The sequence below is a fragment of the Klebsiella sp. JB_Kp042 genome (genome assembly GCF_040065275.1).
Lineage (GTDB): Bacteria > Pseudomonadota > Gammaproteobacteria > Enterobacterales > Enterobacteriaceae > Klebsiella > Klebsiella quasipneumoniae.
The window spans coordinates 1-55905 of record NZ_JBEAJL010000094.1; the positions used below are offsets into that span (position 1 = coordinate 1).

54 protein-coding genes and 1 pseudogene (1 of these 55 only partly in view) are annotated in these 55905 nt (G+C 60.2%); 19 read left to right on the forward strand and 36 right to left on the reverse strand.

The annotated features are described in order from the left end of the window. Positions 1-715: 715 nt before the first annotated feature. Positions 716-1033: a hypothetical protein gene (locus tag ABLV54_RS17945; RefSeq protein ID WP_050534062.1), complete on the forward strand. Its 318-nt coding sequence runs from the start codon at positions 716-718 to the stop codon at positions 1031-1033. Positions 1034-1074: 41 nt separating this feature from the next. On the opposite strand, the gene ABLV54_RS17950 is transcribed toward ABLV54_RS17945, so the two are convergent. The 4 genes from ABLV54_RS17950 to trpS form a co-directional block, all read right to left on the reverse strand. Continuing rightward, a complete protein-coding gene (locus tag ABLV54_RS17950) occupies positions 1075-2199 on the reverse strand; it encodes an ABC transporter permease (protein ID WP_048336335.1) in 1125 nt (374 codons plus the stop codon). After that, on the reverse strand, positions 2199-4943 hold the full coding sequence (gene rbbA, locus ABLV54_RS17955) for a ribosome-associated ATPase/putative transporter RbbA (protein WP_231791863.1): 2745 nt from the start codon (positions 4941-4943) through the stop codon (positions 2199-2201). The genes ABLV54_RS17950 and rbbA overlap by 1 nt, the downstream gene beginning before the upstream one ends. Then, positions 4940-6007, reverse strand: coding sequence for an HlyD family efflux transporter periplasmic adaptor subunit (locus ABLV54_RS17960; RefSeq protein WP_050534060.1), 1068 nt, complete (start codon positions 6005-6007; stop codon positions 4940-4942). The genes rbbA and ABLV54_RS17960 overlap by 4 nt, the downstream gene beginning before the upstream one ends. A gap of 305 nt (positions 6008-6312) precedes the next feature. After that, positions 6313-7320, reverse strand: coding sequence for a tryptophan--tRNA ligase (gene trpS, locus ABLV54_RS17965; protein ID WP_135704457.1), 1008 nt, complete (start codon positions 7318-7320; stop codon positions 6313-6315). Positions 7321-7820: 500 nt separating this feature from the next. On the opposite strand from trpS, the gene ABLV54_RS17970 reads away from it, so the two are divergent. From ABLV54_RS17970 to ABLV54_RS17985, 4 genes are read left to right on the forward strand one after another with little or no spacing between them, the layout of a single operon-like run. Next, positions 7821-8804: an autoinducer 2 ABC transporter substrate-binding protein gene (locus ABLV54_RS17970; RefSeq protein ID WP_023291822.1), complete on the forward strand. Its 984-nt coding sequence runs from the start codon at positions 7821-7823 to the stop codon at positions 8802-8804. 50 nt (positions 8805-8854) lie between these two features. Further along, complete coding sequence (locus ABLV54_RS17975; RefSeq protein WP_050534058.1) at positions 8855-10339, forward strand: sugar ABC transporter ATP-binding protein; 1485 nt, start codon at positions 8855-8857, stop codon at positions 10337-10339. Further along, positions 10332-11303 carry an ABC transporter permease gene (locus ABLV54_RS17980; protein WP_023291824.1) on the forward strand — a complete coding sequence of 324 codons (972 nt, stop codon included), beginning with the start codon at positions 10332-10334 and terminating at the stop codon, positions 11301-11303. The genes ABLV54_RS17975 and ABLV54_RS17980 overlap by 8 nt, the downstream gene beginning before the upstream one ends. Then, positions 11300-12256, forward strand: a complete 957-nt coding sequence (locus ABLV54_RS17985) for an ABC transporter permease (protein WP_023291825.1) — start codon at positions 11300-11302, stop codon at positions 12254-12256. The genes ABLV54_RS17980 and ABLV54_RS17985 overlap by 4 nt, the downstream gene beginning before the upstream one ends. Before the next feature lie 41 nt (positions 12257-12297). Here ABLV54_RS17985 and ABLV54_RS17990 read toward each other — a convergent pair whose 3' ends face one another. Beyond that, on the reverse strand, positions 12298-13080 hold the full coding sequence (locus ABLV54_RS17990; protein ID WP_050534057.1) for an NAD(P)H-dependent oxidoreductase: 783 nt from the start codon (positions 13078-13080) through the stop codon (positions 12298-12300). Positions 13081-13166: 86 nt separating this feature from the next. Here ABLV54_RS17990 and ABLV54_RS17995 point away from each other — a divergent pair, with 86 nt between their 5' ends. Together ABLV54_RS17995 and fosA are read left to right on the forward strand one after the other, a co-directional pair. After that, positions 13167-14075, forward strand: coding sequence for a LysR family transcriptional regulator (locus tag ABLV54_RS17995; RefSeq protein ID WP_050534056.1), 909 nt, complete (start codon positions 13167-13169; stop codon positions 14073-14075). Beyond that, on the forward strand, positions 14069-14488 hold the full coding sequence (gene fosA, locus ABLV54_RS18000; RefSeq protein WP_044525272.1) for a FosA5 family fosfomycin resistance glutathione transferase: 420 nt from the start codon (positions 14069-14071) through the stop codon (positions 14486-14488). Before ABLV54_RS17995 ends, fosA begins: the two co-directional genes overlap by 7 nt. Before the next feature lie 71 nt (positions 14489-14559). Here the strand turns inward: fosA and ABLV54_RS18005 are convergent, their stop codons facing one another. Next, positions 14560-15972, reverse strand: coding sequence for a PLP-dependent aminotransferase family protein (locus ABLV54_RS18005; protein ID WP_023291829.1), 1413 nt, complete (start codon positions 15970-15972; stop codon positions 14560-14562). Between the two features lie 176 nt (positions 15973-16148). Here ABLV54_RS18005 and ABLV54_RS18010 point away from each other — a divergent pair, with 176 nt between their 5' ends. From ABLV54_RS18010 to ABLV54_RS18025, 4 genes are all read left to right on the forward strand, one after another. Beyond that, on the forward strand, positions 16149-16313 hold the full coding sequence (locus ABLV54_RS18010) for a DUF1127 domain-containing protein (RefSeq protein ID WP_044525273.1): 165 nt from the start codon (positions 16149-16151) through the stop codon (positions 16311-16313). A gap of 164 nt (positions 16314-16477) precedes the next feature. Continuing rightward, a complete protein-coding gene (locus ABLV54_RS18015; protein WP_023291830.1) occupies positions 16478-16942 on the forward strand; it encodes a MarR family transcriptional regulator in 465 nt (154 codons plus the stop codon). A 6-nt stretch (positions 16943-16948) separates the two neighbouring features. Then, the gene (locus ABLV54_RS18020; protein ID WP_023291831.1) at positions 16949-18016 is read left to right on the forward strand and encodes an HlyD family secretion protein; all 1068 of its coding nucleotides are present in this window, start codon (positions 16949-16951) and stop codon (positions 18014-18016) included. Next, on the forward strand, positions 18006-19070 hold the full coding sequence (locus ABLV54_RS18025; protein ID WP_023291832.1) for a DUF2955 domain-containing protein: 1065 nt from the start codon (positions 18006-18008) through the stop codon (positions 19068-19070). The genes ABLV54_RS18020 and ABLV54_RS18025 overlap by 11 nt, the downstream gene beginning before the upstream one ends. On the opposite strand, the gene ABLV54_RS18030 is transcribed toward ABLV54_RS18025, so the two are convergent. The 8 genes from ABLV54_RS18030 to ABLV54_RS18065 all read right to left on the reverse strand — a co-directional run bounded on the left by ABLV54_RS18030 (position 19067) and on the right by ABLV54_RS18065 (position 25720). Next, positions 19067-19321, reverse strand: a complete 255-nt coding sequence (locus tag ABLV54_RS18030) for a DUF3343 domain-containing protein (protein WP_044525274.1) — start codon at positions 19319-19321, stop codon at positions 19067-19069. The genes ABLV54_RS18025 and ABLV54_RS18030 overlap by 4 nt on opposite strands. Continuing rightward, entirely contained in the window at positions 19318-20085 is a 768-nt protein-coding gene (yjiL, locus tag ABLV54_RS18035; RefSeq protein ID WP_050534055.1) for a putative 2-hydroxyacyl-CoA dehydratase activator YjiL, read from the reverse strand. The genes ABLV54_RS18030 and yjiL overlap by 4 nt, the downstream gene beginning before the upstream one ends. A 9-nt stretch (positions 20086-20094) precedes the next feature. Further along, a complete protein-coding gene (locus ABLV54_RS18040) occupies positions 20095-21246 on the reverse strand; it encodes a double-cubane-cluster-containing anaerobic reductase (RefSeq protein ID WP_032454751.1) in 1152 nt (383 codons plus the stop codon). Between the two features lie 97 nt (positions 21247-21343). After that, entirely contained in the window at positions 21344-21583 is a 240-nt protein-coding gene (locus ABLV54_RS18045) for a DUF2164 domain-containing protein (RefSeq protein WP_004204157.1), read from the reverse strand. A 25-nt stretch (positions 21584-21608) separates the two neighbouring features. Further along, positions 21609-22856: a multidrug efflux MFS transporter MdtM gene (mdtM, locus tag ABLV54_RS18050; protein ID WP_023291836.1), complete on the reverse strand. Its 1248-nt coding sequence runs from the start codon at positions 22854-22856 to the stop codon at positions 21609-21611. Between the two features lie 53 nt (positions 22857-22909). Beyond that, positions 22910-24202, reverse strand: coding sequence for a DUF445 domain-containing protein (locus ABLV54_RS18055; protein ID WP_023291837.1), 1293 nt, complete (start codon positions 24200-24202; stop codon positions 22910-22912). Continuing rightward, positions 24195-24857 (reverse strand): LysE family translocator, encoded by a 663-nt coding sequence (locus ABLV54_RS18060; RefSeq protein ID WP_023291838.1) that lies wholly within the window; start codon positions 24855-24857, stop codon positions 24195-24197. Before ABLV54_RS18060 ends, ABLV54_RS18055 begins: the two co-directional genes overlap by 8 nt. Positions 24858-24904: 47 nt before the next feature. Beyond that, positions 24905-25720 (reverse strand): AraC family transcriptional regulator, encoded by an 816-nt coding sequence (locus ABLV54_RS18065; RefSeq protein ID WP_050534054.1) that lies wholly within the window; start codon positions 25718-25720, stop codon positions 24905-24907. 215 nt (positions 25721-25935) lie between these two features. Between ABLV54_RS18065 and ABLV54_RS18070 the strand changes: the two genes are divergently transcribed. Then, positions 25936-26838: an Rpn family recombination-promoting nuclease/putative transposase gene (locus tag ABLV54_RS18070; protein WP_044525279.1), complete on the forward strand. Its 903-nt coding sequence runs from the start codon at positions 25936-25938 to the stop codon at positions 26836-26838. A 159-nt stretch (positions 26839-26997) separates the two neighbouring features. Continuing rightward, positions 26998-28368, forward strand: coding sequence for an NAD-dependent succinate-semialdehyde dehydrogenase (locus tag ABLV54_RS18075; protein WP_048296596.1), 1371 nt, complete (start codon positions 26998-27000; stop codon positions 28366-28368). A 49-nt stretch (positions 28369-28417) separates the two neighbouring features. On the opposite strand, the gene ABLV54_RS18080 is transcribed toward ABLV54_RS18075, so the two are convergent. The 17 genes and pseudogenes from ABLV54_RS18080 to ABLV54_RS18160 all read right to left on the reverse strand — a co-directional run bounded on the left by ABLV54_RS18080 (position 28418) and on the right by ABLV54_RS18160 (position 44050). After that, on the reverse strand, positions 28418-28738 hold the full coding sequence (locus tag ABLV54_RS18080; RefSeq protein ID WP_032454756.1) for a hypothetical protein: 321 nt from the start codon (positions 28736-28738) through the stop codon (positions 28418-28420). Next, complete coding sequence (locus tag ABLV54_RS18085; RefSeq protein WP_050534053.1) at positions 28738-29283, reverse strand: YfaZ family outer membrane protein; 546 nt, start codon at positions 29281-29283, stop codon at positions 28738-28740. Before ABLV54_RS18085 ends, ABLV54_RS18080 begins: the two co-directional genes overlap by 1 nt. Positions 29284-29676: 393 nt before the next feature. Then, positions 29677-30633 carry a GTPase gene (yjiA, locus tag ABLV54_RS18090; protein WP_248861040.1) on the reverse strand — a complete coding sequence of 319 codons (957 nt, stop codon included), beginning with the start codon at positions 30631-30633 and terminating at the stop codon, positions 29677-29679. A gap of 11 nt (positions 30634-30644) precedes the next feature. Then, positions 30645-30848, reverse strand: coding sequence for a YbdD/YjiX family protein (locus ABLV54_RS18095; RefSeq protein WP_002887451.1), 204 nt, complete (start codon positions 30846-30848; stop codon positions 30645-30647). 110 nt (positions 30849-30958) lie between these two features. Then, entirely contained in the window at positions 30959-33109 is a 2151-nt protein-coding gene (gene btsT, locus ABLV54_RS18100) for a pyruvate/proton symporter BtsT (RefSeq protein ID WP_032454758.1), read from the reverse strand. Between the two features lie 295 nt (positions 33110-33404). Beyond that, positions 33405-33917: a 4-hydroxyphenylacetate 3-monooxygenase reductase subunit gene (locus tag ABLV54_RS18105; RefSeq protein WP_023291846.1), complete on the reverse strand. Its 513-nt coding sequence runs from the start codon at positions 33915-33917 to the stop codon at positions 33405-33407. Between the two features lie 19 nt (positions 33918-33936). Next, positions 33937-35499, reverse strand: coding sequence for a 4-hydroxyphenylacetate 3-monooxygenase, oxygenase component (hpaB, locus tag ABLV54_RS18110; RefSeq protein WP_002887473.1), 1563 nt, complete (start codon positions 35497-35499; stop codon positions 33937-33939). A 223-nt stretch (positions 35500-35722) separates the two neighbouring features. Beyond that, positions 35723-36613: a 4-hydroxyphenylacetate catabolism regulatory protein HpaA gene (gene hpaA / locus ABLV54_RS18115; RefSeq protein WP_032454759.1), complete on the reverse strand. Its 891-nt coding sequence runs from the start codon at positions 36611-36613 to the stop codon at positions 35723-35725. A 9-nt stretch (positions 36614-36622) separates the two neighbouring features. Further along, positions 36623-37981 carry a 4-hydroxyphenylacetate permease gene (hpaX, locus tag ABLV54_RS18120; protein ID WP_050534052.1) on the reverse strand — a complete coding sequence of 453 codons (1359 nt, stop codon included), beginning with the start codon at positions 37979-37981 and terminating at the stop codon, positions 36623-36625. A 21-nt stretch (positions 37982-38002) separates the two neighbouring features. Continuing rightward, positions 38003-38800, reverse strand: a complete 798-nt coding sequence (hpaI, locus tag ABLV54_RS18125; RefSeq protein WP_050534051.1) for a 4-hydroxy-2-oxoheptanedioate aldolase — start codon at positions 38798-38800, stop codon at positions 38003-38005. Between the two features lie 10 nt (positions 38801-38810). Further along, positions 38811-39614: a 2-oxo-hept-4-ene-1,7-dioate hydratase gene (gene hpaH, locus ABLV54_RS18130; RefSeq protein ID WP_002887487.1), complete on the reverse strand. Its 804-nt coding sequence runs from the start codon at positions 39612-39614 to the stop codon at positions 38811-38813. A gap of 108 nt (positions 39615-39722) precedes the next feature. Beyond that, positions 39723-40103, reverse strand: a complete 381-nt coding sequence (locus ABLV54_RS18135) for a 5-carboxymethyl-2-hydroxymuconate Delta-isomerase (RefSeq protein WP_023291850.1) — start codon at positions 40101-40103, stop codon at positions 39723-39725. 9 nt (positions 40104-40112) lie between these two features. Next, a complete protein-coding gene (gene hpaD, locus ABLV54_RS18140; RefSeq protein WP_002887492.1) occupies positions 40113-40970 on the reverse strand; it encodes a 3,4-dihydroxyphenylacetate 2,3-dioxygenase in 858 nt (285 codons plus the stop codon). A 1-nt stretch (position 40971) separates the two neighbouring features. Next, positions 40972-42438, reverse strand: a complete 1467-nt coding sequence (gene hpaE / locus ABLV54_RS18145; RefSeq protein WP_023291851.1) for a 5-carboxymethyl-2-hydroxymuconate semialdehyde dehydrogenase — start codon at positions 42436-42438, stop codon at positions 40972-40974. Then, positions 42435-43199 carry a fumarylacetoacetate hydrolase family protein gene (locus tag ABLV54_RS18150; RefSeq protein ID WP_050534050.1) on the reverse strand — a complete coding sequence of 255 codons (765 nt, stop codon included), beginning with the start codon at positions 43197-43199 and terminating at the stop codon, positions 42435-42437. The genes hpaE and ABLV54_RS18150 overlap by 4 nt, the downstream gene beginning before the upstream one ends. Next, the gene (locus ABLV54_RS18155) at positions 43196-43828 is read right to left on the reverse strand and encodes a fumarylacetoacetate hydrolase family protein (protein ID WP_049014166.1); all 633 of its coding nucleotides are present in this window, start codon (positions 43826-43828) and stop codon (positions 43196-43198) included. Before ABLV54_RS18155 ends, ABLV54_RS18150 begins: the two co-directional genes overlap by 4 nt. A 57-nt stretch (positions 43829-43885) precedes the next feature. Further along, positions 43886-44050: pseudogene (locus ABLV54_RS18160) on the reverse strand (hypothetical protein). 64 nt (positions 44051-44114) lie between these two features. On the opposite strand from ABLV54_RS18160, the gene hpaR reads away from it, so the two are divergent. Further along, positions 44115-44555, forward strand: a complete 441-nt coding sequence (gene hpaR, locus ABLV54_RS18165) for a homoprotocatechuate degradation operon regulator HpaR (protein WP_002887503.1) — start codon at positions 44115-44117, stop codon at positions 44553-44555. A 3-nt stretch (positions 44556-44558) separates the two neighbouring features. Here hpaR and ABLV54_RS18170 read toward each other — a convergent pair whose 3' ends face one another. Genes ABLV54_RS18170 through ABLV54_RS18185 form a run of 4 tightly spaced genes read right to left on the reverse strand, consistent with a single transcriptional unit; the run spans position 44559 to position 48115 of the window. Beyond that, positions 44559-45821, reverse strand: coding sequence for an FAD-dependent oxidoreductase (locus tag ABLV54_RS18170; RefSeq protein ID WP_050534049.1), 1263 nt, complete (start codon positions 45819-45821; stop codon positions 44559-44561). Beyond that, a complete protein-coding gene (locus ABLV54_RS18175; RefSeq protein ID WP_032455020.1) occupies positions 45802-46065 on the reverse strand; it encodes a (2Fe-2S)-binding protein in 264 nt (87 codons plus the stop codon). Before ABLV54_RS18175 ends, ABLV54_RS18170 begins: the two co-directional genes overlap by 20 nt. Next, on the reverse strand, positions 46062-47171 hold the full coding sequence (locus ABLV54_RS18180) for an FAD-dependent oxidoreductase (protein ID WP_050534048.1): 1110 nt from the start codon (positions 47169-47171) through the stop codon (positions 46062-46064). Before ABLV54_RS18180 ends, ABLV54_RS18175 begins: the two co-directional genes overlap by 4 nt. Continuing rightward, the gene (locus tag ABLV54_RS18185; protein WP_050534047.1) at positions 47168-48115 is read right to left on the reverse strand and encodes a 4-hydroxyproline epimerase; all 948 of its coding nucleotides are present in this window, start codon (positions 48113-48115) and stop codon (positions 47168-47170) included. Before ABLV54_RS18185 ends, ABLV54_RS18180 begins: the two co-directional genes overlap by 4 nt. Positions 48116-48425: 310 nt before the next feature. Here ABLV54_RS18185 and ABLV54_RS18190 point away from each other — a divergent pair, with 310 nt between their 5' ends. From ABLV54_RS18190 to ABLV54_RS18210, 5 genes are all read left to right on the forward strand, one after another. Then, positions 48426-49250, forward strand: a complete 825-nt coding sequence (locus tag ABLV54_RS18190; protein ID WP_032455015.1) for an AraC family transcriptional regulator — start codon at positions 48426-48428, stop codon at positions 49248-49250. A gap of 151 nt (positions 49251-49401) precedes the next feature. After that, the gene (locus ABLV54_RS18195; protein WP_050534046.1) at positions 49402-50322 is read left to right on the forward strand and encodes a dihydrodipicolinate synthase family protein; all 921 of its coding nucleotides are present in this window, start codon (positions 49402-49404) and stop codon (positions 50320-50322) included. A 14-nt stretch (positions 50323-50336) separates the two neighbouring features. Next, positions 50337-51941: an aldehyde dehydrogenase (NADP(+)) gene (locus ABLV54_RS18200; protein WP_050534045.1), complete on the forward strand. Its 1605-nt coding sequence runs from the start codon at positions 50337-50339 to the stop codon at positions 51939-51941. A gap of 15 nt (positions 51942-51956) precedes the next feature. Continuing rightward, positions 51957-53558 (forward strand): APC family permease, encoded by a 1602-nt coding sequence (locus ABLV54_RS18205; protein WP_044525289.1) that lies wholly within the window; start codon positions 51957-51959, stop codon positions 53556-53558. An 11-nt stretch (positions 53559-53569) separates the two neighbouring features. After that, on the forward strand, positions 53570-54586 hold the full coding sequence (locus ABLV54_RS18210; protein ID WP_032454766.1) for an Ldh family oxidoreductase: 1017 nt from the start codon (positions 53570-53572) through the stop codon (positions 54584-54586). A gap of 118 nt (positions 54587-54704) precedes the next feature. Here ABLV54_RS18210 and ABLV54_RS18215 read toward each other — a convergent pair whose 3' ends face one another. Then, positions 54705-55905 carry the 3' portion of an amino acid deaminase gene (locus ABLV54_RS18215; protein ID WP_032454775.1) on the reverse strand. Its footprint extends 20 nt past the window's final position, so the window shows 1201 of its 1221 coding nt (coding positions 21-1221); its start codon lies beyond the right edge, outside the window; its stop codon occupies positions 54705-54707.

The window sequence follows — 55905 nt, forward strand, 5'->3', positions numbered from 1 at the left end:
GCGTTTAAAAAGAACCCCGTCCCGAAAGGTGCGGGGTTTTTTGCTGTGTGGGGTATATCTCCCCGGTGGCGCTGCGCTTACCGGGGCTACGGATCTGACATGGGGCTACGCCCCTGTGGCGCGGACAAGATATGCAGCACCGACTCAGGAAAAATATCGTCTGAAGTCCTGCTACTGCTTCGCTAATCCGCCAACCTGACGCTCTCCGGGCGGGTGGTGTCAGAAACCTGCAACACGGGTATGGTGAATAAACAACCTCTGCAACGCTGCGGATAAAATACCTATCTTTTTGCCTCGAAAAATACTGAGAATTACGCGCGTGGTGTGGTCGCTCGTACCGTGAATTTATCCAATGATACGAGTCGAAAAATAATTATCAGTAGCTACGGTTAAATATCTCTCTCTATTTCAGCGCTATTATCTTGTGCTCTGCGAAATAATAGCGCTGCTTCTTCTTTCGGGATATTAACGCGTTAGCGAAATTACGAAATTATTTCCGCCGCTGAGGACTTCACTCCCCATTTATTGCAACAATGGGTATGCATCTTGCCGGTTTTTGGGCTTGATGCGCTATATCATTAACACTTTGTTAACTTGATCTGGTTTATATGACAGCAAATTTGATATACAAAGAGGGATGATTGCCTGTATGGATGCTGTCCGACGTACCTTGCGCTATCTGCTCTGGTTATCGGCTGGCAATATGAGAATAGAAATGAAAATCCTGCTTAACTGGTCGCCGTTGCGCCGGCTCTTCACCTACCTTCAGGAGCGCTTTACCTTTCTGGTGCTGCTCTGCTGGCCAGCGATAATCTGGCTGTTCTGCCGGGTCGGCGTGTGGCTGACGGATAACCTGTATGAACTGCTGGGGAAATCACCCGCCCAGTCCTTCACTGTCTATCTGCAGCCGTTTATGAACCCCGGCACGCTGCTGCGCATCTCCATCAGCTGGGTGGTGCTGCTGTTCATTCTCTTCAGCATGGCGATGGCCTTCACCTGGGGTCTTCGCCACTTTATGAATCGCCACAAATAAACCATTCGGGCCGCCGGGAGTCGACGGCCCTTCTTAAGCCCTTACGCCATCTGACCAATCGTTTTGCGAAAACGCAGCAGGGCGATAGTAAAGAACACCGCTCCGATAGCCAGCAAGGTTAAGAACTGCGGCCAGACGATACTGAAGCTGGCGCCGCGGTACAGAATCGCCTGCGCCAGACTGACGAAGTGGGTGGTCGGCATGGTCAACATGATATCCTGAACCAGCTGCGGCATACTTTCCCGGGGCGTGGAGCCGCCAGAGAGCATCTGCAGCGGCAGCAGCACCAGGATCATCAGCAGCCCCAGCTGCGGCATCGAGCGGGCGAGGGTGCCCATAAAAATGCCGATCGAGGTGGTGGCGAACAGGCTGAGCGCCACCCCCAGCATAAACAGTGGAATCGACCCCTCAATGGGCACCTGCAAAATCCCCTGAACCATCAGCAGCAGCGACAGCCCGGAGACCACCAGCACCACCAGCCCCATCGACCAGATCTTGGCCATCATGATCTCAAATGGCGTAACCGGCATCACCAGCAGGTGCTCGATGGTACCGTGCTCGCGCTCGCGGATCAGCGCCGAGCCGGTGAGGACAATAGCCAGCATGGTGATGTTGTTGATGATCGCCATCACCGCGCCAAAGCGCTCCTGTTCCAGGTTAGGGTTAAAGCGCATTCTTACCGCCAGCTCTACTGGCAGCACGCTGTTCTCCCGGTAGCGGGCAATGAAGCCGTTTACTTCGCCGTTAATAATATTCTGGATATAGCCGTTGCCGGTAAAGGCCTGGCTCATGCGCGTGGCGTCGACGTTGACCTGCACTTCCGGCTGGCGGCCGGCCAGCACATCGCGCTGGAAATTTGGCGGAATATTGATGGCGAAAGTGTAGCGCCCGGCATCCAGGCCGGCGTCCATCTCATCAGCGGTGATCAGCTCCGGTTCGAGAAACCAGGGGCGGTAGAAAGCGTTAATGATGCGTGAAGAGAGCTGCGACTTATCCATATCGGCAACCGCAATCGGCGCCAGGTGCAGCGAGCCGGGCATCACCGTAGCTGAGGAGTACACCGACACGGTAAAAGCAAACACGATCAGCGCCAGCATCGCTTTATCACCCAGCAGGCTGCGCAGCTCTTTAACGCCGAGGTTATAAATATTACGTAATCCGCGCATCACCCCTCCTGCTTCTTCAGCAGCAACACGCTCAGCCCGAGCACCAGCGGCACCGCAATCAGTAGGGGAATAAAGGAGCCCCACAAATCGCTGAGATTCAGCGCCTTGGAGAAGGTGCCGCGGGCGATAGTCAGGAAGTGGCTGGTCGGGTAGATTTGTCCAATCCAGCGCCCGGGGCCTTCCAGCGACGCCACCGGATCGATCATCCCGGAGAACTGGGTCGCCGGGATGAGCGTAATGATGGCGGTGCCGAAGATGGCGGCGATTTGGCTCTTCATAAAGGTTGAGATCAGCAGTCCCAGTCCGGTGGCGATGGTGACATAGAGCAGCGCCGCCAGGCTCAGCGTCAGGAAGCTGCCCTTATGTGATACGCCAAAGACGAAGACCGACAGCGCGCACAGCAAAAAGAAGTTAAACATTCCCAGTACGATGTAAGGCACCTGCTTGCCGAGCAGGAATTCGCTGCGGGTGGTCGGCGTCACGTACAGGTTGATGATCGACCCGAGCTCCTTCTCGCGTACCACGCTCAGGGCGCTGAGCATCGCCGGGATCATCATCAGCAGCAGCGGGATCACCGCCGGGACGATGGCCGGCAGGCTCCTCACGTCCGGATTATAGCGATAGCGGGTCTCAATGGAGATGAGAGAGGTAGCGCGCTGCGGACTGCTCTGCCGGGCGGCCATCTCCTGCAGCCAGGCCAGATGCATGGCCTGCACGTAGCCGCGTACCGTTTCCGCGCGGTTTGGCATTGCGCCATCCACCCAGACGCCGATTTGCACCGGCGTGCCGCGGGCGATATCGCGGCCAAAGTTCGGCGGGATCTCTATCGCCACCGCCAGCTCGCCGTCGCGCATCCGCCGGTCGAGCTCATCGTAACTGCGCAGCGGCGCCTGTTCGATAAAGTAGCGTGAGCCAGCGATATTCTGCGACCAGCCCTGACTGCTCAGTGTTTGATCGCGGTCGAGTACCGCAAAGCGCAGATCCTCGACGTCCATGCTGATCCCATAGCCCATGATAAACATCAGGATCACCGTTCCCAGCAGCGCCAGCGTCGAGCGCACCGGATCGCGGCGCAGTTCCAGCGCTTCGCGGCGGCTGTAGCTGAACAGCCGTTGCAGACTGAAGGCCTGGCGCGGGGCCGCGCGTTCTGGATGGGATGCTGCAGCTGGCGCAGGTTCCTCAGGAGCTGCGGCGGTTGGCTGCGCCTCCTGGAGCCAGGCGATAAACGCCTCTTCGAGGCTGGCGGCACCGCGCTGCTCGACCAGCGCCTGCGGCGTATCGCTGGCCAGCACCTTGCCGGCGTGCATCAGCGAGATGCGGTCGCAGCGTTCTGCCTCATTCATAAAGTGGGTGGAGATAAAAATGGTCACCCGATCCTGACGCGCGAGGTCGACCATCAGCTGCCAGAACATATCCCGTGCCACCGGATCGACCCCGGAGGTGGGTTCGTCGAGGATCAGCATTTCCGGGCGATGGATGACCGCCACCGCCAGCGACAGACGCTGACGGATGCCCAACGGCAGGGCGGTGGGCAGGGCGTCTTCCACCTCGCTGAGCATGAAGCGCTCGCTCATTTCCGCCACCCGACCGGGGATCTCGCCGTCCGGAATATGAAACAGGCGGGCGTGCAGTTCGAGGTTTTGCCGGACGGTCAGTTCGCTATAGAGCGAGAAAGCCTGCGACATATAGCCCACCCGCTGGCGGGTAGCGATATCTTTCGGGTCGACCGGCTGGCCGAACAGCCAGGCTTCGCCTTCGCTGGCGGGCAGCAGGCCGGTGAGCATCTTCATGGTGGTGGATTTGCCGCAGCCGTTGGAGCCGAGGAAGCCGAAGATTTCACCGCGGGCGATGCGGAAGTTAACGTGGTCGACGGCGACGAAGTCGCCAAAGCGCATGGTCAGCCCACGGGCTTCGATGGCGATCTCTTCCTCGCGGTCGTCGCGCGGCGGGATTACCACTGCCTTATGCGCCTGGCGCTGCGCTTCCGGCAGCAGGGCGATAAACGCCTGCTCCAGCGTCTGACTGCCGGTCTGCGCTTTCAGCTCCGCAGCGGTACCGGTCGCCAGCACCTCGCCGGCGTTCATCGCCACCAGCCAGTCAAAGCGCTCAGCCTCTTCCATGTAGGCGGTAGCCACCAGTACGCTCATCTCCGGCTGGCGCTGACGAATGCTGTCGATAAGCTCCCAGAACTGCGCCCGGGAAAGCGGGTCGACGCCGGTGGTGGGTTCATCGAGGATCAGCAGCTGCGGGTCGTGGATAAGGGCGCAACAGAGCCCCAGCTTTTGCTTCATCCCGCCGGAGAGCTTACCCGCCGGGCGATCGCGAAACGGCGCCAGCCCGGTGCTCTGCAGCAGCTCGTTGATACGAGATTCGCGTTCGGCTTTATCGTGGCCAAACAGGCGGGCGAAGAAGTCGACGTTTTCATACACCGAAAGGGTGTGATAGAGGTTTTTCCCCAGCCCCTGCGGCATCCAGGCAATCTTCGGGCACACCTCGCGGCGGTGATGAACGTCGCGCATATCCCCGCCGAGCACCATCACGTTACCCTGCTCAATGGCCCGCGCCCCGGCGATGAGAGAGAGCAGGCTCGATTTGCCGACGCCGTCCGGGCCAATCAGGCCGACCATGCGCCGCGCCGGGATCGCCAGACTGATATCCCGCAGCGCCACGGTGGTGCCGAAGCGCTGGCCAACGTTGTCCAGCCGGGCGACGGGGGGCGAGGTATCCTGTGGCGTCAGTATCATTGCGGCAACCTCACCGTCAGGGCTTCAGGCCAGGACTGCTGGTTATCCAGCCGCACGTAAGCCATGCCGGGCAGACCGGTTTTGACATGCTCCAGGTGCTGCGCCAGCAGCTCCGGCGGGATGCGCGCTTTGACGCGGAACATCAGTTTGAGGCGCTCGTCGCGGGTCTCCACCGTTTTCGGCGTGAACTGGGCGACGCTGGCGACAAAGCTGATATTGGCCGGGATCACCAGATCCGGAGCGGCATCGAGGATCAAGCGCGCTTCGCTGCCGAGCGCCAGCAGACCTGCCTGTTCGGTGGGCAGAAAGAAAGTCATATAGACGTCGGCGAGATCGACCATATTCAGCACCCGACCACCGGCGGCCAGCACTTCGCCGGGCTCGGCGACGCGATACTGAATACGGCCGTCGCGGGGGGCTTTCAGCTCGCTATCGTCAATATCGGCGAGGATCCGCCGCTCGGTCGCCTGGGCGGCTTCGACGCGGGTTTGCGCCTGAATAATACTGGTGCGGGCGGCCTCGATGGCGGCGCGGGCGGCAGAGACCTGGGCTTTCGCCGACTCCAGCGCCGCGCGAGCGCTCTCCGCCGCGGCGCGATCGTCATCCAGCTGCTGAGCGGAGACGGCGCCGCGCTGGGAGAGAGTGTGCGAGCGGACGTGACGTTTCGCCGTGGAGTCGAGCTCCGCCTGACGCTGCTTCACTACCGCTTCGCTGGCGCGCATTTCACTTTGCCGCTGATCGAGCAAGGCTCTGGCGGCCAGGACCGCGCTTTCCGCTTCCTTGATTTGCGCGGCGGCTTCAAGACGCTGCTCGTTCAGTACACGGGTATCCATTCTCGCCAGCACCTCTCCCTGGTGCACGAACTGACCCTCTTTGACCAGAATGGTGTCGATACGCCCGGCGATTTTGCTGGCAATATCCACCTCGGTGGCTTCGATTCGTCCGTTGCTACTGGCAAAACCCTCCGGGAGGCCCGGCGGGCGCAGCAGCCACCATGCAGCGGCGGCGAGTACCACCAGTAAGCCGACAAAATACCCTGTCCAACGTTTCTTTATTTTGTCCATACGCGACTCGCTTGATTCCCTGTGCGAAGTGATACGCGTGTCTTCTCCGACGGGCGGAGCGTCCTCCTTGCGAAGGACGAATGAGTGGGGAAGGGCCGCTGACGCAGCGCTCTACCGCGTCGATGCGCAGCCGAACGCTGTACTACTTATGTGGTCATCATCAGCGATCCTGGCCTTAATGAAACACGCATAGTGAGAGCTACCGTTAACGTGATAGTAACATCCGCGGCGGTGTTGTCCACACTAAAGGCAGGGTCTTGTCGACGCGTTAACAAAATATCCACTACCGGAAACCTTTCATCACCTCAGAACAGGACCGGCAGCCCCAGACCTCGTTTCACTTCATGCAGCGTCTGCTGCGTCAACTGGTGGGCGCGCTCGCTGCCCTGACGCAACAATTCCAGCAACATCCCTTTATCCTGAATAAAGGTGGCCCGCCGTTCGCGGATCGGCGCCAGGAGCGCCTGCAGGCAGGTTTCCAGTTCATTTTTACACTGGCGATCCCCCAGCCCGCCGCGCTGATAGTGGTCTTTCATCTCAGCCACCAGTGCCTTATCGCTATGGAAAGCGTCGAGATAGGTGAACACCACGTTGCCGTCGACATGCCCCGGATCGCTGACTCTCAGGTGCGTCGGGTCGGTATACATCGCGCTGACCGCGCGGTGGATCTCCTCTTCACTGGCCGATAACGTCAGCGTATTGCCCAGCGATTTCGACATTTTGGCGTTGCCGTCGACGCCCGGCAGGCGGCTCACTTCGCTGAGTAGCGCCTTGCAGTGGCGCAGCACTGGCGCGCCGGTGAGGCTATTCATCTTGTGGACGATCTCGTTGGTCTGCTCAATCATCGGTAGCTGATCGTCGCCCACTGGCACCAGTTCGGCTTTGAAGGCGGTGATATCTGCCGCCTGGCTAATCGGATAGGCGAGAAAGCCCACCGGCAGCGAACGGGCGAATCCCTTCTGGGCAATCTCATTTTTGACCGTCGGATTACGTTCCACGCGGGCGACGGTGACGATATTCATATACAGCGCGCTGAGCTCCACCAGCGCGGGCAGGGCGGACTGCAGGCAGATCGTGGTGAGCCTGGGGTCAATGCCGACGGCCAGATAATCGGCCATCACTTCGAGGATATGATGGCTTATTTTTTGCGGGTTGCTGCCGTTGTCAGTGAGCCCTTGCAGGTCGGCGATAAGGATAAACTGCTGGTGGTCGTGCTGCAGCGCGACGCGCTGGCGCAGCGAGCCGACGTAGTGGCCAAGATGTAGCTGGCCGGTGGGGCGGTCGCCAGTGAGGATGGTTTGCGGATGGTTCATCAGGGACTCCTTATCAGACTGTTCAGCCGAAAGACGTCCTGAAAACACCAAAGCCGCCTTCCGGCGGCTTTGAAAATGGAAACGTGTATCGTGCCGCCTGTTATGCAGGCAGCCACCAACGGCGGGGATAGGTTACGATCGCGTTTCTGTTCATCTTTTTATCCTGCCACGGAATAGGCCAAGAGCGCAATCAAAAACCATATGATTTTTCTGGTATTATTTTTTTGTTGTTTTGCGGTAAATGACCAGACGGGAAAATAGGTTTTCTCATAGACCTGATAATTATTATGGAACAATAAAGTATGTTGCAGGCTTTTTGTGAAAAAGCTCACGTCACAGGATTATAGTATTATTATCCATATTTATAGCTGGATACTACCTGTCTGCTGTTACAGCTTGTGTTTATTCTCTTCTAAATTATTAACATTATTACTATTTATATCTTTTTTCCATTTTGCGTCATACCCCTGTCTGACTACAACGTATTGAGGCTAATTATTATGCATAAACGTCTGGTCGTTAATATTTTTTCATCCTTGCTGTTGGGGGCTGCGCTTATTTCCGCGCCGGTATATGCGGCGGAAAAAACGGTAGTCAATATTTCAAAAGTAGATGGCATGCCATGGTTTAACCGGATGGGTGAAGGGGTAGTCCAGGCTGGGAAAGAGTTTAACCTCAACGCCTCTCAGGTTGGGCCGTCCAGCACCGACGCGCCGCAGCAGGTGAAAATTATTGAGGACCTGATTGCACGTAAAGTGGATGCCATCACTATCGTGCCTAACGATGCCAACGTGCTGGAGCCGGTATTCAAAAAAGCCCGTGACGCCGGCATCGTCGTGCTGACCAACGAATCGCCCGGGCAGCCGAGCGCCAACTGGGATGTGGAGATCATCGATAACGAGAAGTTCGCCGCTGAATATGTGGAGCATATGGCCAAGCGGATGGGTGGCAAAGGCGGCTACGTTATCTATGTAGGTAGTCTTACGGTACCGCAGCACAACCTGTGGGCCGATCTGCTGGTGAAATACCAAAAAGAGCATTATCCGGACATGCATGAAGTCACCCGCCGCATGCCGGTAGCGGAAAGTGTTGATGATTCCCGCCGTACCACGCTCGATCTAATGAAAACTTATCCGGATTTGAAAGCGGTGGTCTCTTTTGGTTCGAATGGTCCGATTGGCGCGGGGCGCGCGGTGAAAGAGAAGCGTGCGAAAAACAAAGTTGCGGTCTACGGGATGATGATCCCATCGCAGGCGGCCTCCCTCATTAAGAGTGGTGATATTACAGAAGGCATTACCTACGATCCGGCGACAGCCGGCTATGCCCTCGCGGCCGTCGCCAGCACCCTGCTGAACGGCAAATCCATTGAGCCAGGATTTGAACTGAAAGAGCTCGGTAAAGCGGATGTCGATAGCGACAAGCATATTATCCGCTTCCATAAAGTGCTGCTGGTAAATAAAGACAATATTGATTCGCTCTACTAATCCATCTTCCGGGGCGCCTGGCGCCCCGGCTTAACCTGCCAGGGGATGTTATGGAACCTTTCCTTTCCCTTCGTCACGTCAGCAAAACCTTCCACGCCAACCGCGCGCTCAATGATATCAGCATCGATTTTATGCCCGGGGAAGTACACTGCCTGGCCGGGCAGAACGGTTGCGGGAAGTCGACGTTGATCAAAATTATCTCCGGCGTCTATCGCCCGGATGAGGGCGCGGCGATGGAGCTGGGCGGCAAGACGTGGCCCAGACTGACGCCTGCGGCCTCTGTCGCCCATGGGATCCAGGTGATTTATCAGGATCTGTCGCTGTTTCCCAATCTCAGCGTGTGGGAGAACATTGCCATCAACCACTATCACCGCGGCGTGCTGGTAAAGCGCAGCGAACTGCGGCGCAGTGCGGAGCAGGCGATGCGGAGTATTAACGTCTCGCTGCCGCTTGATGCCACCGTTGAGTCGCTCTCCATCGCCCGCTGCCAGCTGGTGGCGATCTGCCGCGCGCTGGCGCAGGACGCCCGGCTTATCATTATGGATGAACCCACGGCCTCATTGACCCATCAGGAAGTGGAGGGACTACTGAATGTCGTGCGCCAGCTACGTGAGAGGGGGATCTGCATCGTCTTCGTTAGCCACCGTCTGGAAGAGGTCATGGCCGTATCGGATCGCATCAGCGTGCTGAAGGATGGCAATCTGGTCGGCACCTTACCGGCAGCAGAGGTGACTACTCGGCGACTCGGTTTTCTGATGACGGGCCAGGAGTTTGATTATCAGGTGCGCGAGCTGTGGCAAGGGAAGGGCAGCACGCCGGTACTGGAAGTGCGCAATCTCAGCCGCAAGGGGGAATATCACAACGTCTCTCTGAAGGTCGAAGCCGGAGAAGTGGTGTCGATAGTCGGCCTGCTGGGTGCGGGGCGAACAGAGTTGTGCCTGAGCCTTTTCGGCATGACCCGCCCCGACAGCGGCGAGATCCTGATAAATGGCCAACCGGTGCGGTTGCGTAGCAATCAGGACGCTATCCGCCACGGTATCGGCTATGTCTCTGAGGACCGTATGTCACGCGGCCTGGTGATGAGTCAGTCGATTGAAAATAACATCATCAGCACGGTGTTTCATAAAGTGAAAGGCACTTGCGGACTATTGAGTGACAGTAAAGCTCAGCAACTGGTCACGAGAATGGTCAACGCGTTGACCATTAAAGCGCCGGATACGCATTTGCCGGTGAATACCCTCTCCGGCGGCAATGCCCAACGCGTCTCTATCGCCAAATGGCTGGCGATCGCCCCTAAGCTGCTGATCCTTGATAGCCCGACGGTGGGGGTGGATATCGCAAACAAAGCCGGGATCTATCATATCATCAGCGATTTGGCTGCCCATGGCATCGCCGTGCTGATGATTTGTGACGAGATCGAAGAGGCGTGGTACCAGAGTCATCGCATCCTGGTGATGAAGCAGGGCGAATTGACGCATAGCTTCCTGCCGGACAGCAGTAACCAACAGCAGATAGCGGAGGTGGTTAATGGCTAATCTGTTGAAACAACATGAATTCTGGTTAGGTATGTTTATTATCGCGCTGTGCCTGATGCTGGGCTGGCGCAGTGAGGAATTTTTCACTTTCGGTAATATTTACGACCTCGCTAATAACTACGCGATGCTGACTATCCTCGCCTGTGGCCTGTTCGTGGTGCTGATCGCCGGCGGGATTGATATCTCCTTCCCGGCCATGACCATTATCGCCCAGTACGGCATGGTGGTGATGCTGCAAAAAGTGGGCGGCAACTTCGCGGTGGCCTTTGTGCTTGCCGGCGGTATCGGCGTGCTACTGGGGCTGGTTAACGCGCTGTTGGTCAATCGTCTGCGGGTCCCCTCGATCATTATCACCATTTCCACGCTCAATATTTTCTACGGTTTGCTGCTGTGGTTAAGCAAAGGTGTCTGGCTCTATGACTTCCCCCCGTGGTTTGAAAAGGGGGTCATGCTGTTCAAATACACCGATGCCGATGGTTACGATTACGGCCTGGGGCTGCCGCTGCTGACGATGATAGCGGTGGTGTTGTTGACCGCGTTTATCATGAATTTCACCACCGTTGGCCGCAAGATCTATGCCATGGGCGGCAACCGGGAATCCGCCAGCCGCGTCGGCTTCAGTGTGCTCCGCCTGCAGTTGTTCGTTTATGGCTACATGGGGCTGATGTCGGGGGCCGCAGGTGTCGTGCAGGCATGGACAGTGATGACTGTCGCGCCGGATTCATTGCTGGGCTATGAGCTGACGGTGCTGGCCGCGGTGGTGCTGGGCGGTACCAGCCTGATTGGCGGGCGCGGAACCCTCACCGGTACGCTGCTGGGGGTGATTTTACTGGCGGTGATGCAGAACGGCCTGAACCTGCTGGGGGTCTCCTCCTACTGGCAGACCCTGATTACCGGGGCGATCATCGTCGTCAGTATCAGCGTAACGGCCTGGAGCCAGCATCAGAACCGGAGCTTGTTATGAAAAAATCATGGCGCAATAACGTTGAGTTTTACCTGATCGGCCTGCTGCTGCTGACGGTTATCGCCTTTAGCATTGCCATGCCAAACATCTTCTGGTCTGTCACTAATTTCCAGTCGATTGCCTCGCAAATGCCGGTGTTGGGGATCCTGGCGCTGGCGATGGCAATGACCATGCTTTGCGGCGGCATTAATCTGTCAATTATCGCGACCGCCAACGCCTGCTCGCTGGTGATGGCCTGGGTAGCGACAAGCTATCCACCGGGTGCCGCCACTGCGCTGGCGACGCTGCTGGCCGGCGGAGGGGCGGCGATGATCATTGGCCTGTGCAACGGGATACTGATCGCCGGGATCCGTGTTTCGCCGATCCTGGCTACCCTCGGTATGATGACCCTGCTCAAAGGGATAAATATTTTGATCACCGGCGGCAGCGCCATCGCTAACTATCCTCAGTGGGTACTGTGGCTGAATCATGCCCAGTGGTTTGGTATTCCGCTACCAATGTGGCTTTTTGCGGTGGTGGCGATCGGGCTGTGGGTGCTGCTGGAGAAAAGCCCGCTGGGTCGAGCGATCATGTTGATCGGATCCAACGAGCGGGCGACCCATTATTCCGGGATCAATACCCGACGGGTGTTGATGTGGGTATATGTCATCTCGGCCCTGCTCTGCGCTGTGGCCGCGTTTCTGATGATGTCGAAGCTGAACTCAGCCAAAGCGTCTTATGGAGAATCGTATCTGTTGGTGTCGATCCTCGCGGCGGTGCTTGGCGGCGTGAATCCGGATGGCGGCAGCGGGCGCATCGTCGGGATGGTGCTAGCGCTGTTCCTGCTGCAGATCATTGAGAGTGGGTTCAATATCCTCGGTATCAGCCCCTATCTGACGATGGCGCTGTGGGGTGTATTGCTGCTGTGCTTTATCCAGGCGCGAGGCATGCTGGGGCTGGAGAGAGTCGGATAAACTACCCATCCTCGGTGGCGAAGACGGGCAGCGTTTGTCTGCTACTTGCTACGCAGATGCACCGCCAGGCCGCTTTGCCCCGGCGCCAGCTCCGGGCGAAGCGTCAGCGATGGGATCAGATAGTCGCCATGATTTTGCCGGCGAAATGGAATGGGCTCAGTTTGCCACAGCGTGTCCAGCCGCCCGGCCAGGGTGGCGCACTGGTCGGCGAACTGCGCGGCATCGGTTTTGTCCGTGCGGTAGAACACCAGCGGCGGAAGCACCTCGAAGCCGGGATAGAACAGCATACCGTGCTGAATGGGGAACAGGATGTCGTCGATGGGGCCATTGATCCCGCGCGGTGAATAGTGTTCCGCCCAGCCGCCGGCGGTGACGATCAGCATTGCCCGCTTGCCGACGAAGGTGCCTTCCCCATAGCGATCGCCCCAGTGGCGGTCGCTGTGCTCGCCGACGCCATAGGCAAAGCCCCAGGCGTATACCCGGTCGATCCAGCCTTTCATGATCGCCGGCATCGAGAACCACCACAGCGGGAACTGAAAAATCACCGTATCGGCCCACAGCAGCTTTTCCTGCTCGGCTGCGATATCCGCACTTTGAGTTCCTTGCGAAAAGGCCTGTTTTGAATCAAGGGTAGGACGCCAGAACTCGCCGACCGGCGGCGCGCCGCTGTCGTCGGCGTCATACCCGGCCTTCCAGCGCATGGCGTAGAGATCGGACACCTGGACTTCATGACCGGCCTGCTGCAGATGACGGATGGCGAAATCTTTGAGTCCGCCATTGAGGGAGCGCGGTTCCGGATGGGCGTAAATCAGCAGTACTTTCATAACATCACCTCTGAAGTGGGAAGATCTGCAGAGTAGGAAAGCTGGCGCTATAGTAGAAATTAATTACTTCAATCCCAGGTATAGCTGTGATTAATTTACATCGTCTGGATCTCAATCTGCTGCGCACGCTCGACGTGCTGCTCAGTGAAAACAACGTCACCCGGGCGGCGCAGCGGCTGAATCTGTCGCAGCCGTCGGTGAGTATTCAGCTCGCCAGGTTACGGGAGATGTTTGCCGACCCGCTGCTGATGCCGGGCCCGCGCGGCATGCAGCCCACCGCCCGCGCCGATGAGCTTCGCCAGCCGCTGCGCGCCGCGTTAGCCGCGCTGGAGCAGGCGGTGGCGCCGGTCAGCCCTTTTGATCCGGCGACGGCGGCGGAGACCTGGCGGGTGGCAGCGACGGACTATATGGCCTCGGCGATCCTCCTGCCGATGCTGGGCAGGCTACGCCTGGCCTCTCCCGGCAGTCGGCTGGCGGTGTTCGAGCTACAGCCGGCGCGGCTGGAGCAGCAGGCAGCCAGCGATACAGTAGATCTCTGCTTCCATACCCGCGAGGGCGCGCCGCCGGGGCTGCATCAACGCCTGCTGTTTCGCGAACGCTACGTGCTGGCGGGTCGGGCCGGGCATCCGGCGCTGGGGCAAGGGTTGAGTCTGGAAACGTTCTGTCAGCTGGAGCAAGCGATCGTCTCCCCGGATGGGGGCGGCTTCAGCGCGGCGACCGATACCGCGCTGGCGAATCTTGGCCTGGCGCGGCGGGTTGTCCTTTCCGTGCCACATTTCCTGTTTATGCTGGAGACTCTGCGCAACAGCGATTTGGTGGCGGTGCTGCCGGAGCGGCTGGTGCGCGGGCAGAGCGGGCTGGCGGTCGTCGAGCCGCCGCTGGCGGTCGCCGGCTTTGAGATGCTGATGCTGTGGCACGAGCGCTGGCACCGCGACCCGGCGCATCAATGGCTGCGTCAGTTCATTGTGAATTCACTGGAGGAACAGACATGCTGAGCGGACTGAATCACCTGACCCTGGCGGTCAGCCAGCTGGCGCCGAGCGTGGCGTTTTATCAGCAGCTGCTGGGTATGACGCTGCACGCCCGCTGGGAGAGCGGCGCCTATCTCTCCTGCGGCGATCTGTGGCTATGCCTGTCGCTGGATCCGCAGCGGCGAATCACCCCGCCGGAGGAGAGCGATTACACCCATTATGCGTTTAGCATCAGCGAAGCCGATTTCGCCTGCTTCGCCGCTCGCCTTGAGGTTGCCGGCGTGGCGGTGTGGAAGCTGAACCGCAGCGAAGGCGCCTCACACTACTTCCTCGACCCCGACGGCCATAAGCTGGAGCTGCACGTCGGCAGCCTCGCCCAGCGTCTGGCCGCCTGCCGCGAACAGCCGTATAGGGGGATGGTGTTTTTTGACCAGTGAAGCGCTTTGCTGACGCGGGATCATCTGTAGCCCCGGTAAGCGCAACGCCACCGGGGAGAACAGGCTAAACCTCACTCCATCGCCACCTTCACCGCTTCTCCCAGCTTCACCATCACCGCTTTATGTTTCTCGGTCGGCGGCAGGGCGCAGTTGATCCTGACGCAGTTGCGATACTTGCCCGCCGCGGAAAACAGCGAGCCCGGCGCGACCTGGATCTTCAGCCGGCACAGCTGTTTGGCGACGCAGACCATATCCACCTGCTCCGGCAGCTCCACCCACAGCATAAAACCCCCCTTCGGCCGGGTGACGCAGATCCCGCAGGGGAAAAATTCCCGCAGCCAGCAGGTATAGATCTCCATATTGCGCTGATAGATCTGCCGCATCCGCCGCACATGACGGTGGTAGTGGCCTTCGCGAATAAAGTTACAGGCCGCCAGCTGAGTGGAGGGGACGTTGGTGCCGCTGGCGGCGTACTTCATCTGTAGCAGCTTGTCGTAGTAGCGACCGGGGGCGATCCAGCCGATGCGCAGCCCGGGGGCGATGGTTTTGGTAAAGGAGCTGCAGAGCATCACCCGACCGTCGATATCCCAGGAGTGAATCGTGCGCGGGCGCGGGTACTCGGTAGCCAGCTCGCCGTAGATATCATCCTCGAAAATAACGATATCGTGGCGCTGGGCCAGGTTCAGCACTGCGCGTTTGCGAGCGTCCGGCATGATAAAGCCCAGCGGGTTGTTGCAGTTCGGCACCAGGATCACCCCTTTGATCGGCCACTGATCCAGCGCCAGCTCCAGGGCCTCAATGCTGATCCCGGTTTCCGGATCGGTGGGGATCTCAATCGTCTTTAATCCCAGTCCGCGCAGCATCTGCATGGTGCCGTAGTAGCAGGGGGATTCCACGGCGATGATGTCCCCAGGCTGGCACACCGACAGCAGGGCCAGCGACAGCGCGCTGTGGCAGCCGCTGGTGAGCACCAGATCGTCGGCAGTCACCACCGATCCGCCGTCGAGCATCAGGCGGGCGATCTGCTCCCGCAGCTCGCGGCGCCCGGCCAGTTCGTCATAGTTCAACACCTCAGTGAGGTTGTGCTGGATCGCCCGGCTCAGTTCGCGCCAGATGGGCTTCAGGCTTGGCTGCGTCACGTCCGGCGAGCCGCCGCCGAAGGGGATGATCGTTTTATCGTAGCGGGCGTCGAGCATGGTCAGCACCTGATCCCACTGGGTGATCTCCACCGGGCGCTGCACCGGGCGCGACATCGGCGGCACCGGCGGCTGGGCCTTGCGGGGGGCGACGAAATAGCCCGATCGCGGCTGCGGCACAATCATCTGCTGCTGCTCAAGCAGCTGATAGGCCTGCTGGACGGTGCTGATGCTGACGCCGTGCTCCTGGCTCAGGCTGCGCACCGACGGCAGCTTTTCGCCGTGGCGATACAGGCCCTGTTCAATGCGTTCGGCCAGCAGCGTCGCGAGATGTTGATAGCGGGTCATGTGTATCCTTAATTGCCGCCATACAGATGGAATAACCAGTACAGATGGCCGTAAAAAGTGGGGTCTGCTGTACGTTTTAGCTAATCTGTATGTTAAAGAAAAGTGTTTTGTGAATCTGTATTCCTTACCCCCAAATCCGTGAAGATAAAGCCTCTGGCAAGGTGAGGAGGTAGAGGATGGAATTTCACGAGAACAGGGCAAGACAGCCATTTATCGGTTTCGTACTGCTGGCGCGGTTTGTAAAAAAATGGTGGCTTCGGGAGCAAACGCGCAGAGCTTTGCAGAAAATGAGCGACGAACAGCTGAAAGATATCGGCCTGCGTCGGGATCAGATCAATTAAAAAGTGCGGTTTTTTTCAGACATCATTTCTTCTTTGCCCCGGTAAGCGCTGGCGACGCCGGGGAAACATTCACGAAATTTATCAATTGATGCGACGCGACCTTCCGTTTCTTGATACTTACCATGATAAGTATTATTTTCTTCTCAACAATGAGAGGAAAAGCTGTGACTGAAGACGAACTGTTTGCCCGCCGCCCGCTGGGGATGCGGATGGCCATGGTGGTGCGCCAGTGGCGTGCGATTATTGACTCCGCTATCACCGATACGGGACTCACCCAGTCCAGCTGGACGGTGCTGATGCAGCTGCATCAGCTGGGAGACAACGTCTCGGTCAGCGAACTGGCGGAGGTGCAGGGGATTGAACTGCCGCCGCTGACGCGCACCCTCTCATTACTGGAAAAGCAGGGCTATCTGTTGCGTTCCACATCGCCATATGACAAACGCATTCGCCTGCTGACGCTGACCGCCGAGGGGCGGGCTATTCTGGAAAAACTGAGCCGCGTGATCGAGACCTATCAGGAGCGCGTAACCCAGACCATCCCGGAGGCCGACCTCGCCACCTTCAGCGCCACGTTAAATCAAATCGCCTGCCGTTTGCGGACTATCCGCGAAGAAGATAACAAGATCTAACACACTATGATGACGCCTGAACAAAAATTTGCCCGCTGGGTACGGGTGAGTATTGCCGCTTTTCTGGGAATATTCGCCTGGTTTATCGTTGCCGATATCTGGATCCCGCTGACGCCGGACTCCACCGTCATGCGCGTGGTGACCCCGGTTTCGTCGCGGGTCTCCGGCTATGTCTCGCACGTCTACGTGCATAACAATAGCCAGGTGAAAAAGGGCGACCTGCTGTATGAGCTCGACCCAACGCCATTCATTAATAAAGTTGAAGCGGCACAGATCGCCCTTGAACAGGCGAAGCTGAGCAACCAGCAGCTGGACGCGCAAATCGCCGCCGCCCGCGCCAACCTGCGCACCGCGCAGTACACCGCCCGTAACGATAAGGTCACGCTCGATCGCTATCAGCGCCTGAGCACCATGCAGAACGTCTCGCAGTCCGATCTCGACAAGGTGCGGACCACCTGGCAGACCAGCGAGCAGTCGGTCTCGGCGCTGAACGCGCAGATCCAGAACCTGCTGATCCAGCGCGGCGAGCGCGACGATAAGCGTAACGTCACCCTGCAGAAATACCGCAACGCGCTGGAGGAGGCGCAGCTGAATCTGGCCTGGACCAAAGTGCGTGCGGAAACTGACGGCATGGTCAGCAACCTGCAGCTTAACCCGGGGATCTACGCCACCGCGGCGACGGCCGTGCTGGCGCTGGTCAATAACAATACCGATATCGTCGCTGACTTCCGTGAGAAGAGCCTGCGCCACACCGCGGTAAACACCGATGCGGCGGTGGTCTTTGACGCCCTGCCGGGGGAAGTCTTCCCGGCGCATGTCACCAGCAGCGATGCCGGGATTCTGGCGGGGCAGGAGGCAGTTAACGGTCAGCTGTCGCAGCCGGAACAGTCCACCCGCTGGGTGCGCGACGCCCAGCGAATGCGCATTCACGTCGCGCTGGATCAGCCGCTGGAGAAACCGCTGCCGACCGGCGCCCGCGCCACGGTGCAGCTGTACAATAGCGAGGGACCTTTCGCCCGCACCTTCGCCGGCCTGCAGATCCATCTGGTGAGCTGGTTGCACTATGTCTATTAATACCCTGGCGCACGTCTTTACCCCGCACGGCAATATCGTCTACACGGCGAATGATTTTCGCCAGACGGTGCGTATCGCCGTGGCCGGGACCATTGCCCTCAGCATCTCCACCTTCTACGACGTGCAGTACGGCGTATTTTTTGTGGTTTATCCGCTGATGCTGATGTCGCTGGTGCCGGTGTTCAACCGCCATGTCGCCCGCCAGTTTGTATTCAGCGCGGCGGTGAACTGCGTCGAAATGGTATTGATCGTTGGCTATCTGTCGCAGTGGCCGGTGATCATGACGCTGGTGGTGTTCGCCTTGTATGTGATGCGTTTTCGCTTTATGAGCCAGGGGCCGCTGTTTCTGCTGGGGTCGATGGGGGTGGTGTGTCAGAGCACGATGCTCAACTTTATGAGCTACCCGACCAGCAACTGGCACACCCTGATGTTCTCCAACATGGAAGCGTGCGTGCTGGCGGTGGCGCTAAGCGCGCTGCTGCATTACCTGATCCCGGACGTCGAGCCGCGCAAGCCGCCGCCGCGCCTTGAAAAAGACGCCGCCCGCATTCGCCACGAGTCGCTGCTCTCCGGCACGGTGGCGACGATCATCTTCGTGGTGTTTCAGATCTGCGATCTCAGCGACTCGCTGTCAGCGCTGATGGCCGGGATCCTGATCCTGTTCCCGATGCACTATCGCGGGGCGGTGATCAGCTCGATCTGGCGCGTGGCGGGGGTGGTGCTGGCCTGTCTCTATATTTTGGTGGTGCAGTTGATTATCTATGACTTCAGCAACCACATGGTCCTGATGATGCCGCTGATTGGCCTCGGGCTGGCCTTCAGCGCCCGTCTGCACGTGATGGAGAAAGTGGGCGCCGGGGTGGGCTTCGCCAGCATCACCACCATCGGCATTATGTTTGGCCAGAATCTGCATCCCTATCAGGATCTGGTATTCAGCGATCTGTACCGCATCACCTCGGTGACGGTCTCGCTGGTGGTGACGCTGACCTTGGTCTTTCTGATGCACCGCCTGCTGAACTGCTTCGCGGCGACGCGCTTTGTGGTAAGCGATTAACCTGCCGATGGGAAGGTGGCGAGACAGCGCCACGCTTCCCCGTCCTGCTGATACAACGCCGCCGTCAGCTCCGGCAGGATCCAGCTTCGCGCATCGGCTTCCGTCCCCTCCAGCAGGATGCACAGCCCGCAGCCGCTGCGCAGCTGGCGGGGAATATCTTTGACCTCGAAGGTCATTCCCGCCGCCTGCAGGGCTTTGCGCGTGCGCACCACTCCCACCGTGGAATGAAATAAAAACAGAAAGGTTGTCATCCGCGCCTCCGCCGACGCTGGCCGATCAGCGCCGCGCCGATCGCCCCGGCATACTGGGCGTCGGGATGGGTTGTCACCGCCATGCCGACATGGCTTTCCAGCATGCGGGCAAAGGCGGCGCAGTGGCTGACGCCGCCGGTAAACAGCAGCGGTCCCTGCGCCGATAAGCGGCCGATAAAGTTCGCGCTGCGCCGGGCCATGGCGTTAATCACCCCCGCCAGAATCGCCTCCGGCGCGACCCCGGCCGACCGCAGGCTGATGACTTCCGATTCGGCGAATACCGTACACATGCTGGTGATGGCGTGCGGTTCCACGCCGTCGGTAATGACGTCCAGCTGTTCGACGCTGGCGCCGAGGGTTCGTGAAATGACCTCCAGAAAACGGCCGGTGCCGGCGGCGCATTTGTCATTCATCAGAAAGTCGCTGAGGTTGCCCCCGGCATCCAGCTGGATAACCTTGCTGTCTTGGCCGCCAATATCAATCACCGTGCGGGTGTCCGGCGCCAGCAGGCGGGCGCCGAGGCCATGACAGGAAATCTCCGTCACCTGTTTATCGGCAAAATCCACCAGCTGGCGGCCATAGCCGGTGAGGGTTAAAAAGGGCGTTTCCGCGAGGCCAGCGCGCAGCGTCTCCCAGGCCTCATGGATGGCGTCGGCAGGGCGAAAGGTGGTCGGGCAGAGGAAACGACGCGTAATCACCCCGTCCGCCAGCAGGATGCCTTTCGTGGCGGTGGAACCGGAATCAATACCAACCGTGTAGATCACGCGTGCTCCTTACAGCATTTCGATAAAGGCGGCGACGCGGGTGCTGAGCTGGCCGAGGTCCGCTGTCGAATAGTCGGTTTCAATCGCCATATAAGGAAGGTCGTGCTGCTGGCGCAGATGGCGTTTAATGGCCAGCGATTCCACGGCATAGGTATGGCAGGCCTGCAGGATGACGTCGATTACCCCGTCGGCCTGGTACTCCTCCACCATCTGGCTCAGCAGCTGCAGGCGCTGATCGTTAGGGGAAATACAGGAGCAGCCGATGGCGAGATATTTATCGGTTAAGGCGTCGTAGACGTCGCCCTCTTCCGCCACGCAGCGCTCGGTAGCCTTCGCGCCGGTGCAGTTTTCATAGCCCACCACCCAGCCGCCGTTTTCTTCGATGGCGCGAACCACTTTCTCCGCCGCGCCGCCGATCGGGCAGCCGGTGATCAGAATGCGCGGGCGTGAGGCCAGTCGTTTACCCTGCCGCCACTCCTGACGGATGCGCTCCGCCATGGCGTTGAGCTCGTCAATCAGCGCGGTTTTGTCGAAGCGGAAGGTGGCGCCATACACCACTTTCAGGATGTCGCCGCCGCTGAGCGCCGGCGGATTGAGCTGCCCGAGACGATAAAAGTGGGCCAGCGCCCGGCGTTCGCGGTTTTTCAGCACGATGGCCTCGCGCAGCGCCGCCTCGCTAATCGGCGCGCCAAACTGCGCCTCAATCACCTGCTGCAGGCGCAGGATCTCCGCTTTCCACAGGGCGCGGGAGGCCGCGTCGCTGGCGCTGTTCGGCAACTGCATCACGTGGACCGCCTTGAACTCGGCCATGTACTCGTACATTTTCTTTTTACCGTCGCAGGTGGTTTCCCCAACCACCAGGTCAGAGAAATAGAAGTAGGGGCATTTATCGGTTTTGCCGAAGCCGTAGCTGCTTTTGATTAACGGACAGAGGTTGCGCGGCAGATCTTTTTCCGCTTCCTCGATGGTTTCATCAGAGGTGGAGCACAGCGAGACCACCACGGCCCCCGCCGCCATGGCGATCTCCTGAGGCATAAAGGTGCAGTAGGTGCCCACCAGCGGCACGTTCTGCTCTTTAAGATCCATGACGGTGAGAAAGCCCTTCTGGCGAGCTTCCGAGAACTGGTCAAAAATGGCGGGTAGATCGGTGATAAGCGACATGGTTTTCCTTCCCCGTACACGGGAGATGCTGAAAGAGTCGCCATTATAACCCTGTTGTTTGTATGCTTTTATTGATCTCCTGCGTCTGCGCGCGGCGTTAATAGACCTTCTTTAAATCCATCTCTTCCTGGATCCGCTCGCTCCATGCCAGATGGGTGCGGATGGCCTCTTCGATACCGGCGTTGTAAAACAGCGGCCCCAGCTCCTGGGCGATAAAGTCGACAAAAAATTCAGCGTCAAACTGCTCCAGTTCGAGGTTAAACGTCTCTTCGCAGTACTTGCTGAGCCTGTCGCGCAGCAGGTCGCGCTGCGCCGGGCTGAGTTCAATCTCACTCATGATAGGGCTTTCTCCGTAAAAGGGGTCACGACTGCCGGGCTTCAATGACCGCTTGCGCACACTGGCGCTGGTGGCGTAACAGTCCGGCGAGGCAGCAGGCGGCGGCGAGCCCCGCGACCACCGCCAACAGGTGGAAGGGCAGTCTCCCGCCATGGAACCACAGCCAGCGCGCGCCTTCAATCGATAAGGCGCTGACGCTGAGGATCACGATATTCAGCGAGGCGGAGACCGTGCCTTTCGGCAGGTCGTTGGAAAAGAGGGTAAAGCGGAACAGCGTCGGGAAAATCAGCCCGATGCCAAAGGCGTAGAAGCAGGTGCCGAGCACCGACCACAGCCAGACGTGCGGCCAGGCCAGATTCCCGACGATCAGGATGGCCAGGCCGAGCATCTGTACCGGCACCGCGCTCAGCACAAAGCGCGGACGGGTGGGATCTTTTACCCAGCGCGCCACCGACAGGTTGGCAATGATGACGGCGCTGAAGACCGGCACCTGGCTCCAGGCGAACTCGCTGGTGGTCAGCCCGCCGGCGTCCATTAAAATCACCGGCGATACCGCCACCCAGCTCATCAGCGGAATATAGCTCAGCGACAGCGTGGCGGCGCCGAGCAAAAAGATGCGGTTGCGAAAGACGTTGCGAAAATCGCGCAGCACGCCCAGGGGGCTGAACGGCACATCGCCGCGGCGCACCGTCTCCGGCATGGTCAACAGCAGCCCCAGCCAGGCCACCAGCCCCATGGCGGCGATAATGCCGAACAGCGCTTTCCAGTGGATAAAATGCATCAGCGCCGCGCCGGAGAGCGGGCCGACGATCGGCGCCACCAGCACGACGGAGGTGATCACCGCCATCAGCCTGATCGACCTTTTTTCCTCAAAGGCTTCCTGTACGGTGACGTAGCCGACGGTGGCGATAAAGCAGATGCTGGTGCCCTGCACGAAGCGGGCGATCAGGAACTGGGTCATGGAGGTGGTGAACAGCGTCGCCAGGCAGGCGAGGGTGAAAATCAGCGCGCCGGTGAGCAGTACCGGACGCCGTCCGATCCGGTCAGAGAGCGGCCCCAGCAGCCACTGCAGCGCCATGCCGCCGGCCATATACAGGCTCACCGAGGCTGGAGCCAGCGCCACATCGGCGTTGAAATCCCGCACCACGTGCAGGATCCCCGGCTGGATCAGGTCGGTGGTGAGATAGGCGGAAAAATCATACAGAATGAGCGCCGCCGGGAAGAACAGCGCGGCGGCGTGCCGGGTTAGCCAGCGGGTCATCCGGTGCATCATCTCGCCCTCCCTGTGGAATATTTTTCAGCGCTATTGTTCAGATAGTATCATTGCTAACCAATATGCAGATGCAGCAGCGACGGGATCTGCGAGAGCAGCCACAACAACAGGCCGATGGTTCCCCCGACCAGGGTGCCGTTGATGCGGATGAACTGCAGATCTTTACCGATATTAAGCTCGATCTGCCGCGACATATCGCGGGCGTCCCAGCTCTTCACCGTGTCGCTGATATGCCGAGTGAGGAAGGCGGCGAACTCCGGGGCCACCCGGTGCGCCGCCTGCTCCAGGTGTTCGTTAAGCGATTCGCGCAGCGCGTCGTCGCGGAGTAAGGTTTCACCGAACCACTGGCCAGCCTCGGCGATGCGCTGCTTGATACGCGAGTCGTCGCTGCTGATATCGTTTTTTACCCAACCGCGCAGGTCGCCCCACACTTCGCCAAGATAGCGGTTGAAGGTCTCATCATTTTTCAGCCAGGCTTTGATGTTATCGGCCTTCTGCGCCAGTTCCGGGTCGGATTTCAGGTTATCGATTAGCTTTTGCGTCGCGCGGTCAAAGGTCTGGCGGATCTGGTGGGTGCGATCGTGAGTGACCTCGTCCAGCAGGGTATTCACGGCGTCGGTGACCATCTCGGCGCTGTGCTCGCCGAGCCACTCGGTGGGTAATAGCCTGGCCTTCAGCGGGTGTTCGGTCTCCAGCCAGCGTACGATGCCGCGGGCGATAAAGGCGCGGGAGCTGTCGCGCTGCAGCAGGGCGATCAGCTGATTTATCAGCGAATCCAGCAGCTTTTGATGGCGGTTGTCGCGGGTCAGCCCCTCCAGCATCATGGCGCTGGTCTGCGTCAGGTCGACCTTATCGATCGCCTTATGCACCGCGCGCCGCAGCAGGCGCTGAATGCGGGCGTCATCGGTCAGTTCGAGAAAACCGCTCATCACCTGTAGCAGGTGCTGGCCGACCCGCCGGGCGTTCTCCGGCTGGCTGAACCAGTTGCCGAGCATCAGAGCTGGTTGATAGCGGCGGATCAGCGCCACCAGCGACGGGGTATCGAGGAACTTCTCTTCCACAAAGCGGCCGAGGTTGTCGGCGATGCGATCTTTGTTGCGCGGGATAATCGCGGTATGGCGGGCGACAAAGGGCAGCGGAATACGACGAAACAGGGCCACCACCGCAAACCAGTCGGCCAGCGCCCCGACCATCGCCGCTTCGGAAATGGCCTTCAGCGCGCTGACCCATGGCGTCGGCGGCAGCAGCAGGGTGGTGATAAATAGCGCGGCGGCGATCAGCAGCAGCGACAGCGCCAGCAGTTTGGCGCGTTTCAGTTCAGCGAGTTTTTCCATAAACTTAAGCATATAACCTGACGGCGAGGTCGTGCAAAAATCGCCAGATAATCCACAGACCGAACATCATCAGGATCGCCCCCGCCGCCCGCTCGACCCGCCAGACGATGGCGCTCAGGCGGTGCTGCACCTGCGGCAGCGCAATCGCGCTCACCAGCAGTAAATCCCAGAAGAACACCACGCTGACCATCCACAGGCCACTTACCGTTTGCTGCAGCAAGGTAACCGCCGGCCCCAGCAGGGAGGTCATCAGCGCCAGATAAAACAGCGCGTTCTTCGGGTTGAGCAGCGATGACCCCAGCCCCAGCAGCAGCTGCTTGCCGAACCCCGGACACGATGCGCGAACGCTCTCCACCGCCAGCGCCGCGGGACGGCTGCGAATCAGCAGGCTGCCAATCCACAGTAAATAGCCTGCGCCCAACAGCTCGATGAGCAAAAACAGCAGCGGCGCCTGGCGCAGAAGCCCCCAGCCAACGATGGCCAGGACTATATACAACGCATTCCCGGCGGCGATGCCGAGACACAGTCCGAGGCTGCCGCGGATCCGGTAGCGTACAGCGTAACCGACCAGCAGAAAAAAATCGGGGCCCGGGCTGAGCAGAGCGACAAAGTGGGACAGGGCTAACGCCGGAAAGGCGGCGGGGAAGAGAGTCGATAAGGTATTCATAGTGGCCTCGATAATGGTGCTGAGGCCACCCTACGCCAGGTGGAAAATTACTTATTGTCGGAAATTGATCGGCTTTGCGCATACTGCCGCGGCGTGGCGGCGGTATAACTGACGAAGGTTTTATGGAAATGGCTCTGATCGGCAAAGCCGGCCTGATAGCCGACGTCGGCAATAGGGTCCCCGGCACGTAAGCGCGATTTCGCATATTCAATGCGCGCCATATTGATCAAACTGGCGGGCGTCAGGCCGGTATCCTGTTTCACGGCGCGGATAACGGTCTCTTTACGTAGCGCGCTGTCGTGGGCCAGCTTATCCAGCGATGGCGGCGCCGGCAGATCTGTCGCCAGGCGCTGAAACAGCAGGGCGCTGGCGTGATGTGGCGCCTGCGGCGCGGCGGCGCACAGCGGCAGCGCGTGCAGGAGCTGCGCCAGCCGGGCGGGCAGTTGCTCAATGCGGCCGCGGCTCATCAGGGCGACAATCTGCTGGAAGCAGGCAAAGAGAGGGCTGTCGCGCAGCAGCGGCTGCGGCGAGGTGATACTGGCGCCAGGGGGAATATCCGGACGCTGCGCATGGCACCATGCCGCCTCCAGGTACAGCATATGATAGCTGCGCGGCCGGTCACGCAGCGGATTACAGCTATGCGGCGCGTGCGGCGGGATCACGATCAGATCCCCGGGCTGCAGGAGATATTCCTGACCATTGCACAGGCAGCGCGTTTCACCGTCGATAATCGCCCCCACCGAGAGCTGCGGGTGGCTGTGGCGCTTATAGGCCTGACGGCTGCCCCAGGTGCTGCGCAGCTCCAGCCACGGCAGGCGATCGTCTCGCCAGAAGGTTTGGGGAATATCTCGGGTATGGTTCACCGCATCGACCTTTGCTGAGGGGATAAATCGTTCATAGCATGCTGCGCCGAGGCTGTCGCCCGCCGGGATTTGCGTACCGCGTCGAAAAAGGATGTCACGCTTGCAGTCCGGGGAAGTATGTTTTCGTCGCGGAATGTAAAATCCCGGTTTCCGGGGTGTCAGCGACATTCATGGGAGGTAGAGTCCCTGCAGGATAAGCAGGCAGGGATGAGCCGATGGCAAAGGGCACCACCTCGACGCCGCATGATGCGGTGTTTAAACAGTTTCTCACTCAGGCCGACATCGCGCGTGATTTCCTGGCGATCCATCTACCGCCTGCGCTGCGTCAGCGCTGCGACCTCGATACCTTACAGCTGGAGTCGGCAAGCTTTATCGAGGAGAGCCTGCGGGCCTGGTACTCCGATGTGCTGTGGTCACTCAAAACCGCGTCTGGCAAGGGATACATTTATGTGGTTATCGAACATCAGAGCTCACCGGACGTGCAAATGGCTTTTCGCCTGATGCGCTACGCCATCGCCGCGATGCAGCGCCATCTGGATAACGGTCATACCAGACTGCCGCTGGTAGTGCCGATGCTGTTCTATCACGGAGCGACCACGCCATACCCGTGGTCGCTCAGCTGGCTGGACTGCTTTGCCGATCCACAGCTGGCGAGGGAGCTTTATGCCTCGCCCTTTCCGCTGGTGGATATCACGGTGATCCCCGACGATGAGATCGTTCGTCACCGGCGGGTGGCATTACTCGAGCTGATACAGAAGCATATTCGCCAGCGCGATTTAATGGCGATTGTTGAGCAGCTGACGACGATTTTACTTAGCGGTGACGCTAATGACAGGCAGATAAAAACGCTGTTTAATTATCTACTGCAGACTGGCAACGCGCGTCGCTTTGGCCGGTTTATCCAGGAAGTGGCGCAACGGGTTCCTCAGCACAGGGAGAGATTGATGACCATCGCCGAACGATTACAGGAAGTGTGGCGCAGAAAAGGCAAGCGTGAAGGACAGCATGCCGAGGCGCTGCGCATTGCCCAGAGGATGCTGGCCGACGGCATTGCCCGCGAGACGGTGGTGAAAATCACCGGCCTGACCGCCGACGAGATCGCCGCGCTGGCGCATTGATAACGCCGGGACGGCCTGACGGTCGCCCCGGTTAGCCACCGTTATGGAATATTCCGGATATACCTAACTTTACCCGCATCGCCAGCCATCTCGACTACCCTTAATATCCTTAACGGCATTTTTGACTGCCTTAATAGCGATAACAAGGAGACATGCGATATGGCCTATCAGACGGTGAATCCTGCGAACAATCAGCTTATTAAAACGTACCCGGCGCACAGCGATGCGGACGTGGAGGCGGCGCTGCGGCAGGCGGATGCGCTCTATCATTCGGCCTGGGCGAAAGGGGATATCGAACCGCGCCTGGCGGTGCTGCATAAGCTGGCGGATCTGATCGACAGCCGGGCGGAAGATCTGGCGAAAATCGCCAGCGAGGAGATGGGGAAACTCATTAAGCAGAGCCGCGGCGAAGTGAAACTGTGCGCGCAAATCGCCCGCTATTACGCCGATAACGCCAAATCGATGCTGGCGCCGGTGAAATATCCCACCGAACTCGGCGACGCCTGGGTTGAACACCATCCCATCGGCGTATTAGTGGCGGTGGAACCGTGGAACTTCCCCTATTACCAGCTGATGCGCGTCCTGGCGCCAAACCTGGCGGCCGGGAACCCGGTTATCGCCAAACACGCCAGCATTGTGCCGCACTGCGCGGAGACCTTTGCTCATCTGGTGCGCGAGGCCGGCGCACCAGATGGGGCGTGGACCAATCTGTTTATCTCCCAGGATCAGGTGGCGAAGATTATCGCCGACGATCGTGTGCAGGGCGCGGCGCTGACCGGGTCGGAAAAAGCTGGCAGCGTGGTGGCGGCGCAGGCGGCGAAGCATATTAAAAAATCGACCCTGGAACTCGGCGGCAACGATGTGTTTGTGGTGCTCGACGATGCCGACCTCGATCGCGCGGTGAAAATCGGCGTCCAGGCACGGCTGAACAACGCCGGCCAGGTGTGTACTGCCGCCAAGCGGTTTATCCTGCATGAGAACATCGCTGAGTCGTTTCTGACGAAATTTAGCGAGGCGTTTCGCCAGGTAAAAATAGGCGATCCGCTGGATGAAAGCACCACGCTGGGGCCGCTCTCCTCTAAAGATGCGCTGGAAACCTTAAGCAAGCAGGTTGACGAGGCGGTCAAAAACGGCGCCACGCTGCATCTGGGCGGCAAACCCGTGGCTCGAGACGGTAACTTCTTTGAACCCACTATCCTGACCGGTATCACCCGCGACAACCCGGCGTACTTCGAAGAGTTCTTTGGCCCGGTGGCGCAGATCTACGTGGTGAAAAACGATGAGGAGGCGATTGCGCTTGCCAACGATTCTCACTATGGCCTGGGCGGCGCGGTGTTCAGTCAGGATATCGAACGCGCTAAACGGATGGCATCCGCCATTGAAACCGGGATGGTCTATATCAACTGGCTGACCGATACCGCGCCCGAACTGCCGTTTGGCGGCGTGAAGCGTTCCGGTTATGGCCGGGAGCTCTCCGATCTCGGCATCAAAGAGTTTGTGAACCAAAAGCTGGTGGTGGTTCGCCGCTAAGCCCGACCATAAAAAAACCTGCCATCCGGCAGGTTTTTTTATAATAGATTTATTGCACTTCGACTTTATCCCAGCCGCTTTTGAACATACAGCTGTCGACTAAGGTCTCCCGCTGATATTCATTCGCGTCTTCTACCGTATAACTTGTTTCAACATCCTGTTTCTTATGCTTTTTGTCGCTTTTTTCTGAACTGGACCCGGTCACCACGTTATCCGGAGGGAGATCGACCAGGGCCTGCGCTTCACATTCGGTGAGCTTTTTATGCATGTCGGCATCGCTTAAACCCGGCTTCACCCAGGTATACTGAGTGCAGCCGGTGAGCAGCAACGCCAGGCTCAGCGCAGAGAGCGCGGCGAGACGTGATTTCATCAGAAGGTAATCCCGCCGCCCACGTAGGCGCCATCAATCAGGGTGTGGTTTGGGCGGCCCTCTTTGCCGTCAACGCTCACGTGACGGTAACCGACCTTCAGGGTCAGTGAACCAACCGGGGACCAGCTCACGCCGCCGTTCGCCTCAACATAGTTTTTCACGCTGTTGTTCAGGCCGTCGGGGGCGACATACCCTTCGCCAAACACGTGGATGCTGTCGGTCAGGGCCACGTTCACTCCGCCGCCGACCGGAAACGCGACGCCGTTATCGCCTTTTTTCGGCCCGAGGTAGATAGCTTTCGCGCCAGCGTTGAGCATCACCGGGCCAACTTCCAGATTGTAACCCGCGCCAACGCCGCCGGTCTGGCTACCATCATCGGTATTCTTCAGCCAGTGGCTTTCGGCATACAGGCCGGAAGAGGATTTACCCATTTCCATATTCAGGTTGGTAAAATTCTTACCTTGTTCAACGGTAAACCCCATTGCCATGGCGGAACCAGAGACCGCGGTCAGGGCAGCAACAATCAGGATGTTAAGCTTTTTCATGGTTTGCTCCTCGTCATTAAATTTGTCTGAGGGCACCTTAACAATCGATGTTTACCTCTGCAAATGTGACTTGCGTCGATTTTTTATGCTGTGTTTGTCAGGGAAGTGTTTTGAAAATGTTGTAATGACGTTGGGTTACGGCGAGGTCAATCATCAAATTTGGTCTGTTTAGCCACAGTTTAATGGGGGGGGCTAAACAGAAACTGAACAGGGCGGGCATTAATTATTAAGCATCCTATTCATTAAATTTCTTATTATTTCCAAAAGTGTTTCTGCTGTTACTTATAAAAACGTTGATTTACATTTTTCGACGCGATGACGACGTTTTATCCCTGTCTTTGACGATGTACGGGGAGAGAAGGGGGCCTGCGCCTTAGCGCGCAGGCGGGCAGATTAGCGTCGTAGCCCGGCAAATGCCGCGCGAATCTCCTCTTCCGGCAACTGAATGCCGATAAACACCAGCGTGCTGTGCGGCGTTTCATCGCCCCACGGGCGATCCCAGTCGGCGCTGTAGAGGCGCTGCACGCCCTGGAACAGCAGGCGATTTGGCTCGCCGTCGATCCACAGCATCCCTTTATAGCGCATCAATTGCTCGGCGAAGGAGAGCAGCAGATTTTCCATTACACGCGACACTTCGCTGATATCCACCGGGTAATCCATCTCAACCACGATTGATGACACGTCGTTTTGCTTCTCTGCCATAAAGTGGAAACGCGGTTTGCTGTTTACGACGTTCTCTTCCAGCATAAAGCCGCTGGTGTTAAACAACTGGCTAAGATCGATATCGCCGTGAATGACGGTATAAATCGGCGCCCGGGCATTAATGCGCGCCAGCCGTTCGCGCAATTTTTCGGTGTCGCCGGCAACATCAGTTTTGGTCAGCAAAATGCGGTCTGCATAGCCTACCTGCGACTGGGCGATGGTGAACTGATCAATCTGCTGGTCGGCATGGACCGCATCCACCAGGGCGATCACGCCATCCAGCAGATAGCGCTCGCAAAGCACCTCGTGGGAGAAAAAGGTCTGGATAATCGGCCCCGGGTCGGCCATGCCGGTGCATTCAATCACCAGCCGGTCGAACTCGATTTCACCGCGGTCGCGGCTGTCGAGCAGATCGAGCAGGGCGTCTTCCAGTTCGTTGGAGCGCGTACAGCAGATGCAGCCGTTGGTCAGGGTTTTAATCTGCGTGGCGCGGTCGCCGATCAGCTGATCGTCAACGGCGACTTCGCCAAATTCATTTTCAATCACGGCGATTTTAAAGCCGTGCTGTTCGTTGAGAATATGGCGCAACAGGGTGGTTTTACCTGCGCCGAGAAAACCGGTGAGTAGGGTGACTGCAATCGGTGCCATTATTGCCTCCATTAACAGCAGCGGACGCCGCCTTTGCCGTCGCCGCCGTAGCGGGCCTGCTGGCGTTCGCGGAAGAATTCTTCATAAGTCATGTACGGCTGATCCGGATGGTTGGTTTGCATATGGGTGACGTAGTTGTCGTAATCCGGAATGCCAATCAGCATCTTCGCCGCCTGACCGAGATATTTTTTTGCCTGACCTAAGTTACCAAACATTGTAAGTTCCAGATAACGAATAAAGCCGGATGGCGGCTAGCGCCTTCTCCGGCCTACGTTGATGCGCTTTTTTGTAGGCCGGATAAGCGTAGCGCCATCCGGCATCGGGGTTAATGATGTGACGAGGTCTTCACGCCGCCTTCCGGTACCGGCACGTACGGGGTCTCTTTGTCGGTACGCACTTTATTGTTGCGGACAGTGAGCCAGGTTTTGATGCCGTAGAAGATGATGCTGTACACCACCACCAGGAACAGGATGCTCAGGCCGGCGTTGGTGTAGTTGTTGACCACGATATGGTTCATGTTGGCCACCTGCTGGGCGGTCAGCTCGCCACCGGAAGCGATCTTCTCTTTGTACTGCTGAGCCATGAAGAAGAAGCCTTCCATCTGCGGGTTGGTGCTGAACAGCTTCAGACCCAGCGCCCAGGTGGTGCACAGCAGCAGCCATGCAGCCGGGATCACGGTGACCCAGATATATTTGGTGCGCTGCATTTTGACCAGCACCACGGTACCGAGCACCAGCGCCACCGCGGCCAGCATCTGGTTAGAGATACCGAACAGCGGCCACAGGCTCTTCACGCCGCCCAGCGGGTCGACCACGCCCTGATACAGCAGGTAGCCCCACAGCCCGACGCAGCCGGCGGTACCGATAATCCCGGCGACCAGCGAGTCGGTTTTTTTCAGGAACGGCACGAAGTTACCCAGCAGATCCTGCAGCATAAAGCGGCCTGCGCGGGTCCCCGCATCCAGCGCGGTGAGGATAAACAGCGCTTCAAACAGGATACCGAAGTGGTACCAGAAGCCCATATCCGCCATCGGGATGATTTTGTGGAACACATGAGCGATACCCACGGCCAGCGTCGGCGCGCCGCCCGCGCGGTTCAGGACCGACGGTTCGCCGATATCTTTCGCGGTTTGCAGGATTTGCTCAGGTGAGATCACGAAGCCCCAGGAGCTGACGGTCGCTGCCGCGTGAGCGGTGACATCCCTCAGCTGGGCGGCAATCAGCGCCGCGTTTTCACCGCCCATTTCGTGCAGGTTCGGCATGGTGATGCCCAGACCCGCCGGCGGGGTGTTCATGGCGAAGTAGAGGCCCGGTTCGATAATCGATGCCGCTACCAGCGCCATCACCGCCACGAAGGACTCCATCAGCATTGCGCCGTAGCCGATAAAGCGGGCGTCGGTTTCGTTGGCCAGCAGTTTCGGCGTGGTGCCGGAGGCGATCAGGGCATGGAAGCCGGAGACCGCGCCGCAGGCAATAGTGATAAACAGGAACGGGAACAGGGCGCCTTTCCACAGCGGACCGGTACCGTCAATGTACTGGGTCACCGCCGGCATTTTCAGGTCCGGGTTAAGGATCACGATACCCAGCGCCAGGCCAACGATGACGCCGATTTTCAGGAAGGTCGCCAGGTAGTCGCGCGGCGCCAGAATCAGCCATACCGGCAGCAGAGCCGAGATAAACGCGTAGCCAATCAGGGTAAAGGTGATGGTGGTGTCTTTAAAGGTCAGCGCCGGGCCCCAGTACGGGTCGTGGGCAATCACGCCGCCGAAGTAAATAGACGCCACCAGCAGGACGATACCGATGACCGATACTTCGCCTACGCGGCCCGGGCGCAGGAAGCGCATGTAGATCCCCATAAACAGGGCAATTGGCACCGTCGAGCAGACGGTGAAGACGCCCCACGGGCTTTCCGCCAGCGCTTTCACCACGATCAACGCCAGCACCGCGAGGATGATGATCATTATCAGGAAGCAGCCGAACAGCGCGATGGAGCCTGGTACGGGACCCATCTCCTGTTTGATCATCTCGCCCAGCGAGGCGCCGTTACGCCGTGAGGAGATAAACAGCACCATAAAGTCCTGTACCGCGCCTGCCAGCACGACGCCCGCCAGCAGCCACAGGGTGCCCGGCAGGTAGCCCATCTGCGCGGCGAGCACCGGGCCCACCAGCGGACCGGCGCCGGCAATCGCGGCAAAGTGGTGGCCAAACAGCACGTAGCGGTTGGTCGGCACATAGTTCAGGCCATCGTTATTAATGACCGCCGGCGTGGAGCGCGTCGGGTCAAGCTTCATCACCTTCTGCGCGATATACAGGCTGTAATACCGGTAGGCGACGAGGTACACGGAAACCGACGCCACCACGATCCACAGGGCACTGACGTGCTCACCGCGGCGCAGGGCGACGACTGAGAGGCAAAATGCCCCGATGATCCCGAGAATCACCCAGGGTATGTGCTTGAATAGTTTTTTGGTATCCATAGTAAAACCTGGCGTTAATGAGATGAATAATTGGCCGAAGCCGTCTGGTTTTAAGTAAGAGTTGATGGAGGTATTGATTAGCTAGGCTGCCTCCGATCTTGCCAGACCGGCGCGCGCGTAAAGATGAGTAAATGGGTGAGTGGTTGTATAGGAGGTTAAGCGGTTACTGGAAGGGGTAAGCGGTTGGCTACGAAGTGAACAGGGCGGGATTATGTGATTGTGATCACAGGAGATTGTGGCCTGCGACGCTGTGGGTTAACGCTCCTCCCCAACCGGGGAGGAGCTGACAAGGCGATTACACTGCGACTTCCATTTCCATCATTACCGGGTGGAAGCGGCGCTTAAAGTAGATCAGCCCGTGGCCCTGCTGGCTCAGGGTTATATTCCTGATTTCTACCAGATAGACCAGGTGGGTGCCGATGGTTTGTACCTGGCTAATCTCCCCCTCGAGACTGGCCAGCGACCCCTTCAGCACCGGCTGCCCGAGCGCGCCCTGCTGCCAGCCGCTGAGGGCAAAACGCTCTTCCATCGTCACCCCGGTCATCCCGGCGAAATGACGGGCCATGATTTCCTGTTCATGGTTCAGCACGTTGATGCACAACTTGCCGTTGCCCTGAAACACCGGGTTCATCGCGCTGTTGGCGTTGATACACACCATCACCGAGGGCGGCGTATCCGTCACCGAGCACACCGCCGTGGCGGTTATCCCGCAGCGGCCGGCTTCGCCTGCGGTGGTGACCACGTTAACCGCCGCCGACAGGCTGGCCATGGCATCGCGAAAACGCAGGCGTTGTTCATCTAATTGCATTATGACCTCCCGCTGCGAATTACTTCAGCAGCTTATCCAACATGTTGATATCAGCGTTATTGTGCAGATGCGGCACCGTCCAGCCGTTCTGGTCGTACTCGGACAGGCAGCGGTCGACCATCGCCATCATCTTGTCCATATTGCCGGAGCTCTGCGCCTGGCGCAGACACTGCAGGCGAATCTCATCCTGGCTACCGGAGTAGTTGATTTCATACAGCTCGTGGCGGCCGCCGAACTCGCTGCCGATGGCGTCCCACATCAGTTTGAGGATCTTGATACGTTCAACGTGATCCATACCGTTGGAGCCGCGCACATACTTCGCCAGATACTGGTCAATCTGCGGGTTGTTCAGATCGCGGGCGCTGGACGGCAGATAAATCAGGCCGCTGGTGACGTTGCGCTCGATGATGTTCTTGATCTTGGCGTAGGCCATCGGGGCCATCACGCGATAGGTCTGCAGCGCGGCGTGATCCGGCAGCCATGCGCCGTTGACCCACGGCGTCGCTTCCGAGCACATGGAATCGCTCAGCGCCCAGAACATGTTGCGCCATGCCACCACTTCGCCGAGGTCGGCCTGCACGCCGCGGAACTCGAGGGTGCCGGTACATTCCAGCGAGCGCTTCAGCAGGGCGGTGATAAAGTCCAGTTTTACCGCCAGACGCACGCAGGCCTGCAGCGGGTACATGCGGGCGAAACCCCCTTCCATGGTCCAGCGGCGGCAGCGGTCGAAGTCGCGATAAATCAGCACGTTCTCCCATGGGATCAGCACCTTATCCATTACCAGAATCGCGTCGTTCTCGTCGAAACGGCTGGAGAGCGGATAGTCGTACGGGGAGCCGGTCGCGCCGGCGACCATCTCATAGGAGGCGCGGGAGATCAGCTTGACGCCTTCGGCGTCCATCGGCGCGACGAACATCAGCGCGAAGTCCGGGTTTTCGCCCATCACCTGCGCGGAGCCGAAGCCGATCATGTTGTAGTGGGTCAGCGCCGAGTTGGTGGCGACCACTTTCGCGCCGCTGACGATGATCCCGGCATCGGTCTCTTTTTCCAGCTTGATGTAGACATCCTTCACTTCATCGGCCGGCTTGTGGCGGTCGATCGGCGGGTTGACGATCGCATGGTTAAAGTACAGGCCGGTTTCCTGAATGCGGGTGTACCAGTTGCGGGCGTTCTGCTCGAACTGGCCGTAAAACGCCGGGTTGGCGCCCAGCGCGCAGCCGAAGGCGGCTTTATAGTCCGGGGTGCGGCCCATCCAGCCGTAGCTTAAGCGCGACCACTCGGCGATGGCGTCGCGCTGCTGGCGCAGATCGTCGGCGCTTTTCGCCACGCGGAAGAATTTATGGGTGTAGCCGCCGCTGCCGGTATCGGTGCCCCAGCACAGGGAATCCTGCATCTCCGGTTTGTGCAGCGCATCGTACAGTTGAGCGACGGAGGCCGCGGCGTTACGGAAGGCCGGGTGGGTGGTGACATCCTTCACGCGCTCGCCGTAGATATAAATTTCGCGGCCATCCTGCAGGCTTTTTAAATACTCTTCGCCAGTTAACGGGCGTTTCGCGTCGGCGCGGAAATCTTCAGGTTTCATAGGGGCCTCTTCAGTATTTATCGGAAAATTATGTTAAATATATGTTTTGTTTTTGTTGTTCAATTGAAGCGGTTATTGCGCTTGTCGTGAAGGGACGTTTGCGACAACGACGGGTACTTTTCAGGCGGGAGTGAATTTTGTGATCTCTGCAGCGTTTGCCGGCTGGCGCGGCGCTGAACCGACCTGTGGACCATCGCCCGGCAGGCGCAGCGCCAGCGGGGAATTACGATACCGGTACTTTTTGCGCCCGGTAGCTGCTGGGCGAGCAGCCGACCTGGCGGCTAAAAAAGCGCGCAAAATAAGCGGGGTCTTTAAACCCCAGCTGCCAGGCTATCTCATTGACGGCGCTATCGGAGAACAGCAGCAGGCGCTTCGCCTCGCGCAGCTGGCGGTCGAATATCAGCCGTTTGGGCGAACGGTTGGCAAAGCGGCGACAGATATCGGTCAGCCGCGATTCGGTCAGGTGCAGCTCCCTGGCGTAATCCGGTACCGTCCAGTGCTGATGGTAGTGGCTGTCGATCATCTGGTTAAAGCGCTGGAATAGCTTCAGCTCGCCGCGCATGCCGCTGGCGGCGTGATCGTCGAGCTTTGCGTTACGCAAAAGCAGGGTAAAGACCGCCTGCGCCAGCAGCGCCAGGGTGTGCTCGCGCCCCGGCAACTGGGCGGTGGATTCCCGGCGGATCAGCTGCCAGTAGTGGGTCAGCGCCGCCAGCTCGTCGGGTTTGTCCGCCAGCGACAGGCAGATCCCCGGCAGGCCGAAGGTCTCCCGCGTGCCGGGATAGAGCACCTCCAGCAGCGGCCAGATGAGTTCTTCGTGCACCGTCAGCACATGGCCATCGCTATCGGACTCGGTAATAAAGGCGTGCGGCACCGAGGGCGGCGTTAACACAAACAATGGCGCCTGCACCGAATAGCGATGGTCATCAAGCTGCAGCTCAATCTGCCCGGTATCAAGATAGTGCATCTGGAAATAGCGGTCGTGGCGATGCGCCTGCATGTCGCGGCCAAAAAAGGCCGCCATGCGGGAAAACGACTGATAGTGCACCTCTTCGGTGCCCAGGCTCTCGTCGTAATCTTTATTGATATCGATATTGGCGATGGAATGCTGGCACATACCCGCTCCTTAGTGGCCTTTTTGCGCCGCTAAGCCCGGGGCGGCGGCGGCGTCCTCACGCTGGCTCATTGGAATGCGGGTGAGCACCAGCGCGCCGACAATCAGCAGCCCGGCGACAAACCACAGCCCGGAGCTAAAGCTGCCGGTGGTATCGCGCAAAATGCCGATCAACAGCGGGCTGACGGCAGAGCCGACGTTGCCGATGGCGTTGATCACCGCCAGCGCCACCGCGCGCGACTGCAGGCTGATCACCCGATCCGGGGTGGTCCAGAAAATGGCCATCGCGGTAAAGGATCCCACAGAAGCCATAATAATGCCGATCAGCTGGATCAGGCTGTGGTGAGTTGCCGAAGCCAGCAGCCAACCCGCCGCGGCGAACAGGTAGGGCAGGATGGTATGCATCTTGCGCTCTTTGCGCCGGTCGGAGCGGCGGCTCCACCAGATCATGCCGAAAATAGTGCAGAACTGCGGGATCGCCGCCAGCAGGCCAATCATGATGTTGCTACTGCCGGTGTTGAAGCTCTGCAGGATCTGCGGCGTCCAGATATTAATGGCGCTCAGGGTATTGGTCAGGCAGAAGTAGGCCAGGGTATACATCAGCACCGCTGGCGTCAGGACTTCGCGCAGCGTGGAACGCGGCGAAGCCGGAACGACCGTCGCATTTTCCCGTTCACGATCGATCATCGCCTTCAGCGCCTGTTTTTCTTCGCTATCGAGCCAGTTGGCTTTATCCGGCGTGTCGTTGAGGAAGAACCAGGTGACGACGCCGAGCACCACCGACGGTAGGCCTTCCAGCAGAAACAGCCACTGCCAGCCCTTCAGGTTCCACAGGCCGTCGAGCGCCAGAATATAGCCGGAAAGTATCGAGCCGAGCATCATGGTCACCGGCATGGCGATCATAAACAGGGCGTTGGCGCGGGCGCGATGGTAGGCCGGGAACCACCAGGTCAGATAGACGAGGATCCCCGGTAGAAAACCAGCCTCGGCGATGCCGACCAGCATGCGCAGGATGTACAGCGTATGCGGGCTGGTGGCGAACATGGTGCAGGTCGAGGCGATCCCCCAGACCACCATAATTCCGGCGATCCAACGGCGCGCGCCGACTTTCGCCAGCATGATATTGCTGGGGATCCCGCACAGTACGTAGGTGACGTAGAATAGCGTCGCCGCCAGGCCGAACATGGTGGAGGTCAGACCGAGGTCTTTGCCCATCGTCAGGCCGGCGAAGCCGATATTAATGCGGTCCAAAAATGAGAAAACAAAGAGAACAAACAGGAAGGTAATCAGGCGGCGGAACAGCTTTTTGATCACCCGGTTTTCTACTTCAACGGCTTTATTATCATTGTGTTGCAGGGTAGAGGTAGTCATGTTGCGCTCCACATTATCCGTTCAATAGACGGATTTATTGTTATTGGTTGTGGTCGTTGCGGTGTGGGTAAAACGGGCCGCCAGCGCTTCTGCGCCGCGCGCCAGCAGGGTGGTATCGACGCCGACGGCGACGAACAGCGCGCCCAGTTCGAGATAGCGCTTCGCCAGCGCTTCATTGGCCATCAGGATCCCCGGCGCCTTACCGGCCTGACGGATTTGCTGGATGGCCTGTTCAATGGCGGCCTGCACTTCCGGGTGCTGCGGATTGCCGCCATGGCCCATATCGGCGCTGAGGTCCGCCGGGCCGATAAACACGCCGTCCACGCCGTCGACATCGAGGATCTGCGGCAGATTTTTCAGCGCTTCGCGGGTTTCAATCTGTACCAGGACGCACATGGCGTCGTTGGCCTGGTGAAGATAATCCGGCACCCGGTTCCAGCGCGAGGCGCGGGCCAGCGCGCTGCCGACGCCGCGAATGCCGGCGGGCGGGTAGCGGGTGGCTCTGACCGCCAGCCGCGCTTCGTCGGCGTTCTGCACCATGGGCACCAGCAGGGTTTGCGCGCCGATATCCAGCAGCTGTTTGATCTGTACCGGGTCGTTCCACGACGGGCGGACCACCGGCTGGCTGGGGTAGGGGGCGATGGCCTGAAGCTGGGTCAGCACCGTTTGCACATTGTTGGGCGCGTGTTCGCCGTCGATCAGCAGCCAGTCGAAGCCGGCGCCGGCCAGCAGTTCGGCGCTGTAGCTACTGCACAGCCCCAGCCACAGGCCGATTTGCGGGCGCCCGGCCTTGAGCGCCGCTTTAAAAGCGTTGTTCATGTTGCTCTCCTCAGACAAAGCGGCAGCTGATGGCGCCCATGTTGCCGTAGTCGACGTGGAAGGTATCGCCCTTGCGCGCCGGGACCGGACGGGTGAAGGAGCCGCCGAGGATGATTTGCCCGGCTTCGAGCTGGACATCGTACGGCGCCAGTTTGTTGGCCAGCCAGGCCACGCCGTTGGCCGGGTGATTGAGCACCCCCGCGGCGACGCCGGTCTCCTCAATCACGCCGTTGCGATACAGCAGGGCGGAGATCCAGCGCAGATCCAGCTCGTCGGGCTTGATCGGGCGGCCGCCGAGGATCACCCCGGCGTTGGCGGCGTTATCGGAAATGGTGTCGAACACTTTACGCGGGCGCTGGGTTTCCGGGTCGATGTTGTGGCAGCGGGCGTCAATCAGCTCCAGCGCCGGGATCACGTAGTCGGTGGCGTTGTAGACATCAAACAGAGTGCAGTTCGGGCCGCGCAGCGGTTTGGCCAGCACGAACGCCAGCTCGACTTCGATACGCGGAACGATAAAGCGGTCGGTGGGGATATCGCTGCCGTCGTGGAAGAACATATCGTCAAGCAGCGCGCCGTAGTCCGGCTCGCTGATCTGCGAGCTGGCCTGCATGGCTTTTGAGGTCAGGCCGATCTTGTGGCCTTTGAGTACGCGGCCTTCGGCGATCTTCATCTCGACCCACTCGCGCTGGACGGCGTAGGCGTCCTCAATGGTGATCGACGGATAATCCAGCGAGATCGCGCGGATCTGTTCACGCTGTTTTTCGGCCTGATTCAGCCGCTGGGCAATCAGGGTTCGGGTCTGTTTATCGAGCATAGTGATTCCTGTGGCATTGTATTGCCGGATGGCGCTTCGCTTATCCGGCCTACAAATTCATGGCCGCTGTAGGCCCGGTAAGCGCAGCGCCACCGGGCAATTTGCACGTTATTTAAATAAGGCGTGCACGTTGTTCTGTTTGTAGTTCAGCGTCGGATCGAGCTCTTCCATGGCGAACGACAGCGCCAGGTAGCGGCTCTCCATCAGCGCCGCGAAGTGGGATTTGATCAGCGCGAACAGCATATCTCCCACGTCCTGACGGCTCTCCAGGCTGCGCCCGGCACCGATCTTCAGCGTCATATGGACAAAGGCGTAATCCTGCCTGCCGTCGGCCATCTGCCAGGTATCCAGCCAGTGGGCACGGCTGCGGATCCCGCCGATCGGAAAGATGCCGGTAGCGGCCAGCGCCTCGTTGACTTTGGCGAACAGCCCAGGCAGATCGGCCTGCTCGCGGATGTTGTCGGTACATTCGGCGATAAAATGCGGCATGGGGCCTCCTTACGCCTGCGCCGGCAGCGGGAACACGGCGTTAACCTGGCCGGTGCCGGAGCTGGCGAACAGCTCGGTGATAAACTCCACCTTGCCGTCGTATTTATCCCAGCCCAGCAGGCCAAGCAGCATCACCGTGTCGTGCATGTTGCCTTCGCCGTAGCAGTAGTCGGCGTACTCCGGCAGCATGGTGCAGAACTCTTTAAATTTGCCCTCGCGCCACAGCTTCACCACCCGCTCATCCATCTGATGATCGAACTCGCGGGTGTAGCTGTTCATGCCTTCTTCGGCACGCTGATCGTCGATAAAGCGGTGCGACAGCGAGCCGCTGGCCAGCACCGCCACGGTGCCGTCATATTTCTCAATGGCTTTGAGGATCGCTTCGCCCAGCCTGCGGCTGTCGGCAAAGTCATGAACGGTACAGAAGGCGGAAATGGACACCACCTTGAAGTGCTTATCGCTGTTCATGTAGCGCATCGGCACCAGGGTGCCGTACTCCAGCTTCAGGCTCGGAATATTGTGCGCTTTGGCGCGCACTCCGAGCTTCACCGCCTCGTCGGCGATGAGCTGACCCAGCTCCGGGTTGCCGTCATAGTCGTAGGTCATGTCGCGAATAAAGTGCGGCAGTTCGTTACTGGTGTAGACGCCCTGGAAATGGTCGGCGCAGTTGATGTGGTAGGCGCTGTTGACCAGCCAGTGGGTGTCGAACACAATGATGGTATCGACGCCCATTTCCCGGCAGCGCTTGCCAATTTCTTTATGCCCGTCGATAGCGCCCTGGCGGCAGCCGTGGTTTTTCCCCGGCAGCTCAGACAGGTACATCGACGGCACGTGAGTGATTTTTGCTGCTAACGCTAACTTACCCATATCAGACTCCCCATTTCGGGATCGGATGGTCGCCCATCGAGATGCAGACGTTTTTCATTTCGGCGAACACTTCAAAGCTGTACTCGCCGCCTTCGCGGCCGGTGCCGGAGGCCTTCACGCCGCCGAACGGCTGACGCAGGTCGCGGACGTTCTGGGTGTTGACGAACACCATCCCGGCTTCAATACCGCGCGCCAGACGCAGCACTTTGCTGACGTCTTGGGTCCAGATATACGACGCCAGGCCGTATTCCACATCGTTCGCCAGGCGCAGCCCTTCCGCCTCGTCTTTGAACGGCAGCAGGCAGGCGACCGGGCCAAAAATCTCTTCCTGGGCGACGCGCATGCGGTTGTCGACATCCGCCAGCACCGTCGGGCGCAGGAAATTGCCGGCTTTCAGATGCGCCGGCAGGTCGGACGGTTTATCCGCGCCGCCGGCCAGCAGGGTCGCTCCTTCTTCAATGCCGAGGCGGATATAGCCGGAGACTTTCTCCCAATGTTGCTGGCTAATCAGCGCGCCGACCTGGGTGTTCGGGTCGGTTGGATCGCCGACGCGCAGGCGGTTAGCGCGCTCGGCGAAGCGTTTAACGAACTCGGGGTAGATGCTCTGCTGAATGAAAATGCGCGAGCCGGCGGTGCAGCGTTCGCCGTTGATCGAGAAGATGGTGAACAGCGCGGCGTCGAGGGCGCGCTCAATATCGGCGTCTTCGAAAATCAGCACCGGCGATTTGCCGCCCAGCTCCATGGAGTACTTTTTCAGACCGGCATTTTTCATGATGTTGCGCCCGGTGGCGGTACCGCCGGTAAACGATACCGCGCGCACGTCATGGTGGCGTACCAGCGCATCGCCCGCCGTCGCGCCGTAGCCCTGCACCACGTTCAGTACCCCCGCCGGAATACCCGCTTCCAGCGCCAGTTCGCCCAGACGGTCGGCGGTCAGCGGCGACAGCTCGGACATCTTCAGCACCGCGGTATTCCCCAACGCCAGGCACGGCGCCACCTTCCAGGTGGCGGTCATAAACGGCACGTTCCACGGCGACACCAGCGCGCAGACGCCCACCGGCTGCACCAGGGTGTAGTTCAGCATCTTGTCGTCGACCGGATAGGTCTTACCGTTCATCTGCTGGCACACTTCGGCGAAAAACTCGAAATTGTGGGAGGCGCGCGGGATCAGCACGTTTTTGGTCTGGTGGATAGGCAGACCGGTATCGGCGGTTTCCATCGCCGCGATCTCCGGGACGTTCTGATCGATCAGATCCCCGAGGCGGCGCATCAGGCGCGCGCGCTCTTTCATCGGCAGGTTAGCCCACTTCGGGAAGGCCTCTTTCGCCGCCGCTACCGCCTGATGGACTTCGGCTTCACCGCCGGCGGCGACTTCCGCCAGCACTTCGCCGGTGGCCGGGTTGGTGGTATGAAAATAGTCTGCGCCGGCAACGTTTTTACCGTTGATCCAATGGTTAATCTTTTTCATGACAGTGTCTCCTCATACGCTTGCTGGCTGATGATATGGTTGACCAGGCGGCCCACGCCCTCGACTTCAACGATCACCTCGTCGCCTGGCACCACGTCGGACAGCCCTTTCGGCGTGCCGGTGGCGATCATGTCGCCCGGTTGCAGGGTCATAAATTCGCTTAAGTAAGCGATGAGAAACGGGATGCTGAAGATCAGATCGGCGGTGGTGCCCTGCTGGCGCAGCTCGCCGTTGACCCAGGTGCGCAGGGCCAGATTATGCGGATCCGGGATCGCCTCTTTGCCGACGATCCACGGGCCGATCGGCGTCAGGGTGTCGCGGCTTTTCACCCGCAGGTTTGGCCGGTAGTAGTTTTCCAGATAGTCGCGGATCGCGTAGTCGTTGCAGACGGTATAGCCGGCGACATAGTCCATGGCCTCGGCTTCGCTGACGCGGCGGGCGGTTTTACCGATCACCACCACCAGCTCAGCTTCGTAGTGCATGTATTCCACGTTATCCGGGCGTACCGACTGCTGCTGGTGGCCAGTAACGGTGTTTGGCGCTTTGATAAACACCAGCGGCTCGGTTGGCGGCTTAAACGCCAGCTCGCTGGCGTGGTCGGCGTAGTTCAGCCCCAGCGCGAACAGCGTGCCGTCGGCGGGCGGCAGCCAGCGGAATTCACCTTCTTTCAATACCGTGCCATCGTCCAGGCGCACCTGGTCGCGTTCATCGACCACCGCATCGCGTACCTGTCCCTGCCATTCAATACGTGCCTGTTTCATGCCAGCTCTCCTTCTGCGACAACCGGGTTTTCCAGCGCCGGGAAGCCCTCGGCGAGAATGCGTACGCGATCGCCGGGACGCAGCGTAACGCGGGAGTGGGGCGTACCGATGAGGATCGCGTCGCCGGGATTGAGGGTGGCGAACTCGCTCAAGGCGCTCAGCAGCTGCGCGGCGTTACGCTGCAGATCGCCGGTATGCCAGCTGTCCGCTTCGCGGCCGTTGATTTCGGTGATGATGGTCAGGTTATCAACGTTGCGCACCGGCGACAGCGCGCCGACGGGGCAGAAACCATCGCGGCACTTGGCCTTGATCGCCGGGCGATAAAAACTCTCTTCCGGCAGGCTGACGTCGTTCGCCAGCGCGTAGCCGGCGATATAGTTCGCTGCCTCTTCCGCCGCCACCTTGCGCGCGGTTTTGCCGACAATCAGCGCCACGGTGGCGCCGCTTTGCACGGTTTCGCCCTGCGGATAGGGGATCGCCTCGCCATCGCCAATCACGGTATTGCGCGGCTTGATAAACCAGACCGCGGTTTTCGGCGGCGTTTTGTAGGGGGCCTGTTGAAACGCCTCGCGCCAGGCGTCGAGCTGGCTGCGATGATTGAGCGCAACGGCGAAGATGGTACCTTTCATTCACCACTCCTCTGGGACTGATTTCGGTTCAAAGGGATTTCGTTAATATATTAATGATCATCTTTTATGCTTTGCGATGAGGTTTAGCAACTGGAAGTGAATGTTTTGTGATCGGATTAACACAATATTTACACATCAATAACTTATTCGTTATTAATCAAATATTTGAATATTTTTCTGAGAAAGGCTGGTACTTTTCAGGTGCAGAAACCGGTTGTACATGGCAGGATTAAAGCTAATTATTAAGTTGTTAATAAGTTTTAGATGAGGCCGTTGAGGGGATACTATGCATGATTCATTAACCATTGCCTTGTTGCAGGCGCGTGAAGCGGCGATGGCCTACTTTCGACCGATCGTCAAACGACACAATCTCACCGAACAGCAGTGGCGGATCGTGCGTATCCTCGCCGAACGTCCGTCAATGGACTTTCACGATCTGGCTTTTCGCGCCTGTATTCTGCGCCCCAGTCTGACCGGGATTTTGACGCGCATGGAGCGGGATGGACTGGTGCTGCGGCTGAAGCCGGTTAACGATCAGCGCAAGCTGTACGTCTCGCTGACGCCTGCCGGAACCGCGCTGTACGAAAGCGCCCAGGCGGAGGTGGAAGAAACCTATCGCCTGCTGGAGGCTCAGTTCACTACGGAAAAGCTGCAGCAACTGACCTCGCTGCTGGAAGAGTTTATTGCGCTTGGCGTCCCTGCCGGGCGCGGTGATGAAGAAGAGTAGCGGTTACGGCTCGGCGCTCAGCCTGGCGAGGGCAATAAGCGTTTCCGCGCGGGCGGGGGACAGCGGCTCTCTCGGCTGCGGCAGCGGCCAGCCATACAGCCAGCGGGCGCTGGCGGCGCAGGTGCGCCCCTGACAGGCGCCCATTCCGCAGCGCTGGGTAAGCTTGGCCTGCAGCCAGTCGTCGGCGGCTGCCACGTCGCCGCAGCGCACATCTTCGCAACGGCACAGCAGGCTCTCCGGCGTCGCCGCGTTTTTCAACGACTCCGCCAGCCGGAAGGTGCGGTTGATGGCCGTGGCGAAGCGCTGCCAGCGGGCGCGACGGGCAAATAACGCCTGGGCCTGCTGGCTGGCCCCGGCGGCGGCATACCCGGCGATTTCGCCCTCCGCCAGCGCCAGCTCGCTCCCGCCGAAACCGGTGCACTCCCCGGCGGCGTAAATATCCGCGAGGCTGGTCTGCTGCCAGCGGTTAACCTGGATCGCCTCCTGCGCTGCGGCGCAACCGAACAGCAGCCCCGTCTCGATATTGGGCACCAGCCCGTAGCCGATAGCCAGCCGATCGCAGGCGACAGTCCGCTCGATGCCGCGCTGGCGCAGCGTCACGGCTTCCAGCCGCGTTGCGCCGTGGGCGCGGATCGCCTGGGCGCCGCTAAGATAGCCTTTCGGAGCCAGCGTCGCTAACTGGCGCAGCTTCTGCGGCCAGCGCCACAGCCCGCTGGCGAAGCGCAGCAGCGCCGGGAGCGGCGCTTGCTCAACGATATTCGTTACCTGGCCTCCGGCCTTGTTCACCGTATCCGCCACCGCCAGCAGCAGCGGGCCGCTGCCGGCAATCACCACTTTTTCGCCTTTCAGCGACAAGCCATGTTTGATCTGCGCCTGCAGGCCGCCCGCGCTGGTCACGCCGGGTAAGGTCCAGCCGGGAAAGGGCAGCGACAGCTCGCGCGCGCCGCAGCAGAGGATCAGTTTCTGCCAGTAAACCACGCCACCGCCGTCGGCGGTTTCAAACAGCACGCTGCGCGCGGAGGGGCGGGCAATCAGCCGCGCGCCGTTCACCACCCGGATGGCGGCAGACGCGGCGATGGCGTCGCGGTAGCGCCGGGCCAGGGCGGGCAGCGTCGCCTGCGGGCCGGCGCGCCAGATTTGCCCTCCGGGGGCGGGGTTATCGTCGAGAATAATGACCTGTTTATCGCAGGCGGCGGCAGCGAGGGCTGCTGCCATGCCGGCGGGGCCGGCGCCGAGGATTAAAATGTCACAGCGCAGCGTGTACATAGCGGCTCCTTTCTATTTGCATACCGGCCCGGCACAGGGTCTGGCAGGCCAGCACCCGCCGGCCGTCGACGGTGATCCGGCACTCCTGGCAGACCCCCATGCCGCAAAACGGCGCGCGGGGGTCGCCGTTAACCGCCTGGCGGGTGGTGGGATCGCCGGTCAACGCCAGCGCTGCCGCCACGCTGATACCTTCCGGCACCGTCAGCGCTTCGCCATCGACAGTGATATTGAGCGTGCTATTCATGCGATCGCCTCCTGATGGTACAGACGGGCCGGGAGCCAGGCCTCAGGCGCCAGCGGGCAGCGTTCGCCGAGGATCTGCGCCGCCAGCAGCTCAGCCGTCGCCGGGGCGGTGGTGACCCCCAGTCCTTCATGGCCCAGCGCCAGCCATACACCGCGGCGCGTGGGGTGCGGGCCGATCAGCGGATTGCCATCCTGCGAGGCGGCGCGCAGGCCGCTCCAGCAGCGGATGATATTCAGCGTCGCCAGCGCCGGCACAAAATGGCGGGCGCGGTCGAGCATCTGCCCCAGCAAGGGGAGATCCAGCTGGCGCTCGCGATTATCGAACTGGCGCGAAGAGCCAATCAGCAGCTGGCCAGTGGGCCGCGGCTGCAGGTTAAACGCTACCGAGGTGCCGCCGCCGTGGGCGCTGGCGCCGTAGCCCAGCTCAACCAGCTGGTGATGCACCCGCGGCCCGTAACGATCGGTAATTGCCAGCTGACCCTTCCTGGGCCGCAGCCAGTTTTCCGCCAACAGCGTATTGGCCTCCAGGCCGCAGGCCACCACGATGGCCCGCGCCTGTAGCCGTTTGCCGCTGGCGAGCAGCACCTGCGGTTCGGTAATCGCCTGCGCGCTGTCGTGCAGGCAGGTGAGATGGTCTCCGGCATCGGCCATTAGCCAGCGGGCGACGTTTGGCGCGTAGACGATGCTGTCGCCGGGTACCCATAGCCCGCCGGCCAGCCCGCTGCGCAGCAGCGGCTCGCGCCCGGCGATCTGCTGTGGGGTCTGCAGTTCGCTGTGGACCTGATAGCCAGCCAGCCGCCGCTGTTTTTCACCCGCGACGGCCATCTCTTCTTCGCTTTCCGCCAGCCACAGCGTGCCGCAGCCGCGCCAGGCGCAAGTGGCGGGCATCCGCGGGGTGATGGCGCGCCAGCGCGCCAGCGACCACGCCGACAGCGCCAGTTCGGCGGGGTCGTCATCCATGCACACCAGATGGCCCATACCCGCCGCCGTGGCGCCGGGTTGACCGTCATCGATAAGCGTCACTTTCTGCCCCCGCTTCGCCAGCTGCCACGCGCAGGCGGCGCCGATGATCCCGGCGCCGATCACGATGACATCGCACGGCTTCACGGCGCGATCCCCCAGCAGAAGGGATCGTCCGGGTTGAGGATCAACTGGTTATCGCCGCACACCCAGGCTTCGCCGCGGATCGTTGGAATGATGCCTGCGGCGGCGCGCTGGTAGCTGGCGGTAAACTGGCTGCCGATGATGCTGGCCTGGCGCCAGATCGCTCCCGGCTGGAGTTTGCCATCCTGCGCCAGGCAGGCCAGCTTGGCGCTGGTGCCGGTGCCGCACGGCGAACGATCCCAGGCCTTTCCCGGACAGAGTACGAAGCTGCGGCTGTCGGCGGCATCGTCATCGGCGAACAGCTCGATATGGTCGATAACGCCGCCGTCGTCGCCGCGGATCCCCGCAGCCTCCAGCCCCTCGCGCACCGCCCAGGCGTAGTCGGTGAGCTGTGGAATGTGCGCCGGGGTAATGGCGAACGGGTGATCGTTAATCAGGAAAAACCAGTTGCCGCCCCAGGCAATATCGCCTATGACGGGACCCCGCGCGGTCTCCACGCGGACCTGCTTTTTCCAGCGGCGGGCCGGGACGTTTTGCACCGATACGCTGCCATCGTCGTGCAACGTGGCGCTTACGTCGCCGACCGGGGTTTCAATCAGATGAACGCCTGGCAGGATACGGCCAAGCCACGCCAGCGAGGCGATAAGCCCGATGGTGCCGTGGCCGCACATATTCAGAAAACCGGCGTTGTTGAAGAAAATGACGCCAGCGGTGGCCGCCGCCGAGACCGGTTTGCAAAGCAGCGCGCCGACCAGCACATCGCTGCCGCGCGGTTCGAGAATCACCGCCTGACGCCAGCGATCGAAGTCACGGGCGAAACGGTCGCGACGCTCCGCCATGCTGCCGCCGCCGAGGTCGGGGAAGCCGTCAACGATCAGGCGGGTGGGTTCGCCGCCGGTGTGTGAATCAATGGCTCTCAGCGTAATAGGGGGGCGTGGCGCGGTCATTCTGCTCTCCGGAAGTTAACAACATGTTTCATCATGCTGGCGCAACCCGTGACGGGCGGCTTGAACGCTTTCGGCAGAGATAATGACGAAATCGGCATAATAGCACCGGGGCGATGTTCATGTGGCGCATAATTATTTCTTATTTATCATTCTTTTAATGGCGTGGTAAACCGAAAGTGGCGATTGCGCCAGTGGATAAACCAGGGGAAGGCGTAAAGCGGATCCAGGATCGCAAAACCGGCGGTTGCCGCTTGAGGTGTTAACAGGAAGTGAATAAATATCCTTCGGTCACTTACCATGAGGAAGCCCTATGATCGGTGTTTCTGAAGCGGCGCCGCCGCGCGCTGTTAATCAACCGGAGCTGGCGGTCGATGAGCTGAGCCAGATCTGCGAAGGGCTGGCGCGCCAGCGGCCGGAGAATATGGCGGCGCTGCTCAATGCCCTGGCGCTGATCGCCCCCTTGCTCAATGCCATCCCCAACGTGGTCTTTTTTATCAAAGACAGCGAAGCGCGTTATCTGCTGGCGAATCTGACGCTGGCCCGCCGCTGCGGTTTCAAAACCGTCTCCTCGCTGCTGGGGAAAACCTCCGCCGACGTCTTTCCTTCCGCGCTGGGTCAGGGTTACACCGAACAGGATCTTCGGGTATTGCGGGAGGGCGTGACCCTGCGCGACCAGCTGGAAATGCATCTCTACAATGGCCGGGAACGCGGCTGGTGCCTGACGCAGAAGCTGGCGCTGCGCGATGTCCGCGGACAGGTGATCGGCATGGCCGGGATCTCTCACGATCTGCAGGAGGCCCACGCCCGCCATCCGGCGTGGCAGCGGCTGGCGATCGTCGACGATCATATCCGCCGCCACTATCACCGGCCGATCGCCATGGAAGAGCTGACCGCCTTGAGCGGGATGTCGATTGCGCAGATCGAGCGCTACTGCAAACGGATCTTTCATCTCACGCCGCGGCAGATGATCCACAAAGTGCGTCTGGAAAAAGCCACCGAATTGCTGGCCGGCGACACGCCGATTACCGATATCGCTTTGCAGTGCGGCTATACCGATCACAGCGCCTTCAGCCGCCAGTTCAAAGCGATGACCGGCTCGACGCCGCGCGATTTTCGCCTGACGCTGCAGGGATAACGGCTGGCTCAGACTTTTGTCGACTGTGCTAATTTCGTCATCGGATTAAGGGAAAACCGACAAGCCGCCGGTTCCGCGACGCGTCAATCTGTCAGTGAATATTCACCAATCATTCACCTCGACTTAACAAAATGACGACAAGGAACCGAGCATGAGCAATAAAGCGATTCACTGGAGCGGCGTATTCCCGGCGGTTAGCACGCAGTTTCGTAGCGATTACTCCCTCGATTTAGACGCCACCCACGCGGTGATGAAAAACCTGGTCAAAGATGGCGTTTCCGGGCTGGTGGTGTGCGGCAGCGTAGGGGAGAACACCTCCCTGAGCACTGATGAAAAATTGCAGATTATCGAGGTGGCGAAAGATGCCGCTGGCGGCAAAATTCCGGTGATCGCCGGGGTGGCCGAGTTCACCACCGCCTTTGCCCAGAAGATGGCGAAAGAGGCGGAGCGCGTCGGCGTCGACGGGATCATGGTGATGCCGGCGCTGGTCTACTCCTCAAAACCGCATGAAACCGCCGCTCACTTCCGCAGTGTGGCCACCGCCACCGACCTGCCGATCATGGTCTACAACAACCCGCCGATTTACAAAAACGACGTGACGCCGGACATTCTCGCCACCCTGACCGATTGCGACAACATCGTCTGCTTTAAAGACTCCTCCGGCGATACCCGCCGCTTTATCGACCTGCGTAACACCGTTGGCGACCGCTTCGTGCTGTTTGCCGGGCTGGATGACGTGGTGGTGGAAAGCATCGCCGTCGGCGCGGAAGGGTGGATCTCCGGAATGTCCAACGCCTTCCCGCGCGAAGGGGAAACGTTATTCCGTCTCGCCCGCCAACAGTGTTACGAAGAAGCGATGGCGCTGTACCGCTGGTTCATGCCGCTGCTGCATCTCGATGCGCGTCCGGATCTGGTGCAGTGCATCAAGCTGTGCGAAGAGCTACTCGGGCGCGGCAGCGCTGTGACCCGTCCGCCGCGTCTGGCGCTGGAAGGCGAAACGCGCCAGCAGGTGGTGGCGATCGTGGAACAGGCGCTGGCGACTCGTCCTGCCCTGCCGGACGTTGGCCTCTGAGCACAGGAGTCAGTATGAATGCATCTCAAACCACGGCGGGACGGCAGTTTATCGCCGGACGCCGCGTTGCCAGCGGCGAAGCGACGCTATTGAGCCTGCGGGCGGTGGATGGCGAGGCCACCGGCCATCGCTTTTATCCGGCTTCCCACGCGGAGGCCGCCCAGGCCGCGGAGGCGGCGCAGCAGGCGTTTGCCATTTATTCACAGACCGCGCCGCAGCAGCGGGCGCACTTTCTCTGCGCCATTGCCGATGAGCTGGACGCGCTGGGGGAGGCGTTTTTTGCTATCGCCGAACAGGAGACCGCGCTGCCGCTGGCGCGGCTGCAGGGCGAGCGGGCGCGAACCAGCGGCCAACTGCGGATGTTTGCTGGCGTGATCCTGCGCGGGGATACCTTCGCCGCCCGTATTGATACCGCCTTAGCCGACCGTCAGCCGCTGCCGCGCCCGGACCTGCGTCAATATCAGCAGGCGTTAGGGCCGGTGGCGGTGTTTGGCGCCAGCAACTTTCCGTTGGCCTTTTCCACCGCTGGCGGCGATACCGCCTCGGCGCTGGCGGCTGGCTGCCCGGTGGTGGTGAAAGCCCATGAGGGCCATATGGCCACCGCCGAGCTGACCGCTGACGCGATCGTCCGGGCGGTTGCGCGGTGTGGGTTACCCGGCGGCGTATTCAATATGATTTTCGGGGCGGATATCGGCGCCGAATTAGTCCGCCATCCAGCGATTCAGGCCGTTGGCTTTACCGGCTCGCTGGCCGGCGGTAAGGCGCTATATCAGCTGGCGCAGCAGCGCCCGCAGCCAATCCCGCTGTTTGCTGAAATGTCGGCGATTAACCCGCTGATTATTCTGCCGCAGGCGCTGCAGACGCGGGCCGAGGCGCTGGCGAACGAGCTGGTGGCGTCATTCACCCTCGGCGGCGGCCAGTTCTGTACCCGTCCGGGACTGATTCTGGCGCTGCGCGGCGCCGGACTGGAACGCTTTAAGTCGGCGCTGTGCGCGGCGGTAGCGGGCTGCGCGCCGCAGGTGTTGCTCAATGCGCCGACCCTTCAGCACTACCGCCAGGGCGTGGCGGCGCTGGCGGCGCATCCGCGTATCGAGAGGCTGGCGAGCGGCCTCGCCGCCGGCGCCGGGCAGGCGCAAACCCAGCTGTGGCAGGCTCAGGTCGAGGATCTGCTGGCGCAGGATACGCTGCTGCAGACCGAAGTTTTCGGCCCGCTATCGTTGCTGGTGGAAGTGGACGACGCGGCCCAGCTGCAGGCGGTGGTGAAAGCGCTGCAAGGACAGCTCACCGCGACGCTGCACGCGGAAGCGGACGACGGCCCGCTGGCGGCGAGTCTGCTACCGCTGCTGTGCGAGAAGGCCGGACGGGTGCTGTTTAACGGTTATCCCACCGGCGTGGAAGTGTGCGATGCGATGGTCCACGGCGGCCCATGGCCGGCGACGACCGATGCGCGCGGGACGTCGGTCGGCAGCCGGGCGATTGAGCGTTTTCTGCGCCCGGTCTGCCTGCAGAATGCGCCGGCCGCCCTGTTACCGCCGGCGCTGCAGGATGCGAACCCTTTAAACCTGCTGCGCCTGGTCAACGGCCAGTGGACCCGGGAAGCGATTTCCTCCTCTCATTGACGCAAGGGCATCACCATGACCATTCACACTACGCATAACAGTCAAACACGCGTTGCGGAGTCGGGTAAGTTTAAAAAACAGCTGACTCTGACCGACCTCACCTTTATCGGCCTGGGGGCGATCTTCGGCTCCGGATGGTTATTCGCCGCCAGCCATGTGGCATCCATTGCCGGTCCGGCCGGTATCGCGTCGTGGGTGATCGGCGGCTTTGCGGTGCTGCTGCTGGGGATTGTCTACTGCGAGCTGGGGGCGGCGCTGCCGCGCGCCGGCGGCATTATTCGTTACCCGGTCTTTTCCCACGGTGAGCTGATGGGTTATCTGCTGGGGTTCATCACCCTGATCGCCTTCTCCAGCCTGATCTCGATAGAAATTGTCGCCGCCCGGCAATATGCCGCGGCCTGGTTTCCGGCGCTGACCCAGCCGGGCTCCAGCTCGCCGACGCTGCTGGGGTGGGGGGTGCAGTTCCTGCTGCTCTGTTTCTTCTTCGCGCTGAACTACTACAGCGTCAAGACCTTCGCCCGCTCGAACAACTTCATCAGCGTGCTCAAGTTTCTGGTGCCGCTGCTGGTGGTGGTCACGCTGTTCGCCTTCTTTAAACCTGAGAACCTGCATGCTCAGGGCATTGCGCCGTTTGGTATGTCCGGGGTGGAAGCGGCGATCAGCGCCGGGGGAATTATCTTCGCCTATCTGGGACTGACGCCGATTATCTCGGTGGCCAGCGAAGTACAAAAGCCACAGCGGACTATCCCTATCGCGTTGATTTTATCAGTGGTGCTGTCGACGATTATCTACGTGCTGCTGCAGTTGGCGTTCCTTGGCAGTATTCCCACCGAGATGCTGAACGGCGGTTGGGCCGAAGTGAGCAAACAGTTCTCGCTGCCGTATCGCGATATCGCCATTACCCTCGGCATGGGCTGGCTGGCCTTTATGGTGATAAGCGATGCGATCATCTCCCCGAGCGGCACCGGCAATATCTATATGAACGCGACGCCGCGGGTGATCTACGGCTGGGCGAAGGCGGGTACTTTCTTTAAAGCCTTTACCCATATTGATAAAGCGTCCGGTATTCCGCGCCCGGCGCTGTGGCTGACCTTTGGGCTGTCGATTTTCTGGACGCTGCCGTTCCCCTCCTGGGAACAGCTGATAAGCGTGGTGTCGGCGGCCCTGGTGCTGAGCTACGCCATCGCCCCGGTGACCGCCGCCGGGCTGCGCCGCAACGCCCCGGATCTGCCGCGGCCGTTCCGCGTGCGCGCCTTCGGCATCATCGGCCCGGTGTCGTTTATGGTCTCGGCGCTGATCGTCTACTGGTCCGGCTGGAATACGCTCTCGTGGCTGCTGGGGCTGCAGATCGTGATGTTTGTGGTGTATGTGATGTGCAAAGGCAAGGTGCCGGAACATACCGTGAGCCTGGCGCAGCAGGTGAAGTCTTCGCTGTGGCTGATCGCTTTTTATGCGTTGATTATCCTCTTTTCCTGGCTGGGCAGCTTCGGCGGGCTTAATGTTATTGGTCACCCCTGGGATACGGTGCTGGTGGCGGCGATGTCGCTGGGGATTTATTACTGGGGCGCGCGCAGCTGTCTGCCGCAGGCTAATTTTAGCGGAGACGAAGAAGAGTAAAGGAGAACAGTATGGGGTCGGTAACTCTATCGTTACCAGAAGCTTATGACCTGGCGCTGGCGGTGCTCAGCGCCAATGGATTCAGCGCCGACCACGCGGCGGCCATCGCCCGTAACGTGGCTGCCGGGGAGCGCGACGGCTGCGCTTCCCACGGCCTGTGGCGGCTGTTGGGCATTGTCGATACCTTGCGTAAAGGTAAGGTTTCGCCTGATGCCGAGCCGCAGATCCACGACCAGGCGCCGGCGATTGTGCGGGCGGATGCCGGGGGCGCCTTTTCGCTGCTGGCCTACGAACGCGCGCTGCCGCTGCTGCTGGAGAAAGCGCGGCACAGCGGTATTGCGGCGCTGGCGATTAACCGCTGCGTCCATTTTTCCGCGTTGTTTGCCGATATTGAACCGTTGACTGAGGCAGGGCTGGTGGGGCTGGCCTGTACGCCAAGCCATGCCTGGGTCGCCCCGGCGGGCGGCACCCGTCCGCTGTTCGGCACCAACCCTATCGCCTTTGGCTGGCCGCGGCGGGAGGAACCGCCGTTTATTGTGGATATGGCGACCAGCGCCGCGGCGCGCGGCGAGATCCAGCTGCATCAGCGCGCTGGCAAAGCGCTACCGGAAGGATGGGGAATCGACAGCCAGGGGCAGCCGACTACCGATGCCACAGAGGTACTGAACGGCGCGATGTTAACCTTCGGCGGCCATAAGGGCTCGGCGCTGGCGGCAATGGTTGAGCTGCTGGCCGGGCCGCTTATCGGCGATATGACCAGCGCCGAATCGCTGGCGTGGGATAACGGCGCGGGCGGTTTACCCTACGGCGGAGAACTGATTCTGGCGCTGGATCCGCAGCGTTTTCTCGGCGCGCAGGCACAGGAGCAGCTGGCGCGCGCCGAAACGCTGTTCAATGCGATGCAGGATCAGGGCGCGCGGCTGCCGGGCGAGCGGCGTTTCGCCTGCCGCCAGCAGAGTGAGCGGCAGGGGGTCGCCATCAGCCGTTCATTGCATGATGAGATTTGCGCCTTGCGCCAGGGCGGGTAAGGCGCGAATCGCCGTCACCGGGGCATCCCCCGGCTTGCGCTACGCTTAGCCGGGCTACCGAACGTCGCGGGTTGTGTAGCCCGGGTAAGGCGCGGAGCGCCGTCACCCGGGATGCCTGTCAAAACAGCGTCTCGAGCTCGTCCAGCACGTTGTAGTCGTCATCGACCAGCAGCAACGTCTTCCACTTATCAAAGGTCAGACACGGATGCGAGGTGCCGAACAGCAGAATATCGCCAACCTGGACATCGCTGCCCGGCGCCAGGCGCAGCATACAGTGCTGATCCATGATACCGATGCTGACGATCGACTCAGCGCGCAGCGCTAACTCCCTGCCGTGACGATAATGGGCGATCGGCTGCGGCAGCCCGGCGTCGAAAGCGCAGTCGCGCTTGCCGAAATTCACCACCGCACGATCTGCCTCCGGCACCGATTGCACCATTGCCATCAGCTCCAGCGCTGAAGTGAGATCGCCGGCGAGATCGCAGGCAATCGGATCGCGGGCGATCAGCGCTTGTTGGGCGAGATCGTAGATCCCGCGATCGTGGGTGATATAACAGCCAGGGCGAATGACGATACGGCAGCGGCGCGGTTTTGCCGCCGCCAGCCAGATGTTGCACACCACGTCATACCAGACGGTGCCCGCGCCGGTGAGAATAAATTCGCCGTCAACCAGCGGCTCCATGCGGCAGGCTAGCGCTGCAGCCTGTTGTAATAGCGCTTCCACCTGCGGTTGCGGATCGTCGCCGTGCAGGACCCCTTCATACAATTCCAGACCGCGTAGCCGTAGCCCCGGCAGGTCGCTGACCCGCTGCGCCAATGCCAGCGCGTCATCCACGCTACGACAGCCGCAGCGCCCGCCCGGCACGCCAAGTTCAATCAGCACATCCAGCGTTTGCCCCTGGGCGGCGAAGAACGCGGAGAGGGCGCGCACGTTGGCCTCGCTATCAACACAGCAGATAAAATCCACTGCCCGGTAGTGGGCTTTTAGCTGCGCGACCACCTGCATATTGGCCTTACCGACCAGCTGATTGACCATCAGGACGCGCTGGATGCCGCTGGCCATCGCCGCGCTGGCCTGCCAGGCGCTGCCCACGCCGATCCCCCACGCTCCCGCTCGCTGCTGCGCCTGAAATATCCATGGCGTCATTGTCGTTTTACCATGCGGCGCCAGCGATACGCCGCGGGCATCGGCGTAGCGCTGCATCCATGAAATATTATTTTCCAGCGCCGACTTTTTTAGCAGCGCGGCAGGCAGACAGCCCTCTTCCGCCAGCAGATTAGCCGGCGCGGACATGAGGGCGGATTTGTGCGGAATGAGC

Bases quoted from the DNA above. Each gene is read 5' to 3' on its own strand.
- ABLV54_RS18080 (WP_032454756.1), bottom strand. From the start codon at position 28,738: ATGAAATCACGTCTCGCCGCGCTCTCTGCGCTGAGCCTGGCGTTGCTG.
- ABLV54_RS18205 (WP_044525289.1), top strand. From the start codon at position 51,957: ATGACCATTCACACTACGCATAACAGTCAAACACGCGTTGCGGAGTCG.
- ABLV54_RS17950 (WP_048336335.1), bottom strand. From the start codon at position 2,199: ATGCGCGGATTACGTAATATTTATAACCTCGGCGTTAAAGAGCTGCGC.
- ABLV54_RS18010 (WP_044525273.1), top strand. From the start codon at position 16,149: ATGGAATTTCACGAGAACAGGGCAAGACAGCCATTTATCGGTTTCGTA.
- ABLV54_RS18170 (WP_050534049.1), bottom strand. From the start codon at position 45,821: ATGTACACGCTGCGCTGTGACATTTTAATCCTCGGCGCCGGCCCCGCC.
- ABLV54_RS18085 (WP_050534053.1), bottom strand. From the start codon at position 29,283: ATGAAAAAGCTTAACATCCTGATTGTTGCTGCCCTGACCGCGGTCTCT.
- ABLV54_RS18060 (WP_023291838.1), bottom strand. From the start codon at position 24,857: ATGAATACCTTATCGACTCTCTTCCCCGCCGCCTTTCCGGCGTTAGCC.
- rbbA (WP_231791863.1), bottom strand. From the start codon at position 4,943: ATGATACTGACGCCACAGGATACCTCGCCCCCCGTCGCCCGGCTGGAC.
- ABLV54_RS18040 (WP_032454751.1), bottom strand. From the start codon at position 21,246: ATGTCGCTTATCACCGATCTACCCGCCATTTTTGACCAGTTCTCGGAA.
- btsT (WP_032454758.1), bottom strand. From the start codon at position 33,109: ATGGATACCAAAAAACTATTCAAGCACATACCCTGGGTGATTCTCGGG.
- ABLV54_RS18185 (WP_050534047.1), bottom strand. From the start codon at position 48,115: ATGACCGCGCCACGCCCCCCTATTACGCTGAGAGCCATTGATTCACAC.
- ABLV54_RS18045 (WP_004204157.1), bottom strand. From the start codon at position 21,583: ATGAGTGAGATTGAACTCAGCCCGGCGCAGCGCGACCTGCTGCGCGAC.
- hpaI (WP_050534051.1), bottom strand. From the start codon at position 38,800: ATGAACAACGCTTTTAAAGCGGCGCTCAAGGCCGGGCGCCCGCAAATC.
- hpaA (WP_032454759.1), bottom strand. From the start codon at position 36,613: ATGTGCCAGCATTCCATCGCCAATATCGATATCAATAAAGATTACGAC.
- ABLV54_RS17945 (WP_050534062.1), top strand. From the start codon at position 716: ATGAAAATCCTGCTTAACTGGTCGCCGTTGCGCCGGCTCTTCACCTAC.
- ABLV54_RS18095 (WP_002887451.1), bottom strand. From the start codon at position 30,848: ATGTTTGGTAACTTAGGTCAGGCAAAAAAATATCTCGGTCAGGCGGCG.
- ABLV54_RS18030 (WP_044525274.1), bottom strand. From the start codon at position 19,321: ATGACAACCTTTCTGTTTTTATTTCATTCCACGGTGGGAGTGGTGCGC.
- ABLV54_RS17960 (WP_050534060.1), bottom strand. From the start codon at position 6,007: ATGGACAAAATAAAGAAACGTTGGACAGGGTATTTTGTCGGCTTACTG.
- yjiA (WP_248861040.1), bottom strand. From the start codon at position 30,633: ATGGCACCGATTGCAGTCACCCTACTCACCGGTTTTCTCGGCGCAGGT.
- hpaE (WP_023291851.1), bottom strand. From the start codon at position 42,438: ATGAAAAAGATTAACCATTGGATCAACGGTAAAAACGTTGCCGGCGCA.
- ABLV54_RS18195 (WP_050534046.1), top strand. From the start codon at position 49,402: ATGAGCAATAAAGCGATTCACTGGAGCGGCGTATTCCCGGCGGTTAGC.
- ABLV54_RS18135 (WP_023291850.1), bottom strand. From the start codon at position 40,103: ATGCCGCATTTTATCGCCGAATGTACCGACAACATCCGCGAGCAGGCC.
- ABLV54_RS18175 (WP_032455020.1), bottom strand. From the start codon at position 46,065: ATGAATAGCACGCTCAATATCACTGTCGATGGCGAAGCGCTGACGGTG.
- hpaB (WP_002887473.1), bottom strand. From the start codon at position 35,499: ATGAAACCTGAAGATTTCCGCGCCGACGCGAAACGCCCGTTAACTGGC.
- hpaR (WP_002887503.1), top strand. From the start codon at position 44,115: ATGCATGATTCATTAACCATTGCCTTGTTGCAGGCGCGTGAAGCGGCG.
- hpaD (WP_002887492.1), bottom strand. From the start codon at position 40,970: ATGGGTAAGTTAGCGTTAGCAGCAAAAATCACTCACGTGCCGTCGATG.
- ABLV54_RS17980 (WP_023291824.1), top strand. From the start codon at position 10,332: ATGGCTAATCTGTTGAAACAACATGAATTCTGGTTAGGTATGTTTATT.
- ABLV54_RS18150 (WP_050534050.1), bottom strand. From the start codon at position 43,199: ATGAAACAGGCACGTATTGAATGGCAGGGACAGGTACGCGATGCGGTG.
- ABLV54_RS18155 (WP_049014166.1), bottom strand. From the start codon at position 43,828: ATGAAAGGTACCATCTTCGCCGTTGCGCTCAATCATCGCAGCCAGCTC.
- ABLV54_RS18200 (WP_050534045.1), top strand. From the start codon at position 50,337: ATGAATGCATCTCAAACCACGGCGGGACGGCAGTTTATCGCCGGACGC.
- ABLV54_RS18020 (WP_023291831.1), top strand. From the start codon at position 16,949: ATGATGACGCCTGAACAAAAATTTGCCCGCTGGGTACGGGTGAGTATT.
- ABLV54_RS17985 (WP_023291825.1), top strand. From the start codon at position 11,300: ATGAAAAAATCATGGCGCAATAACGTTGAGTTTTACCTGATCGGCCTG.
- trpS (WP_135704457.1), bottom strand. From the start codon at position 7,320: ATGAACCATCCGCAAACCATCCTCACTGGCGACCGCCCCACCGGCCAG.
- hpaX (WP_050534052.1), bottom strand. From the start codon at position 37,981: ATGACTACCTCTACCCTGCAACACAATGATAATAAAGCCGTTGAAGTA.
- ABLV54_RS18075 (WP_048296596.1), top strand. From the start codon at position 26,998: ATGGCCTATCAGACGGTGAATCCTGCGAACAATCAGCTTATTAAAACG.
- fosA (WP_044525272.1), top strand. From the start codon at position 14,069: ATGCTGAGCGGACTGAATCACCTGACCCTGGCGGTCAGCCAGCTGGCG.
- mdtM (WP_023291836.1), bottom strand. From the start codon at position 22,856: ATGATGCACCGGATGACCCGCTGGCTAACCCGGCACGCCGCCGCGCTG.
- ABLV54_RS18055 (WP_023291837.1), bottom strand. From the start codon at position 24,202: ATGCTTAAGTTTATGGAAAAACTCGCTGAACTGAAACGCGCCAAACTG.
- ABLV54_RS17990 (WP_050534057.1), bottom strand. From the start codon at position 13,080: ATGAAAGTACTGCTGATTTACGCCCATCCGGAACCGCGCTCCCTCAAT.
- ABLV54_RS18105 (WP_023291846.1), bottom strand. From the start codon at position 33,917: ATGCAATTAGATGAACAACGCCTGCGTTTTCGCGATGCCATGGCCAGC.
- ABLV54_RS18005 (WP_023291829.1), bottom strand. From the start codon at position 15,972: ATGACCCGCTATCAACATCTCGCGACGCTGCTGGCCGAACGCATTGAA.
- ABLV54_RS17975 (WP_050534058.1), top strand. From the start codon at position 8,855: ATGGAACCTTTCCTTTCCCTTCGTCACGTCAGCAAAACCTTCCACGCC.
- ABLV54_RS18210 (WP_032454766.1), top strand. From the start codon at position 53,570: ATGGGGTCGGTAACTCTATCGTTACCAGAAGCTTATGACCTGGCGCTG.
- hpaH (WP_002887487.1), bottom strand. From the start codon at position 39,614: ATGCTCGATAAACAGACCCGAACCCTGATTGCCCAGCGGCTGAATCAG.
- ABLV54_RS18070 (WP_044525279.1), top strand. From the start codon at position 25,936: ATGGCAAAGGGCACCACCTCGACGCCGCATGATGCGGTGTTTAAACAG.
- ABLV54_RS17970 (WP_023291822.1), top strand. From the start codon at position 7,821: ATGCATAAACGTCTGGTCGTTAATATTTTTTCATCCTTGCTGTTGGGG.
- ABLV54_RS18190 (WP_032455015.1), top strand. From the start codon at position 48,426: ATGATCGGTGTTTCTGAAGCGGCGCCGCCGCGCGCTGTTAATCAACCG.
- ABLV54_RS18025 (WP_023291832.1), top strand. From the start codon at position 18,006: ATGTCTATTAATACCCTGGCGCACGTCTTTACCCCGCACGGCAATATC.